Raw genomic sequence first — 57,671 nt, 5'->3', positions numbered from 1 at the left:
TTTACGGAGATCCTCACGAGGTTCCGATAACTGAAGATTTTCCTCTTTCAGCAACAAACCCTTACGGTCGTACAAAGCTTTTTATTGAATACATTCTAAAAGACCTTCACATTGCCGACGATTCCTGGAATATTGCTCTTTTAAGATATTTCAATCCCGTTGGCGCTCATAAGAGTGGCTTGATTGGTGAAGATCCCAATGACATTCCAAACAACTTAATGCCCTATGTATCTCAGGTAGCAGTTGGAAAACTAAAGGAGCTTTCGATTTTTGGGGATGACTACCCTACTGCTGATGGCACCGGTGTTCGCGACTATATCCATGTTGTTGATCTCGCAATTGGGCATCTAAAAGCACTTCAAAAATTAAATACCAATCCGGGGCTAGTCGTATATAACCTTGGAACAGGAGCCGGCTCAAGTGTATTAGATATGGTTAAAGCATTTGAAAATGCATCAGGGAAAAAAGTGCCTTACAAAATTGCGCCAAGAAGACCCGGCGATATCGCTGCTTGCTACGCTAATCCTTCGAAAGCAGAAAAAGAACTTGGATGGACAGCAAAACGTGGAATTGAAGAAATGTGCAGGGATGCCTGGAAATGGCAATCTGAGAACCCAAACGGTTATAAATAATTATCGAATCTACTTTGTTATTTACCCTTTTGTAGTCTTATCTTTAAATCTGTTCGAAAGCCAAAGTGGCGGAATTGGTAGACGCGCGCGACTCAAAATCGCGTTTCTTCGGAAGTGAGGGTTCGAGTCCCTCCTTTGGTACAAAGCCCTCAAATTTTTTTGAGGGCTTTTTTTTTGGCCATTACGTCCGATAACAAGCTTATCACTCGCAATCCTGATGAATATTATAGATTTATAATAAATCTGTAACACGTATAGGGTGCGTACACTCTTGTAAACAAAAAAGAATCAAGGAAGGAGCAATATGGTCAAGTATTTAATTTTCTGCGTATGCGTAGCAGCAGGATATATTGTTTATAGTAATTTCCCTATTAATCACGGTCCTGGTATAACTGCGAAAGAAGAACCCAAGATAAAAAGTCTAACCTGGCAAGAACCCTTCTCATTTAAGGGAGCAACACTAATTCCCAAAAAAGTTATTGAAGCTGAAGTTAGAGTTATAAAAAGAAAACGTTATTTCTTTGACGGTTTCTCAAGGTATTCTCCGGTGGATGCTATTGTAGGCTGGAATGTGTTATCAGACGAAAGAAATCTGGACTACATTTACTACCAAATGGATAACCGGGAGTTTGAAGTGGATCTAACACGCCCGCCAGTTGAATTACAAACCATTTATATGGAAAGTGATTTATGGCACTTAATTCCTTCAACTGCTAAAATTGATGAAAATTTAAAGAAGCTTCGTGATGGTCACATCATTAATATAAAAGGCCTTTTAGTTGATGTAGAGCACGATACAGGCTTCAATTATACCACAGAAACACAGCTGTCTAAAAGTAAAAATGAAAAAGGATATGCCCTTTGGATCGAGGAAATAGATATCAGATAACAAATATAAAGTTTCTGTTGATTGTATTACCCCCAAAAATTATTTTCTTTATGCAAACACGGAGGGTATAACTCTTTGTGAGTTAAACATTAAAGTAAATCGGGTACATATGTCAGCGAAGCAAAAGGGTACAGTTAAATGGTTCCATAACACAAAAGGTTATGGCTTTATTAGTACAGAAACTGGTGAGGATGCATTTGTTCACTATTCTGAAATTCAGGCAGATGGTTTTAAAAAGTTACGACGAGGTGAAGAAGTGGAATTTTTATTAGATCAAGGTGATAAGGGCTTGCACGCTAAAGAAGTTGTATCTCTCAATCCTGTTGAAGATCAGGTAGATTAAATGGCTTGGCTTAAAGATGCCTATTTAGATTTAGTTGTTCTTGTTTTCATTTGTGTATTCGCGTTCTACACTAACAATATAATTGAAGTAATACTTTGGGTTTACACCGGTCTTCTGCTATTGAGTAAAGTGCTGGTGTTTTTCATGCCCTCTCTTAATCGGAAAGCTAATCAGTCAGAAGCTCCCCCACTTTTCTATCATATAGTCTATGCACTAACAGTAGCTATATTTATTTATATTGCTAAGTATTACCTAGCTGGTGCATGGTTAGTTATTTGGATTGAATCCATGTTTAGCTCATCATCAACTAAGAAAAAATAATTTTAATCTATTACTGCCATTCCTTGAAGTTTAAGGCGTTACTATTTTTCTCTGCATTATTTCTTTTTTCTTTTATGAATTTGAATGACTCGCTTGCCCAGAAGCAGGATCCCAGGGAGATGTTCTATTTCTTAGGAGGCTATTCTTTCAACTCGGTTAAGTTTTTAGGGAAGACTGAAAATTCCGAAACACAAATTTTATCTCTTGGCTACCAAAAAGAGATTAAAGAATATGGAAATGGTAAAATACTTTGGTACACCGTAGACTTCATACCTTATATCCATTTCTTGTATCCTAAAAAAGATGATGGAAATAGGATAGCTACTAGAAGAGGATTCGGTGTTTCACCTTTTGGGTTCTCACTTACGCAGGCTAATCCTAAAAAACTTTCTCCTTTTATAAAAACATCTGGTGGCTTTGTTTATATGGAGAATGAGTTTCCTACCGATAACGCCAAAAAGCTTAATTTCACTTTCGACATAACTTTAGGTGCGGATTTAAAGTTTAGCTCTTTTGGAATGATCTCGTTTGGATATAAATTTCATCATATTTCAAACGCAGAAACCGGGTCGCAGAATCCGGGTCTGGATTCAAACTTCTTATTTCTCAAATTTTCAATTTAATATTACTGTTATGAGCTTGAAAGCAACTATACACACATCAAAAGGCGAAATTAACGTACAACTATTTTCAGAACGTGCTCCAAAAACGGTCGCTAATTTTGTAAACCTTGCAACTAGAGGGTTCTTCGATAATTTAAAATTTCACCGTGTTATAGATAATTTCATGGTTCAAGGCGGGTGCCCGAATGGAGATGGAAGAGGCGGTCCGGGATACCGCTTTGAAGACGAATTCCATGAAGAACTTATACATAACGAACCCGGCAAACTTTCCATGGCTAATGCCGGACCTGACACAAACGGAAGTCAGTTTTTTATTACCCACGTTGAAACACCATGGCTAGATGGGAAGCATGCCGTTTTTGGAGAAGTTGAGTCTGATTCAGATCAGCAAATCGTAAATGATATATCCCAAGGAGATCAAATAGAGTCAATCGCTATAGAAGGCGAATATGAGGAGTTACTTCGCAAAATAGATCAGGTTAAATATTGGAATGAAACGCTTGATGAACAATTCTCAAATCTTAAACCTGCGGCTGTCTGATGATTTGAATGGGTAAAATTTAGTAACATTTTCCATAGTCGCTTCGTAGAGAGCCTTAAATTTACACTCCAATTTATCACTCTATTATGAAGCGACTTTTATCTTTTCTGACTTTCCTTGTTACCATTGCTGTTTTATCCGGCTCAGTAGTTGCTCAAGACTACGATGACATCAGTGAAGAAGAACTTAAATATAGAAAATGGAGAGTAACCCTCTTCCCTCCTCTTAGTACCAATGGCATAAAAGCACCGGAGTACACTGCGCGTTATTCCATAAACATTATAGGTGGTTATCATGGTGGCTTAGATGGTTTAGAAATAGGAGGATTAGTAAACTACACCAAATTCTATTCGAATGGATTCCAAATAGCCGGTCTTGCAAACGCTTCTGGGGGGAATATAGCAGGGTTTAATGTTGCAGGAGGTGCTAATATTTCTAAAGGTGATATGTCAGGAATTCAAGTTGCCGGGTTTGGTAATATTGCTGGTGAAGATCTAGAGGGAATCCAAGCTGCAGGACTTTTCAACATAGCAGGTAACAATTCAAGCGGACTACAGTTTGCAGGTATTGGCAATATTGCTAAAGATGATATTGAAGGTCTGCAAGGAGCAGGTATTGTTAACGCAGCTTGGGGAGACATTTCAGGTTTGCAAGCTGCAGGGGTTGCAAATATTGCTCGTAACAACGTCGAAGGATTACAGGCAGCAAGTGTACTGAATTTTGCTGGTTCTGATATCTCAGGACTACAAGCAGCCGGAGCAGCTAATGTAGCTTTTGGAAATATTGAAGGACTTATGGCAACAGGTGGTGTAAATATTGCACTAGAAGACGCTAGCGGTCTTTTCGCTGCCGGGCTTTTAAATATTGCTAATAATGTTGAAGGTCTTGCTGCTGCGGGTGTTGCAAATATTGGGAACAACCTAACCGGACTTCAGTTTGCAGGTGTTTTAAATGCTTCTCAAAAATCTACCGGAGTGCAAGTTGGCCTTATCAATATTGCACAAGAATTTGAAGGTGTCCCGATTGGCTTATTTAGTATATATGGCAACGGACGTCAAAATGTGGATATGAGATTCTCAGATGCTGGGTTTACTGACTTTGGGTTTACATCAGGTACCTACAGAGTATATAACACTGCAATTTTTGGATATAATACTTTATTAGACAGAGATGTTTATCGGGTAGGTTTAGCCGTTGGGCTTGAAAAAAAGATCAGTGATTCCTTCGAAAACTGGAGCAATGAAACCATGTATGTAAATCAGGAATTTTCGCTCACACATCAGTTTGAAGAAAAATGGTCGTCTAAACTAAACCTCATTTACTCCTACAAATTCTTAGTTGGTAAAAGATTCGGAAGCGGCTTTTCCCTTTATGGTGGACCTACATTTAATGCACAAGTTACAAGAGTTCCTGGAGCTGCGGACTATACCTGGTATAGCATTTGGTCGCCAGACAGGAAAGGCAGGCAGTATAGATTCTGGGTTGGGTTTACAGCCGGTGTAAGGCTGTTCAAGCAAAAGACTGTTCCTGCATTGAAGGACTCCTTTCAAAACTGGGACATTAATTGGGATTAAATATCCTTTGGAGTTAATCTTTTAGTAAGAATTATTTATTTCATTAAATCTAAACTTAAACCAAGTTCGTAGTGTTAGTAACTTAAAAGTTAAACTAACGAAAAATTTAGATTATGAAATATGCAGCTATATTTGGTGCTTTGCTAACGGCTCTTGCTCTGTTACTTTTGTTTGCTGGAAATAAACCTTCTACCCACGTTCACGATGAGGACACATCGGTAGCTATAGAAAGCATAGCTGTTCAAGATACTCTTAAAGAAGGCGAGTATCCTTTTCAAAGAACGGAGACAGAATGGAAGTCAATTCTCACTTCTAAGGAATATAGAATCCTTAGAGAAAAAGGTACTGAATTTCCGTATGTCAACGAATATCACGACTTAAAGGAAGATGGTATTTATGTATGCGGAGGTTGTGGGCAAAAGCTATACAGCTCCGAACACAAGTATGATAGTGGAACAGGCTGGCCAAGCTTTTGGAAACCTTTAGCAGACTCTCTTGTAGGTGAAAAACCTGATAATAGTATGTTTATGACTCGAACTGAAATCGTATGCTCGAATTGTGGAAGTCACCTAGGTCATGTTTTTGATGATGGCCCTAACCCTACTGGTTTAAGATATTGCATGAATACAGCAGCATTGGATTTTATACCTAAAGCAGAAGTGGCTACTAATTGAAATTAGTGTGTTGTAAATCAGGGTAACAATTTGGATTATAAGGCGTCTCACAAGGACGCCTTTTTTATTTAATCACTAACTACCCTGCAATGAGCTCTAAAGCACAAATACTTCATGAAGCACACTTCAGCCCAAAGATAAAAAATTACATCTTGTGGTACGGAGTCCTAATTTGTACAATCACATTTATATTAATTCCACTCATTCCTTTTTGGTTGCTGTTTGGTTCCTTCTACCTTAAGAGATACTACGAGCTTTTAGAATGTGAGCTTACCACACGTTCTCTAAGATTTAAGAAAGGATATATCTTCCATACCGAAAGAACGATTCCTTTAGATAAAATTCAGGACTTAACTTTCAAGGAAGGACCTATGCTGAAATATTTTGGGCTGAGCATTTTAAGGGTTGAAACGGCTGGCAGCTCTGCTCAGGGTGGTCCTGACTTATCGTTAATCGGAGTTGTTGATGCTTTTGAGTTCAGAAGCCTGGTGCTCGATCAAAGAGATGTAGTTACAGAAAATCGCGGAGCTTCATCTCCTACAAATGAATCTGAGGCTACAGTAGAAATTTTAAAAGACATCCGGAATTCTTTATCACGAATAGAAAATCATTTGACCAAATAATCAACGAATAGCTCTTAAATGCAACAACTCAGCTTCGATCATTACACTATAAAAGTAAACGACCTAGCCAAGAGTGTTAACTTTTATAAGACCGTTTTGGGATTAGCTGAAATTACCAACCGTACGAAGAAGCCACATATTCGTTGGCTTTCTCTTGGCTCTGGGGAACTACACATAGTTGAACGAGGCTCTACTATGATTCATACAGATATTGGAGTTCACATGGCTTTAAAGCTTAAAGACTTTGAGGCTTTTTTGTCTCACATGGAAACTCATTCCATAGCTCCTCATAATTCTAAGGGAAAGCCAAACTCAATAACTACCCGGGCAGATGGAATAAGACAGGTATATTTCCAAGATCCGGATGGCTATTGGATTGAGGTGAATGAAGCTCTGATAAGTAAGCCTTAGCTATTCGTAAACTCTCACGTAGTCAATTTCAAAAACCGCTGGGAATATTTCATCGTTAACGCCTTGAGAACCACCCCAATCACCACCTACCGCGGTGTTAAGCAAGAAATAGTGAGGCTTATCAAAAGGCCAATTTGCCTGAGTTGGATTTTCTGGTTTATTAAACCGGAAAATGATGTTTGTAGTATCTTCTACATAAAACTTCAGGTAGTCTTCTCTCCATAATATCCCAAATGTATGAAACTCTTCTTCAATCTGAGGAAGTTCTACCGGGCCTGAACCTACGGCTGTACCATCTCTGTGGTTATTTTTATCACTATGAATAGTAGCATAAAACGTATTCGGGTTATAGCTGACATATTCCATGATGTCAATTTCACCACACATTGGCCATCCATGTTCTCCGGTACGTATACTATTCCCAAGCATCCAGATAGCGGGCCAAATACCATTCCCTTTGAAATCCGGGATTTTTGCGCGGACTTCCATCCTTCCATATAAGAAACTATCTACCGAATTAAGGCGTGCCGAAGTGTAATCCCCAGCCTTTTGTCCGGGTCCTACCTTCTTGGCAATAATTTTGAGTGTTCCATCGCTTACCTCAGTATTATTCCTGGCAGTATATTCCTGCCATTCATTATTTCCCCAACCACCGGCTCCGGTTTGTGGGGTCCATTCATCATAATCCAATCGATCACCGTCAAATTCATCACTCCACTTAAGGACTTCATTATCAGCTTTTGTGGGGCCTTCCTCTTTACAGCCCAAAAGCAGAAGTGGAGTCAATGCAAATAGTAAAAACAGCTTTAATTTATTCTCTTTCATCATAGTCGTATTTTTTAATTCTCTTGAAGTTGCCAAACCCGAACATAGTCAATGTCCATGGTGGCAGGGAAAATAGTGTCATCAACGCCTTCGAGGCCTCCCCAATCTCCTCCAACAGCGATATTCAATAAAAAGTAAAAGGGTTTATCAAATGGCCAGTTATTTTGATTGTAATTCTCAGGCCGCTCAAAAGATAACTTAATATTATCAATCTCATCTATATAGAAGTGAAGTACATCTTCCTCCCATAAAATACCATAATTGTGGAATTCCTCTTCTATAGTTGGTAATGCAACAAAATCTGAACTCACTTGTGTTCCGTCTCTGTGGTTATTGGCTACACTATGAATACTAAAAACAACCGAGTCCGGATTGTAACTTACATATTCCATAATATCGATTTCACCAGAGTTAGGCCACCCAATCTCCCCAATATTCTCTCCCAACATCCATATAGCGGGCCAGATACCTTCTCCTTTATAATCAGGAATTTTTGCACGCACTTCCATTCTGCCATAAGTAAAAGACTCTTTACTGTTCATTCTTGCAGAAGTATAATCCCCAACTTGCTGTCCTTCACCCTCAAGCTTCGCTGTAATATGAAGTTGGCCATTACTAACTGTTGCATTGCCGTGGTCGAGAGGTTTGTAGTCTTGCCACTCATTGTTACCCCAGCCATGATCACCGGTTTCAAAACCCCATTTTGAGGTGTCAATTGAACTGCCCTCAAATTCATCACTCCAAACCAACTCAGCATCTTGCCATCTATTATCGCTTGACTGCTCTGAACATCCCACATAAAACAGTGCTAATGACAGACAGATTGATGTAGTAGTAATTTTTCTCATTGGTTTTATCTTTTTGGGATTGATTTCGGTCTAATTCTGGGTTTTATGGTCGAACAGACAAATCATTTTAACCCAACTTTTAAACTTTATCAATTGAGAAGAATTTTCACGAGATATCGCAGTTCTCATTTTTCTAACTTAGATATATGAATATTTCAATAATTGGTGCAGGATTGGGAGGATTGTCAGCCGCTTGCTTGTTAGCGGCTAGAGGTCATCAGGTATCCGTATTTGAGAAGAATAGCAACGTTGGTGGCAAGATGAATATCTCCGAGACTGAAGGATACCGCTTCGATACCGGGCCAAGCTTACTCACCATGCCTTTTATCCTTGAGAAGCTTTTTAAAGAATGTGGGGTTGATCTGAGCGATTATTTGACTCTTCATCCTCTCGATCCCATTTGTAAGTATTTCTATCCTGATGGCACCATCTTTAATAATTACGAGGATAAATCAGCTACAATAAAAGAACTTGAATCAATAGCTCCTGAGGATGTAGAAGCCTACACGGAGTTTCTGAATTATTCAAAATCACTCTACCAAAAAACAGCCGACTCATTCATATTTAATCCACTATATAGTTTTGAAGACCTCAAAGAATTGGATCTTCTAAGCTTCTTCGGAATTGATGCTTTTACTACGGTCAGTAAGAGAGTTGACTCTAAATTTGAATCAATCTATCTGAGAAAATTCTTTAAAAGATTCACTACTTATAACGGCTCTTCTCCTTATCAGGCTCCCGCAACACTCAATGTAATTCCCCATGTAGAGATCAATCAGGGTGGATTTTATGTGAAAGGTGGTTTGTATAAAGTTGCGGAAGCTTTTGAAAAGCTAGCAATTTCCTTGAACGTAGACTTTACTTTTAATGCTGAAATTGATCGAATTATCGTTGACCAAAAATCCGCAAAAGGAATTGTTCTTAAAGATGGAAGTCATATTAAATCAGACCTGGTCATTTCAAATAGTGATGCCACCGAAACCTTATCGCACCTCATTCCCGACGGAAATATTTCAACCAAACGAAAGCAAAAAGCAGAAACTATAGAACCCTCGTGTTCTGGCTATGTACTTCTTCTTGGTGTAGATAAAAAGTATGAACAGCTAGTGCATCACAACATCTTTTTTTCTGAAGATTACGAGCGTGAATTCAAGCAGATCTTTCAAGAGAAAGTAATGCCCGATGATCCCACTATTTACATAGCTAATACCTCCTATTCAGATTCTAAGCACGCTCCTGAATGCCATTCCAATCTGTTTATTCTTGTGAATGCGCCTTATCTCTCCGATCATTATGACTGGAATTCAAATGATCAGAAATATGGCGATAAAATTATTCAGGCTTTGGAAGAGCGTGGATTAAATGAGCTTTCTAATCATATTAAAGTCAGGAAGCATATTACACCGAAAGATTTCTACGAAAAGTATCTATCCAACAAAGGAAGTATTTATGGAACTTCTTCCAATAATAAATTTTCAGCGTTTTTAAGACCCAGAAATAAGTCACGTGAAATTGATAAACTCTACTTTGTAGGCGGATCTACTCATCCGGGAGGTGGCATTCCTTTAGTAGTTCAGTCAGCTTTTAACGCCGTTAACTTGATTGACAGGTTCGAAGAAAGCTAAATGATATTATTCAGCTGCTTCTTTTTCTACATCTAAATTGATGACTTCAACATTATTGAGCTTGCCCTTGTCAATCTCAAACCGAATAAGGGTGCGCTGAGACTGAAACCCCTGTTTCCCGGCAGCTCCGGGATTCATATATAGCATTTTATTCAGATCCTGATCTCTTGAAATACGAAGGATGTGAGAGTGGCCGCAAATGAAAAGCTCCGGCGGATTCTTCTCCATTTCCTCTCGAATAGGAATGCAATATCTGCCCGGAATTCCTCCAATATGAGTCATCCATACCTTTAGTCCTTCCCGTTCGAAGCGCTGATGTAATGGATACTCCTTCCGAATATCTTGCCCATCAATGTTACCATAAACTCCAATAACAGGCGCTATTTTCTTAAGCTCTTCGGCAATTGAAATGCTGCCAAAATCTCCGGCATGCCAAATTTCTTCGCAGTCCTCAAAGTATTCGAATACCTGAGGATCCAGATAGTTATGTGTGTCTGAAATGAGCCCTATTTTGATCATACTTTTTGTATCATCTTACTTCTCTAATAAAGCGGAATAAGAAACTACTTTTTTAGATCTTGTTCCACATATTAATTAACCAAAGCAAAATTTTATTCATTCAGTGAAGAGTTTCAGCATCATTATTGTTACCTGGAATGCGCTTGAGCATCTCAAAAACTTCTTACCTTCAGTAAATAAAACTGAGTATCCTGATTTTGAAATTATTATTGCAGATAATGCTTCTTCAGACGGTTCTAAAGAATGGATAAAGTCTGCGTATCCAAATATCAAGATTGCTTCATTTGATCAAAACTACGGCTATTGCGGAGGAAATAACAGAGCTGTTCCCTTTGCGGAAAATGAAATTTTAGTATTCCTCAATAATGACGTTAAAGTAGAGAAAAACTGGCTTCATGGGTTAAACTCTGCTTTCAATGAGGATGAAATTGCTGCCGTACAACCTAAGTTAAGATCGCTGAACCAACCTGACTACTTCGAATATGCAGGAGCAGCTGGCGGCTTCATAGATAAATTTGGCTACACCTTTTGTCGGGGGCGAATTTTTGACGAGACCGAAAAGGACGAAGGGCAGTATAATGACTCCCCTAACCTATTCTGGGCATCCGGGGCAGCTTTAGCCATACAGAAAGATGTATTCTTGAGCACAGGTGGCTTTGACGAAGATTTTGAATTTCACATGGAAGAAATAGATCTATGCTGGAGGTTACAAAACCAAGGCTACAAAATTGGTTATGCCCCTGATAGCATCATTTATCACCTCGGTGGTGGATCACTTCCAATGGGTTCTCCCAGAAAAGTGTATTACAACTTCCGAAACAGCCTGTTCATGCTTTGGAAAAATTACAGTTCAAAAACCCTTATTACCAGATTTCTAATCCGCCTTGTTCTGGACGTGATTGCAGCATACAAAGCATTATTGACGGGAAAACCTAAAGAATGGTGGGCTATTGCCAGGGCTCATCTTCATTTTGGGTTGAACTTTTTAAATGTCCACAAAAAGCGTAAAAAACTTCAGAGTAAAAGAACCAACGGGGATAATCCTGAGACTATGTTAGACATCAGTCTCATTTGGCAGCATTTCTTCAAGGGCGTAAAGCACTTTCGAAATCTGAACTCTTAGTGGTATTTGATCAGATAATTAAATAGCAGATTAATGAATGTTGATCTAGAACAAATTATTGACAAGGCCCTTCCACATATTAAAAAATGGTGGTTTTCGGTTGTTTGCATTCCTTTTTGCTGGGTACTTGCCAATCAGTTTTGGATGGCTTTGAAATGGGAAATTACTTTTTCATGGATTTATGATTATCCGCTATTCCTATCTCCCTTCTTTTTTCTAATCGATAACTTCTTGCTCATTGTACATGAAGCAGGACATACTTTCTTAGGATTTTTTGGCTCCCGATTTATCACCATTCTTGGTGGCACTCTGTTTGAAATCATGCTCCCGTTCATGATTTTCATTTACGGCTGGTGGAACTACAGTCGGCTTGTTGCTCAAATTGGATTGTTACTTACCGCTTTCGCATGGATTGAATCTTCTGCCTATGCCGCAGATGCCTTTGCTCGTCGTATGCCTTTACTTGGGAACCTGCCCAAATCAGCACATGACTTTTATAACATGCTCAGTATGCATGGAATTTTGGACCATTACATGACCGTTGCCTGGACAATGTACTGGATTGGAATTATCACCTTGCTCCTCTTTTTCTTTTGGCCATTATTGGAGCGTAAGAAATATGATTACGTAAATATTAAAATGAATCTTTGACAGAATTCAATTTTTTACCTTGAGTTCTCAATTTTGAAGAAGCCATTTATTATCTTCGGCACAGATTAATCAAATCAATCCTCTATGATTCCCAAGGAAATTCTTAAGAAAATCCGGAAGCTTGAAATTCAAACCAAAGGCATAGTAAATAGCCTTTTTGGTGGCGAGTACCAATCCGCTTTTAAAGGCCGGGGTATGGAGTTTTCCGAGGTTAGAGCATATACCTATGGGGATGACATCCGGCAAATCGATTGGAATGTAACAGCGCGTACCGGAGACCCTTTCATAAAGATTTTTGAAGAAGAGCGAGAACAAACGTTGATGCTTTGCATTGATATTTCGCAGAGCGGCACTTTTGGCAGCCAGAATCAAAGTAAAATGGATTTGGCTATTGAACTTTGTGCAGTATTGGCTTTCAGTGCCATCAAGAACAGTGACAAGGTTGGCTTGGTTCTTTTCAGTGATCACATTGAAAAAGTAGTTCCTCCCAAAAAAGGTCGTACGCATGTGCTTCGTCTGATAAGGGAACTTTATACAACCAAACCGACTGGAACCGGTACTGATATTGCTGACGCCCTATCTTACATAAACAGGCTGCTAGATCGAAGAGCGATTGTTGTACTCGCATCAGATTTTCAGGATCATGAATTTGAGAAGCAACTCAGAATAACCAATCAAAAACATGATTTGGTTAGTATCATAATAAATGATCATTTAGAGGATGAATTGCCTGATATCGGACTCGTTAAAATAAGGGATGCCGAGACCGGTGCAGAAAAAATGATTGACACGTCAAGTCATAAAGTAAGAGAAGCTTATAGAAAACGGCGTATGCAGCAAAAAGCTTACATCAATGACAAGATGCTCAAAATGAAAATTGATGCTGTTGAAGTTCAGACCAATGAATCCTACGTGCAACCGCTTATGAACTTTTTCAAACGAAGGGGAAGTCGATACTAACAGCTTTTCAAAGCGCAGCTACCTGCTGTGCATCTTCTTTATCATCAATAGCACTGAGTTGGATTTGAAGCTTTTCAATATGCTTAGAAAAATCTTCGATTTCTTCAGAATCAATCGCCTTTGAAGGTGGAAGCTTAACGGTCAAAGGATTTACAGGCTGATTGTTTTTATAAATGCGATAATCTAAGTGAACACCCGTCACCCTCCCTGTTTTTCCAACATAGCCAATAACTTCACCTTGCTTGACTCTTTTCCCGGACTTGATCCCGTTCGCAAATCCATTTAAATGAAGGTAAGCAGTAGTATAAGTACCATTATGTCGAATCTTGACAATGTTTCCACTGGCTCCACGGTACTGAGCTTCAATAACTTCCCCCTCACCCACAGCTAAAACCGGAGTTCCCAGTGGGGCTGCATAATCTACTCCATAATGAGGAATACGCCTCTTAAGTACCGGGTGGAAACGGCTGTGACTAAAGTTCGAACTCACCCGCTGAGAATAAGTAAATGGTGCTTTAAGCAGAGCTTTTTGTACACCGTTACCTTCACTGTCGTAATAACCTGCGCGATCTTCGGTCTCATAGTAAAATGCGTCAAAAGTCTCTCCATTATTGGTAAACTCAGCCGCTACAATGAGACCGATGCCAAATGGCTTTCCATCCACAAATTCTTCTTCGTAGATCACCTTAAAATTATCTCCGGGATACAGTCGAAAGAAATCTATTTGCCAGGCGAAAATTTCACTAAGTCGATTTCCCAGCAGCGTGCTCTTATTATTATCCAAAAGGGTTTCATATAGGGATGACTTAATTATACCGTCAGCATGGGCTATTTGGGTTGTTACTTCTTTCTTACCGGAAGTAACCTCAATATCTTTATGCCAATCAAAAATAATGTAATTCAATGGATCAGCGTGCAACACTAGTCTTTGTGCTGTTTTAGATCCTTTATCACGATAAGCTATATAACGTTGGCCAGGTTTTAGGCGATTACTGCGGAAGATACCCTCAGACTTCTTATTGATTTCATAAATAGTCTGTGGTGATACATCCAGATCTCTTAAAATAATATAAAGGCTTTCATTTCTTTTTACCCGTCCTTCTTCTATATCAAGATTCATTCTGTTGAAACCGTATGAATCCAGCTCAGCTCCTTCCTCAATTTCATTTAAATTATCTAATGAAATTAACAATTTTGGAGCGGATTTATCCTCATTGAAACCTATCATTGAAATGAAAATCACTGCTAAACATAGCAATGCCGTTCCTATACCCAATTTTATACCTTTATTCACCATATGTAACTGTAGATTTAATAATGTTCAAAATAATAAGAATTAATAGGATACTTTCATAAAAGTCAGAACGATCATACTTTTGCTAAATATTTACAACTCATTGTTATATTTTCTAACCGTTAAGCTCACAAACTTTTTATTCTAAGTATTAATGATCAAGAATCCGCTAAGGCTCAGCGCTTTACGACTGTTTATATTGTTGGTTTCATGTTTATGTACTGTTCAGGTCTTCGCTCAAAAAGTAAATACCAGGGTAAGCACTGATTCGGTCACTATTGGTGAAGTTTTTGAATATGCCCTGACCATTCAGGTAGATCAGGAATACCAACGCATTTCATTTCCGGATACCAACTCTTTCCCCTCTTCTCTTGAACTTATTGAGCGCCAGCAGTTTAAACTATCTGAATTTTCCGACAGTCTGGTTTATAATCTTCAATATTTTGGAACCAATGATCTCGAGATTTCAACCTTGCCCGTAACCATTTTCTTGGAAGATGACTCTATTACTGTTTACACAGACCCTGTTTTAGTGAATTTCAAGACAGTAGTTGCAGAAGGCGATACAACGATAAAAGCGATGAAGCCGATTTTTGATTTCCCTCGCCCGTGGTGGCCTTGGATATTAGCTGGGCTAGCATTGGCAGGCTTTTTACTGTGGTGGTTTAAATTTAGAAAAGTTCCGGATGCTGAAGAGGAACCAAAACAAGAAATTGAGCCTTTCTACAATCCACTGAAAGAGTTGGAGAAAGAGTTAATGGACATCAAAGAAAACTCCGAGATAGCCCAGACTAAAGATTTCAAGCTCTTTTACAGTGAAGTTGGAGATGCGATACGGACATACTTTGAAGACTTATATAACATTCCTGCTTTGGAATCTACATCAAGTGAGTTGCTTAGGTATTTAGATGCCTATGGTGTTGACGATACCCTCACCGATAAAACCAGAATAATCCTCAGGAAGGCTGATTTGGTAAAATTCGCAAAATTCACCCCTACCCTCGAGGATGCCTGGAATACTCATGAAAACGCCCTTGAATTCCTTGAAAAAGCAAAATTGACTGATTCTGCCCGTATATCACGATTAAAAGTGAAGTACAACGAGCAGTTTATTCAAACTTCAACCCAAACAGAAAAAGAGGACGCTTAATGGAGTTTGCTAATCCGCAGTGGTTTTGGGCTTTATCAATACTTCCTGTTCTTATTGGGCTTTATCTTTACAGGTATTTCACACACCGGCAGGCTACGCTTTCTTTTTCATCTTTAGAGCTGCTGCAAGATTTACCCGGAAACTGGAAATCTCACCTGCATTGGCTGCAGGCTTTCTTAGTGTGGGCTGGCATTGCTTGTCTTATTGTAGCCCTCGCTCGCCCTCAAGAACGGCTAACCACCGTTGAACGTAATGCGGAGGGAATTGATATAGTCTTGGTTCTTGATATGTCGACCTCGATGCGGGCTGAGGATTTAAAGCCGAACCGGTTTGAGGCTGCCCGAAACGTGGCTAAGAATTTTGTTGATAAACGAAACTCAGATCGTATTGGCTTAGTCACTTTTGCTATGAAAAGCTTCACCGTTGTTCCCCCTACTCTTGACTACAGATTGCTCAAAAGCCTTATTGATGACCTTGAAATGGGAATAATCGAAGACGGAACAGCTATTGGAATGGGTATTGCTACCGCCATTAACCGACTTAAAGAGAGTGAAGCTGAAAGCAAAATTATTATCCTACTAACCGATGGCCAAAACAATGCTGGTGAAATTGACCCCGTAACAGCTGCAGACCTTGCGGTGACTTACGGAATTAAAATATATACCATTGGTGCCGGTACGCGAGGAACAGCGCCTTATCCCATTCAAGACCCAATCTTTGGCCGCAGATACCAAAACATACAGGTCAATATCGATGAAGAGATGCTGACTCAAGTAGCCAACCTCACTGATGGAAAATACTTCAGAGCTACCGATGCTGAGCAGCTGGAAAGTATATACGCTGAAATTGATGAATTAGAGAAATCGGAAGTTGAAGAGCTCATTTATACTGACTATGAGGATTTATACATGCGTTACCTACTTCTTTCTTTAGGATGTCTATTCTTTAGCTTTTTACTCGGAAAGACGGTACTAAATGGAATTGAACATTCCTGAACGATTAAAAGCTATCTACCCTTCTTTTCAATTGAACGCGAACAATTTCATTGCCAATCGGCTATGATTCAGCGTATCTTTAACAGAATATTTAGCACGGATTAAAAGCTATTCATGAGCATTTCTTTAATAAAGGAACAACTTAGAAAAAACGGGATCTTTGAAAGGGTTTTCGATCAGATTGAAGACCAGAAGAAGCTTACCCTTAAAAAAAGTATAGGAGCTTTAAATAGCTTTTTGCTTAATGCTCTCTCAAACAAGAAAGAAAATGTACTGGTCATTTCTGAAACGGATGAAGGTGCTCGTTTTTTAAAAGCTGATCTCGATGTAATCAGCAACGAAAAAGCGGTTGTACTTTACCCCTCCTCAAACCGAAAACCTTATGACCAGCAACAGCTTAAAGACACCAGCTTATTAGTTCAGAGGTCAGAAGCACTTCAATCCATTGCAGATCATAATTCAAAAATTGTTATTACTTCTGTTGAAGCTATCGGAGAGAAAATCGCTCCACCTTCAACCCTAAATGAAGTAAGCCTTGTTCTTGAAAAAGGTCAGGAAGTTGACCTGGATAAATTCAAAGAACAACTAGTTGAACAAGGATATAATCCGGTTAAGTTTGTAGATGAACCAGGAGAGTTTGCAGTACGAGGCGGTATTCTTGATATATTTCCTTTTTCCGGTGAATACCCACTGCGACTTGAATTTTTTGGAGATGAACTGGATACCATCCGAGAATTTGATGCCGATTCGCAGCGCTCTATTGCTTTCTTGAATCAAGCACGCATTATTCCTGATTTAACTAACCTTCCTGAAACTCAGAAATCCAGCTTCCTCTCTTATTTTAATGAGAACACCTTACTAGTTACGTCAAATAAGGATTTAATAATTACCGAAGTTGGTAAACGATATGAAAAAGCTGAAGAGGCATTCGAGGATCACAGCGACAATGAAAACCAATTACTTCCTGAGGAGCTATATCTATCTGAACAGGTCTTTGAAGAGGAGCTTTCCAAGTTTACACACCAGCTTTTTGTTGCGAACGTTGGAGCTTCTGAAAAAGATGAATCGACAATTACACTCGAGACCAAGCCACAGCCAGATTTCCATGGGAATTTCAAACTCCTTCGCGAAAACATCACCAAGAACTCCTCAAATGGCTTAAACACTATTATTCTTTGTGATAACGATGGGCAACGTGATCGCTTTGAAGAACTGCTTGGGGAAGCCAGCCAGGAGTTTAAGTATCTGTTAGTTGTCGAATCACTTCATGAAGGATTCATTTACGAACCGGCCAAATTAGCTGTTTATACAGATCATCAGATCTTCAATCGATATCACCGTCCAAAAACAAAGAGAAGACGTTTTCATGGCGGGATTTCCTTTAAGGAATTGAAAGATCTGAGTATTGGCGACTATGTTGTCCATGTAGATTACGGTATTGGGAAGTTCAGAGGGTTTAAGAAAATCAATGTTAAGAATACCGAGCAGGAAGTCGTTGTACTGCAGTATAAAGATGACTCTACGCTATATGTAAACGTCTCCAGCCTTCATAAACTTCAAAAATATTCTGGTAAAGAAGGAACCGCTCCGCGTATTACTAAACTAGGTTCAGGAGCCTGGGCTCGGAAAAAAGCTCAAACAAAGAAGAAAGTTAAGGACATTGCCAGAGAGCTTATTCAATTGTATGCCAAGAGGAAAGCAGAGACAGCTCATGATTTTTCAGCTGATAATGAATGGCAAACGGAATTGGAGGCTAACTTTGAATTTGAAGAAACACCTGATCAATACGATGCCATTGTATCCGTAAAGAATGACATGGAAAGTAAACACCCCATGGACCGCTTGGTTTGTGGTGATGTTGGTTTTGGGAAAACTGAAGTTGCTGTCCGCGCTGCCTTTAAAGCCGTACTTGATCACAAGCAAGTTGCTGTGCTTGTCCCAACTACCATTTTGGCAGAACAACACGCCAAAACCTTTATGAAGCGAATGGAGAAATTCCCGGTTAAAATTGAAGCTCTCTCCCGCTTCCGTTCAGCAAAAGAACAAAAAGAAGCTATCAAGAAACTTGCCGAAGGCGAAGTTGATATTGTAATAGGAACTCACCGATTGCTTTCTAAAGATGTGAAGTTCAAAGATCTGGGATTAATCATTGTTGATGAGGAGCAGCGTTTTGGTGTATCCGCTAAAGAGAAATTGAAAAGCTTTAGAGCATCCGTTGACGTCCTGACTCTAACGGCTACCCCTATCCCCAGAACGCTTCAGTTCTCGCTAATGGGCGCTCGAGACCTAAGCGTTATTAATACTCCTCCCCCCAACCGTCAGCCGGTTTACACTGAAATTCATAGCTTTGATGAAGAACTGATCCGTGATGCTATCCTCCAGGAAATTTCACGGGGCGGACAAGTCTTTTTCATCCATAACCGGGTTAAGAATATTGAAGAGACGGCTGAGATGATTCGAAGACTAGCTCCTGATATAAGGGTTCGTTTCGGGCATGGGCAAATGACCGGCTCGCAACTTGATAAGATTATTACAGACTTCTATCAGCATAAGTTTGATGTACTAGTATCTACAAATATTGTTGAAAACGGGATTGACATCGCAAATGCCAACACCATCATCATTAATCAGGCTAATAACTTCGGTCTAGCAGAACTTCATCAATTGCGTGGACGTGTTGGACGATCAAATCGTAAAGCATTCTGCTATTTGATTACGAATCCGATTCAAACCTTGAGTACTGAAGCCAGAAAGCGGCTATTGGCTCTTGAAGAATTTTCTGATTTAGGCTCCGGGTTTAATATCGCTATGCGAGATTTAGATATTCGCGGTGCTGGAGATATTTTAGGCGGAGAACAGAGTGGCTTTATCAACGATATAGGCTTTGACCTCTACACCAAGATCCTAAATGATGCAGTGAAAGAGCTTAAACAGTCAGAATTCAGTGATATGTTTGACGATGTTGAAATTGAGGCTGAATTACCGGAAACCACCGTAGAGTCTGACGAAACAGCACTTCTTCCTCAGGATTATGTTACAGACAATGTTGAACGCTTAAACCTCTATCGTAAACTCTCTCAGGCTAAAACAGAGAAAGAGATTGAAGAATGGAAGGAAGAAATTGAAGATCGATTTGGCCCTGCTCCTAAAGAAGCCAATTATCTGATTGGAGCAAGTAAAGTTCGTCTTTTTGCTTCACAAAACTTCTTTACTAAAGTTACGATTCGTGCAGATCGTATGTGGTTAGTTTGTCCAAAACAGGAATCCGAAATGGGGAAAAACTTTTTTGACTCTGGGAAATTCCAGGAGATTCTTGAAAAGCTTGAAGCTACTAAAAAAGATAAATTTCAGGTGGTTCAAAAGAAAGATACCGTTCGGTTTGTTGTGCAGGAAATACCTGATATTCAAGGAGCTTTTCAATACCTCAAAGAATTGGCTATGAGTGAGTTACATGCATGATCTGAAAAAATATATAGATCTTATAAACTCCGGAGAACTTGTTGCCTTCCCCACCGAAACGGTTTACGGACTTGGTGCAGATGCATGGAATCCTTCAGCCATTCAAAAAGTATTTAAGACCAAAGGGCGCCCGTCAGATAACCCGCTTATTGTACATATTTCTAAACAGGATCAGCTGAATGATTTTGTGGCTGAAATCCCAGATTCAGCTCAAAAATTGATCGATAACTTTTGGCCGGGGCCGCTCACTTTGGTATTTAAGAAGCGCCCCAAAGTCTTAGATCTTATTACGGCAGGATTAGACACTGTCGCTATCAGAATACCAGATCATGACCTGGCACTTTCCCTTATCTCTCAAACCGGTCCATTAGTTGCACCGAGTGCGAACAAGTCTGGAAAACCGAGCCCTACCAAGGCAGAACATGTTACGGCCGATTTTGGGCTAGATTTCCCCGTAATTGAAGGAGGCTCAACTGAAGTTGGTATTGAATCCACCGTCTTAGATCTCACTTCAAAAGTCCCATCCATATTGCGACCCGGAAAGATTGGGAAGAATGAGATTGAGGAGGTGTTAGGTATTGAAATCAGATCTGAATCAACCCGAACAAAGCAAATCCCCAAAAGCCCCGGTCAGAAATATTCTCACTACAAACCAAATGCGGATGTTTTTTATGGTGAGATTGACTCCATTAAAGGTGATGTTCTCTATTTAGTTCAAAGTGATTTTGGTCGGTCCAGAACAAATGTTATTACCTATAACGGTGATCTTCACCTTCTCTCCAAAGAACTTTTTGACCGCTTCAGGCAGGCTGACCTGGACCATTATTCAGCCGTCTTCATTCAGAATATTGATAAGTATAAGACTACCCATCCTTCAATTTACGCGGCCCTCATCAATAGAATAAATAAAGCGAAAGTTTAACATTTCTCTAACCGGTTCGTGCCCATTACATTAAGCTCTATGTAGCTTAAAAACAATCTTCTCGGCTAAAATTTGAGGAACTTAGAAGGTCTCTAAGGCATTAAATGGGTAACTATTTATCAATAATCAAAAGAGACCATGAAAACTAACCTAAGTATTTCAAGATTTACCTATCTATTCACTTTAATATTAATTTCATCTGTAACATTTTTTGCATGTAGCGACGATGATGGAAACGCAGCTGACGACGATCTCAATATTGTAGAAACCGCGCAAGCTAACGATAATTTTTCTATCCTCGTTGATGCTTTAGTTGATGCAGAACTTGACGGCGCTTTAAGTGGTGCAGGTCCATTTACCGTATTTGCACCTACTAATGAAGCATTCAATGCTCTCCCATCAGGACTGCTTGAAAGCTTAACTAACGAACAACTTACCGAGATTCTACAGTATCATGTACTTGCAGCGGAAGTTGCATCTACGGATCTGGAAGCCTCTCAGGCTGTTGCAACATTAACTGAAGAAACAATATTTGTTACCGTAGAGAACGGCTCAGTGACAATTAATAACACAGCAGATGTAGTGACGGCAGATATTGAAACAACGAATGGTGTCATTCACGCGATCGATGGCGTTATGCTTCCGAATAAATTCCAGAACATTGTGGAAATTGCATCTAAGAACTATGAGCTGTCTACTTTAGTATCTCTGCTTGTCGATGCTGATCTTGTTTCAACTTTAGAAGGTGACGGCCCATTTACGGTATTTGCACCTACCAATGCAGCATTTGAAGAAGTAAGTGCAACTCTTGCAACACTTACCTCAGAACAAGTACGAGAAGTACTGACCTATCACGCTGTAGCTGCTGAGGCTCTATCATCAAGTCTGAGTGATGGCATGACGGTCACAACCGTGCAAGGTGAAGATATCACAGTAAATATTAGCGGCGGAAACGTCACCCTGAATGAAAATGCTAATGTAACCACTGTAGATCTGCAAGGAACAAATGGTGTTGTACACATTATTGATGCAGTATTATTGCCACCAAGCTACTCTGCAGAATAAAGATTTCAGTTATTCAAATTGCTGTGTATTAATTACTGAAACGAAATTCACAGTATTGAAATCAATAAAAAAGCCCGCTAGTAAGTGACTAGCGGGCTTTTCTTTTTTATATAGATTAATCCTGAAATACGCCGAACGTTTGGTCTGGACGCATTGCAAGTACAGCTTTAACCATTACGTCAATTAAAGCGTCAACGTCTTTCATAGAGCAAACTTCGACCGGAGAATGCATGTAGCGAAGTGGAAGGGAAATCAAGGCGCTCGGTATACCGGTTTGCTGGTAAAAAATGCTATCCGTATCCGTTCCAGTACGAACACTAGTTGCTTCATGCTGTATATCAATTTTATTCTTTTCACAAACATCTTCCAAAAATTCAACAACTTTGGGATGATTCGCTCCCCCATGCTGAACAGTGGGTCCTTTGCCTAACTCTACGGTTCCATGTTCTTTTTGGTCAATACCCGGTGTGTCTGTAGCGTGCGTTACATCTGTAACCAAAGCAACGTCGGGCATAAAGCGATAGCTCATCATTCGTGAACCAAACCCTCCTACTTCTTCCTGAATTGAGTTCAACGCAATTACATTTACTTTAAGATCTTTCTTTTTCTCAGCAATCTTTCTCATTGCTTCTGCAATGATGTACCCGCCTATGCGATTGTCTAATGCTCGGGCAGTTAGGTGTTCATCGCTCAAGAACTCAATGTCGGAGGTATAAGTGATTGGGTCCCCAATTTGCACCAACTCTAAGGCTTCTTCTTTCGACGAAACACCGATATCGACATAAATATCTTTCCAAGCCGGCTGTTTACCACCACCGTTTTTATTGTCCTGAAGGTGAATGGCTGTATTTCCGGTCACACCAACCACACGGCCTCTTTTATTGTGAATGAAAACTTTCTTAGCTCGGGCAATCGTAGAATCACTTCCGCCCAACTTGTTCACATATACATATCCCTGGTCCGTGATGTGCTGAACAACCATTCCAATTTCATCACAATGGGCTTCCAACATTACCGTGGCTACATCTCCACTAACATTTATTTTTCCTGCTGCTGAACCATACGCATCAGTCACTACTTCATCCGCAAACTGATCCACATAGTCTTTCCAAACCTGAACCCCTGCTTTTTCATACCCGGTGGGGCTCGGAGTGATGAGTAGTTCTTCTAAAAAATCGCGCTCTTTTTGCTTCGCCATTCGTGTAAATAATTTGGTTTGAATTTAATCGGCTAGAATATAATAAATATAGGTTCCAGAATAAGCCTTTAAAACTTGTCATTTCGCTGTAAGCCCTGCATCTTCCAATCAAAAAGTTACACCATGTTTAGACCTGAGTACAACACCGATACATTCTACCACTGGAAAGAAATGCCGGTTCGCTTTCGTGATTTAGATCCTCTTAATCACGTTAATAATGCATTATTCAATACCTACCTTGAAGAAGCCCGAATTCAGTTTTTGGGTGAAGTAGGTCAGATGCAAAGTGAGTTTTCAGAAGGCAAGACTTTTGTTCTGGTTAAATGTACCATCGAGTATTTAAAGCAGATTAAATTTCCTGCAACCATTATGATCGGAACCGGCATAAAAGAGCTCGGTAATACAAGTATTACAGCAATTCAGGGCATTTATGATAAAGAATCGAAAGACCTTGTTTGTATAGGAGAAACGAAGGGCGTTTGGTTTGATATGAAAAAACAGCGCCCTACCCGACTGCCTGATATTCAGAATTTGGATGATATGATGGTTGGCTGATATGGTGGTTCGGTGATATGGTGATATGGAAGTTCTAATTCAACAAATCACTATATCACCCATTTTTTAATATCTTCAACCGGTTCAAATAAAATTACCAGTACAACACATGGACAAAAGCACCCGGTACAAAATTTTCAATGATCCCATTCATGGTTTCATAACGGTTCCTAAAGGAATTATCCTTCGTTTAATAGATCATCCCTATGTTCAGCGATTGAGACGAATCCGTCAACTTGGGCTTGGGTACTTGGTTTTTCCGGCTGCTGAACATTCCCGCTTTTCTCACGCTCTCGGAGCTTTAGAATTAGGACAAAGAGTTTTAAATAACCTTCGGGAGAAAGACACTACCATCAGTCAACCCGAATACGAAGCCACGCTGATAGCAATTTTACTTCATGACGTTGGCCACGGCCCCCTTTCTCATACTCTTGAACACTCATTGATTTCAGATTTTAATCATGAGATGATGAGTCTGGCAATCATGAAGGAGCTTAACAAAGAGTTTGATGGGGCCTTAGACACAGCAATCGCCATCTTTACCAATCAGTACAAAAAGAAATTTCTGCATCAGCTTATTTCTTCTCAGCTGGACTTGGATCGCCTCGACTATTTACGAAGAGATAGCTTCTTTACCGGTGTTTCAGAAGGAACGGTAGGCATTAACCGTATTCTCAAAACCATGCGGGTTTTCAAAGGAAACATTGTTATTGAGAAAAAGGGAATTTACGCTGTTGAGAACTATATCATTGCCCGCCGGTTAATGTATATGCAGGTCTATCAACACAAAACCGTACTGAGTGCTGATTTTTTATTGCGAAGTATTTTTAGGAGAGTCCATCAGCTCATTCAGGATGGGAAAGAGCTTAACTTTGCCTCCCCGGCTTTGCAGTATTTTTTAACCGAAAGTCCCTCCTCGAAGAAGCGCATTTCAAAAAAAATGATAGATCGCTATGCTGAAATGGATGATCATGATGTCTATCTGAGCATTAAACTATGGGCCAAATCAGAGGATAAAGTTCTTGCAAATCTGTGCCATAGATTTCTGAATCGGGATCTTTTTCGCACAACCTTCATGGACAAAAAACCAACTCAGGCTCATAAAAACGAGATTAAACAAAAGACAACAAAAGCATTAAGAAAGCTAAGACTTCCCGAAGATGATGCTATTCTCGATCATTACATTTGCTTTGAGCAAAGCTACTCAGAAGCCTATAAGTATAAAAACGAAAGCATCTGGATTTTAGAGGATAACAAGGCGATTGAGTTCTCTAAAGCTGCAGAAACAAAGAATATTATTGCTTTAACGGAACCTGTTGTGAAACATTACTGTGTTCACTTAAAAGAGATTGAGATCTAAACAGCTGGGTTGCTGGAGATGTTTTGTGTCTCTAACGATTTTTTAAGGGGTAGAAACTTGGAGATTTTATCAAAAAGATCTTCTTCTTTAAAAGGCTTTTTGATGTACTCAGAGAATCCTTTCTTCATTAGATCGGATTTTGAATTGCCATGTTCTCCAGATGTAAAAGCTATAATCGGAATTTTACTCTCCTTCTTAGTCAATTCCCGGATCTTGGTCATTGCTTCAATACCATCCATAACGGGCATACAGATATCCATTAAAACTACATCCAGATCTTCAAAGTTGAAGTGATCTAATGCCTGCTGACCATTCTCTGCTTCCACTATCTCGAAATTATTTCTCTCAAGCATTATTCTAGCTAAGCTTCTATTGATTTTCAAGTCATCAACAATAAGAGCTCTTAGAACTTTGGTAGAATTTTTTACAGATATGTTTTTTAAGAGTTGGCCCATAATTAATTATAGATGATGGCATTGTCTCTCTATTGAACCATCCAAAATTATTAAAAGCCTCAGAGAATACAGGTTAATCTTTACTAATTAATTATTGTAAACTGATTAACTTCGCTTATAAGTGACAAACGATAAATCATCGTGATCTTCTCTTGAAACCTCTTCCCAAACCGTACCTACATTAGCCCTATATTCAGGAAAATAAGTATCTCCCTCGTACTCTTTATGCACTTCAGTAATAATGAGTTTGTCAGCTATTTCAATGGCCTCTCTGTATAAAACACCTCCACCAATTATGAAAACCTCATCCTGATTAGAGGATTTTAATGCCTCCTCTAATGAGGTGTGCGTTTCTACATTGGGGTATGTTTGGGTAGTTGAAAGAACTATATTTTTTCTGCCGGGTAGTGGAATTTCATTAAGCTCTTCAAAAACACCCCTTCCCATTATGATGGTGCCGTCAATAGTTGTTCTTTTGAAATGCTTTAAGTCTTCAGGATAGCGCCATGGTAATCCACCATCCTTTCCAATAACTAGATTAGGGTCATGTGCTGCAACAAGAGTGATAGTCATACCGCTACCTCAAATTTGATCACCGGGTCAGGATCGTAGTTTTCAAGGGTGAAGTCATCAAAGGTAAGTTCATCAACTGGTTTGCTGGCTATTTTAAGAGTCGGGAGTTCCCTTGGCTTTCTCTTTAACTGCTCTTTGAGACCATCTACGTGATTTACATAAATATGAGCATCCACTATAGAATGTGCGAAAGTCCCAGGCTCTAAGCCTACTTCTTGCGCTATAGCCATTGTTAAAGCTGAGTAACAAGCCAGGTTAAATGGAATCCCTAGCGCTATATCGCCGGAACGCTGAGTTAAATGACAGTTCAGTTTACCATCAGCTACATTAAATATATACATCAGATGGCAAGGCGGTAATCCCATTTCATCCAATAATCCCGGGTGCCACGCACTCACAACAATTCTTCGGCTGTTTGGATTATCTTTTAGCATATCAATTGCCCGTTGGACCTGATCGAACTCTTTCTGCACCCAAACTTCTTTATTTAATGCTGAACCGGTTCCTTCAAAACGTATCTCTTCTTTTTCGAAATAAGGGAATCTTCGCCAAAGAACCGGATAGATTGGGCCAACATGTCCGTCTTCATCAGCCCAGGCATCCCAAATATGGCAATCATTTTCATCCCGTAACCAACGAATATGGTCCTCTCCCCTCAGATACCAAAGCATTTCCAAAATTACAGAACGGAAATAGACTTTCTTGGTAGTAAGCAGAGGAAATCCTTCGGATAAATCTACCTTATAAAATTCAGCGAAATTAGAAATAGTATCAGTGCCGGTTCTGTTTTCTTTACGAACTCCGTTTTCTAATACACTTTTTACAAGATCATGATATGCTTTCATGGAAGTGGTTTTTGAACGTTATAATAATGTTCCTTTTAACAGTAAAATTGCAAGACTAAAGTAAATGATTATTCCGGTAACATCTACCAAAGTTGCTACAAATGGTGCAGAAGTTACTGCCGGATCAAGTTTGAATTTCGTAAGAATAAAAGGAAGCATTGAGCCCGTCAGATTTCCAAATAATATCACCCCTAACAAACTGAGGCCAATGGTAGCAGCAGTAAGTATCAAACCCCTATCGAATACTTCTCCTTGAAGAGTTCCCCAAGTGAGGGTCATAATTACACCCAGAACTCCAATCATAGCTCCTAGCATTAATCCTGACAACAGCTCCCGCCTCAAGATTTTCCTCCAGTCAGATGCACTAATATCATCCGTTGCAAGCGCCCGGATAATCAATGTTGCAGCCTGAGAACCGGAGTTACCTCCACTGGAGATAATCATTGGAATAAATAATGAAAGTAAAACAGCACCGGCAATAACTGACTGATAAGTGCTCATAGCCGTCACGGTAAACATCTGACCAATAAATAATACAATCAACCAGCGAACCCTTTTTTTCACCATGCCAGAAACAGATGTTTGAGAATAATAGTCATCCAGAGCATCCATACCGGCCATTTTCTGCATATCCTCAGTGGTTTCCTCTTCGGCTACATCAATAATATCATCAGCTGTAACGATACCCACAATCACGCCATCTGAGTCAATAACCGGAAGTGCTACTCTATCATACTTTGCTAGCATTCTAACCGCCTCTTCCTGATCATCATATACGGAAAGAGCTTCAAAAGAACGGTCCATTAAGGATTCTACCAGTTCTTCCTGATCAGCTAAAATAAGATGGGTAATTCTTAAATCATCAATCAAGTGTTCCTGATCGTCAACTACATAAATAACGTTGATAGTCTCCGCTGTTTCCCCATACTTACGGATGTGCTTCATGCTTCGTTTAATGGTCCAATCAGACTTGATCCTCACATAACGAGGAGTCATCAAACGTCCAACGCTTTCATCCGGATAGCCCAGGAGTTTCTTAAGCTGCTTCTGATCTTCCCTTTCGATGGAGTTCATCACCCTTTGGGTAAGGTGACCCGGTAACTCCTCAAGAATAGAAACCTGCTCATCAGGCTCCAAGTTGCTCATTACGTCACTAAGCTGCTGTTTATTGAAAAGCTCAAGCAGCTCAATTCCTTTAGATGAAGGCATCTCAGCGAATACGTCGGCAGCAACGGGCTTTTTCAGTAATCGAAAAACTACGACAGCAATATTTCCGTCGAGTTCGAGCAGAAGATCAGCGATATCTACGGCAGGAACGTCGTTCAACACTTCCTTCAAAGTAACCCAGTCTTTGGAAGCGATAAGCTCTTCGAATTCCGGTTTTATGAGTTGAACGAACATGAATTAATTTGTTTGAATCTGCCTGAGGTGAACGGGCTAAGAATCGGGCTTAATCCGTCAAAAAACAAGTTTTAGAATGGTGAATTATTATCGGAAGGTTTTACAAATATCCTGTAAATGTACTCAGCTCTCAATTATTTTAAGAGCTTCTTTGGCAGCCTTCTGTTCAGCTTTTTTCTTACTCTTCCCGATTCCCGTTCCAAGTTGTTCGTCTCCGATGAGTACTTCAACTTCAAATGTGCGGTTATGCCCAGGACCACTTTCTTTTATCAGCTCATACCTTGGGATAGACATTTTTTCTGCTTGGGCATATTCAAGCAAAGCGCTCTTATAGTTATCTACAGTATTGATAAGCTCTGTAATTACCAGATTCTCTTTTATAACCCGATCAACGAACTGATAAGCATCGTCATAGCCTTTGGTAATATAGATAGCTGCGATAATCGACTCGAAGGCATCAGCAAGTATACTTTTGGAAACCTTTGTTGCACTATTTCTCTCTCCCAATTCCATAAGATCTGAAATACCTAACTTTCTTGAAAAGTCGGAGAGTGTTTCTCCACGAACCAACTTAGCTCTTACCTTTGTTAAGAAACCTTCGTCTTTTTCGGGATATTGATTGAATAGAATTTCAGCTGCTATCAAATCTAGTACAGCATCTCCGAGAAACTCCAACCTTTCATAAGAATCATAGGTTTCATACTGCTCTTGGGAAAGCGTAGAGCGGTGACGTAAAGCTTTTAGAAAAAGAGAAGGATCGTCGATTTCAAAACCAACGATCCTTTCTAATTTCTCTATTCGATCTTTAAGTTCAGGCTCAAGTGCTGATTCTTTCTTTTTAGTAAAAAGAGACCTGAACCAATCGGCCATATAATTAGTCCTTGTACTTTTTCAATACTAAGGTTGAATTATGGCCACCAAAACCGAATGCATTATTTAATGCATATTCTACATCGCGAACAACAGCCTCGTTTGCCGTGTAATTTAAATCACACTCGGGATCTTGATCTTCGATGTTAATGGTTGGAGGTATCATTCCATGATAAATTGAAAGCAAAGCTGCGATGGACTCAATGGCCCCGGCAGCACCAAGTGTATGACCGTGCATACTCTTAGTTGAATTCAAATTGATCTTTTTAGCATGATCTCCAAATACTTTCTTAATGGTGTTGGTTTCAGCAATATCACCCAGCGGCGTTGAAGTACCGTGCATGTTGATATGATCAACATCTTCCGGCTTAATACCGGCAGCCTTCAAAGCTTTGGTCATAGCTAAAATTACGCCTTCTCCTTTCGGGTCAGGTGCTGTAATATGGTAAGCATCAGCTGAAAAGCCATATCCTTTAATTTCACCATAAATACGAGCGCCACGGTCTAAAGCGGAATCAAGGCTTTCAAGAAGAAATATTCCTGCGCCTTCACCTAAAACAAATCCATCCCGGTTTTTATCAAACGGTCTTGATGCGGTTTCAGGGGAATCATTCCGAGTTGACATCGCCTTCATACTGTTGAATCCTGAAATACCAATTCTGGTAACAGGAGCCTCAGTACCACCGGCTACAGCATAATCAGCCTGACCGTAACGAATAGTATCGTAAGCCAAACCAATATTATGTGAGCCTGTTGCACAAGCGGAAACTGCGCAGTAGTTAGGTCCTCTGAATCCATAACGGATAGAGATTTGACCGGATACAATATCAGGAATCAGCATAGGAATGAAGAAAGGTGAAACCCCTCTTGGTCCATGCTGATGAAATGATACCGATTGATCGTAGAATGTCTCCATCCCACCTATACCGGTTCCAACCAAGACAGCAACATCGTCTTTATTGATTTTATCCAGATCAAGTTTACTGTCTTCAATCGCTTCACCCGAAGCAATAAGGGCATAATGTGCAACCTTATCCATTCTTCGGGCTTCTTTACGGTCAAAGTATTCAGATGGATCGTAGTCCTCAATCTGAGCAGCAAATTTTGTGGCGAAGTCGGTCGTATCGAAGTGTTCGACATTGCGAACTCCGCTTTTTCCTGAAACTAAACCGTTCCAGAAATCTGGCGCACTTTTACCAATTGGGGTAAAAGCACCGATACCCGTAACAACAACTCTCCGAGTGCTCATAGGTAATTTTTATAAGTAAGTATTAATTAAGATAATTTACCTGAAAGATAGGTAACTGCATCTCCTACAGTAGCGATGTTTTCTGCATCTTCGTCAGGAATGCTAAGATCGAATTCTTTTTCGAATTCCATGATCAATTCAACTGTATCCAGAGAATCAGCTCCAAGATCGTTTGTGAAGTTAGCATCACCTGCTACTTCTGATTCGTCTACACCAAGTTTATCTACAATGATAGCTTTTACTTTTGATTCTACGTCTTGTGACATTTTGTGTCCTTTTTCAGTGTTTGTTGGTAATTATAATTTTTAAATAGGTGTTGTGAACATATAAATTCATTTCAGAATCTGCAATAACAACAATTACATTGCCATACCGCCATCAACCCGTATAACTTCACCTGTAATGTATGAACTCATATCGGATGAAAGAAAGACTACAGCGTCAGCAACTTCATCGGCCTCTCCTGCTCTTCCCAGTGGCGTTTCTGCTTTAATTCCGTCTAATACTTTCTCATCAAGCTCACCAGTCATATCGGTGAGAATATATCCCGGAGCAATAACATTTGCACGAATATTTCTTGATGCTAATTCTTTTGCGTAGGATTTAGTGAACCCAATAATTCCAGCTTTAGATGCCGAATAATTACTTTGGCCTGCATTTCCTGAAATTCCTACAACAGAGCCAATATTGATAATAGAACCACCACGGTTCCTCATCATAGGTTTAGCGGCTGCTTTCGAATAATTAAAAATACTTTTAAGGTTTGTGGTGATTACATCATCCCACTGTTCTTCACTCATGCGAAGAATCAGGTTATCTTTAGTGATGCCTGCGTTGTTTACAATAACATCAAGTTTACCCCAGTCCACAACAATTTCATTGATGACTTCTTCGGCTCGCTCGTAATTTACGGCATCAGCTTGCAAAGCCTTACATTTTCTACCTTTTCCTTCAATCTCTGCCTTTACTTCTTCTGCAGCATCAGCAGAACGAGCATAAGTGATCGTAACATCAGCACCAAAATCGGCCAGTTTGAGAGCAATCGCTCTTCCAATACCCCGACTTCCTCCGGTTACCAAACAGGTTTTTCCTTCTAATGTTAAACTCATAGTATTTTTATTGGTGTCCTGAAATTTCTACGTCTTTTAAAGTCCGTTTAACTAATCCCTGTAATACTTTCCCCGGACCAACTTCAACAAAAGCATCAGCACCATTTGCACTCATGTTGTTCAAAGTCTGCGTCCAGCGAACGGGATTTAATAACTGATTTAATAAGTTCGATCTGATTTCTTCGGGATCGGTTGTTGGCTCAGCTGTGTAATTACTGTAAATCGGACAGTTAGTTTCATTGATTTCCAGTTTTTCGAGCTGATCTTTCAATCCATCATAAGCAGGTTGCATCAGTGAGGAATGAAATGCTCCGCTAACGGGTAACAATTTAGCCATACGAGCTCCATTTTCTTTGGCAAGCTCCACCGCTTTTTCCACTGCTTCCTGATAACCGGAAATTACCAGCTGTCCGGGGCAGTTATAATTTGCAGCAATAACCTCTTTACCGGATTCTTCGGTAGCTTGAGCACAAACCTTTTCAACAGCTTCGTCATCCATTCCAATGACTGCAGCCATAGTACCTGGATTATCGGTTCCGGCCTTCTGCATAAGTTCTCCACGTCGGCGAACTATTTTAAGAGCGTCTTCAAAAGAAACAGCTCCAGAAGCTACTAAAGCGGAAAATTCACCTAAACTATGCCCCGCAACCATATCCGGTGTGGCATCCAATGTTTTAAAAAGAGCTACAGAATGAAGAAAAATGGCTGGTTGTGTGAATTCTGTTTGAGTAAGTTTTTCCTGAGGACCTTCGAACATGATACTCTTTAGGTCGATTCCTAAAATTTCATTCGCATCTTCAAAATACTTTGCGGCTTCAGGATTGGAATCATAAAGCTCCTTCCCCATGCCTACAAATTGTGATCCCTGTCCAGGAAATAAATAAGCAGTACTCATCCTATTTCATCCCCCACGTTAAGTAAATAGCTCCCCATGTAAAACCACCGCCAAAAGCAGCAAGAATAATATTCTCACCATGATTCAATTTATCTTTCCAGTCATATAGACAAAGTGGAATTGTAGCGGCTGTTGTATTTCCATATTTATTGATGTTAATCATCACTTTTTCATTGGAAACACCCATTCGGCGAGCGGTAGCATCAATAATTCTTAAATTTGCCTGATGTGGCACTAACCAAGCTACGTCATCAGGGTCAAGGTTATTTCGCTTCATGATTTCAAGCGAAACATCAGCCATACCCATGGTAGCTTTCTTAAATACGGCTCGGCCATCCTGCTGTAAATAATGAAGTCGATTTTTAACCGTCTCTTCTGTCGCGGGGTTTTGGCTTCCACCTGCCGGCTGATACAAACTACATTCAGTATCACCTTCGGTGTAATGTTTTTGATCAATAATTCCTGTACCGTCTTCTGAATCTTCAAGTAATACGGCTCCGGCTCCATCACCAAATAGAATACATGTAGTACGATCGGTAAAATCCAAAATAGAACTCATTTTGTCAGTACCGATCACTAGAACTTTCTTAGCGCGACCTGATTCAATGTACATTGAACCTGTACTCAAGGCATATAAAAATCCAGAACAAGCAGCGGATAAATCGAAAGCGAAAGCATTCGTAGCTCCAATTTCTTGCTGTACTAAACAAGCTGTTGCCGGAAACATATAGTCAGGCGTAACGGTAGCGAGGATGATTAAGTCAATTTCTTCAGCAGAAATACCCCGATTTTCCAAAACCTCTTTAGCAGCTTCTGCCCCCATAAAAGCTGTGGCTTTATCAGGATCTTTAAGAATTCTTCGTTCCTCAATTCCGGTTCGGCTTTGTATCCATTCATCATTAGTATCTACCAATTTCTCAAGATCCTTATTGGTCATACGATCTTCAGGCAGATAATGTCCTACCGCTGTAATTTTTGCTCTTTTTACTTCCATGAAGAGATTTTAACTCAGTTTAGAGATGCTACGATTTTACCATTCACATCCTGTTCGACGGTCTGAACGGCGCTTTTAATCATATTTTTAATAGCTAATGGTGAACTGCCTCCGTGGCCAACAATACTAACTCCATTAACGCCTAAGAAAGGAATACCGCCTACATTTTCATAGTTAAATGATGATAAAGCGGTATGTAACACTTTTTGAATTTGCCCGGCTTCCTCTTTGGATAAGCCCATTTCCTTAATTGCTCCGCCTATCATTTGCTGGACAATTTCAGGAATAGATTCCCCAAATTTCAATACGATATTACCGACTAATCCATCACATAAATAAACATCGGCATTTCCGGGAAGGATGTCTTTACCTTCCACATTTCCGATGAAGTTTTTATGATTTTTAAGTTCGGTATGAATTTCTTTAAGTAAATCAGTGCCTTTCCCCTCTTCTTCCCCAACATTTAACAAACCAACTTTGGGATCTGAAATTGAAAGGATTTGCTCACAATAGATCTTTGCCATTTTAGAAAACTGGACAGCAGTTTCAGGCTTAATCTCCAGATTTGCTCCGGCATCTACCAATAAGCGAAAACCTTTAATGGTTGGGAAGTAAGAAGCAATTGTAGGGCGTAAAACACCTTTTAGCTTACCTAAAATAAACATTGAAGCAGCTAGAAGGGCTCCCGTATTACCGGCACTTACAAATGCATCGCATTTGCCTGCTTTGTGGAGACCTATACCAACTACAATTGATGATTGTTGCTTTGATTTAACAGCCTGAGCAGGAGATTCTTCCATCCCAATAACCTGAGGAGCATTATGAACTAAAACCCGCTGCTCATCATATTCATGATTTGCAAGTTCTTTCATAATCTCCGCTTCCGGACCTACTAACAATACCGTTAAACTTTCGTTTTCCTCAACGGCTTGAAGTGCTCCTTCAACAGGATTTTTAGGATAATAATCTCCACCAGCTGCATCTACTGCAACAATCATAATATGTTTTTTAGTTAGTAGCTTTCATTACTTGACGGCCTCGGTAGTAGCCACAGTCGGTACATGCGTGATGGTATCTGTGAAGAGACCCACAGTTAGAGCATTTTGCTAAAGTAACATCAGAAATTGCATGATGCGCTCTACGCTTATTTTTACGGGAGTTGGACGTTCTTCGTTTTGGATGTGCCATTAAATTTACCTTGTATTATTTAGTCTTTTAAATCTTTCAATTTTTCCCACCGCGGATCGATCTGTTCTTCATCTTCATCAGGAATATCGCCAAATTGTTCATTTAGCACTTCCTCAGGATTGCCATCTTCGTCCAGAAAGCGGGGATGTAATTTCTTTGTTGGGAGATTTAACAAGATAGTATCTCGTACATCTTGCTCTAAATCAATTTGTTTACTTGTATGATCATAATTCCTTATTGCTCCATTCTCATCTGCTGATTCTTCAACTTCTTCCGCTTTAAAAAGCACTTCGTAGTTCTGATGAACTTCGTGATCGAAGGAGTCGAGAGATCGGTCACAAATTAATTCTACTGCAGCATCAACGGTGAACTGTGTCCGAACAAATTGTTGCGTGCGATAGAAATCAATATGTATAGAACCACCTTTAAAAGTGATGTCACCCAAATCAAGCTCTTCCGAGTCCAATTCGATGTTTTTCTCACTTTGTTCTTCAGGTATTTCAAAGATCTTAAATTTAAGCATAGAACATCTCCATTACAGCTACCTAAAATAAGCATTATACTTCTGTGGTTCAATCAATTAAATAACCCAAACATACGCTGTTCAATCATCTCAATAACCCGGCCTAAATCCTCCTTATTATTAACGAAATCGAGGTCGTCGGTATCTATAATGAGTTTTTCATGGGGATAACGGCCTATCCAGTCTTCATAAAGATTGTTTAAGCGTTCTAGATATTCAATACGAATGGTGTTCTCGTAATCCCTCCCCCGCTGCTGGATTTGCTTTACCAGAGTAGGAACTTGTGCACGTAAATATATTAATAAGTCTGGCGGGCGAAGGTAATAACTCATCTCTTCGAAGAGGGCTTCATAGTTTGCAAAATCACGATCACTCATCAAATTCATCTGATGAAGGTTCTTTGCAAAAATCTCTACATCTTCATAAATAGTACGATCTTGAATCAGATTTATATCATCATTCAGCATTTCTTTTTGATGACGAAACCTGCTGGACAGGAAGTATATCTGAAGATTGAAACTCCAGCGACGCATGTCTTCATAAAAATCCTGCAGGTAAGGGTTATCATCTACCGACTCATAAAAAGCTTCCCAATTAAAATGCTTAGCTAAGAGTCCGGTTAGGGATGATTTACCTGCACCTATATTACCGGCAACAGCTACGTACTTTGATGACTTTTTTTCCTGATCCATTCTTTCTTTTTGATTATTTACCTAAAAGCCGATACATAGCTTTCTTATAGTCTTCCACTCCGGGTTGATTAAAAGGATTTATTCCGAGACTGTAAACAAAAATTCCGGTAAGTAGCTCAAAGAAATATATAAGTTGCCCAATATTCTCTTCATTTAGTGCCGATAACGAAATTTTGATAATAGGCACATCACCTTCACTGTGAGCTTCCGTTGTCCCTTCCCTGGCTTTGGTATTTATTTCATGAAATGATTTACCTGCCAAATAGTTAAGCTCGTCATCATTCCCCTCAAGATTATTTACCTCAAGATCTGAAAACGGTTTTTCAACAACAATAAAAGTCTCCATCAGACTGCGCTTGCCCTGCTGGATGAATTGCCCCAGGCTATGGAGGTCTGTTGAAAAAGTAGCTACGGTTGGGAAAATACCTTTACCCTGTTTACCCTCACTTTCACCTAATAACTGCTGAATCCAGCCACCAAGTGAAGTTAGTTCAGGCTCAAATGTTCCAAAAACATCAATCGTTTTTCCCGATTCGTGAATTGCATTCCTGAGAGCTGCGTATTCTAATATGTCTTCAGCGTTATCTTCATACTCATTGTAAGCCGACACTGCTCCATATAATAAGGTACGTACATCAATGCCTGCTACAGCAATTGGCAAAAGGCCAACTGGAGTTAACACCGAATAGCGACCACCTACATCATCAGGTATAATAAATTTACGATATCCTTTCTGGTCGATAAGTTTGTTTAGAAGCCCACCTTCTTTTCCGGTTGTGCAAATAATATGTTCAGAGGAATCCTCTCCATACATATCTTCAAGTACTTCACGGATCAGCCTAAACGAGAGCGCAGTTTCAAGAGTAGACCCTGATTTGGAAATCACATTCAGGTAAATACTTTTTGGCTCGCCGTCAGCTTTGGGCGCTTTCAAATATTCAAGCAATTCTTCGAGGTATTTACCTCCCATGTGATGACCAGCATATAAAATTTCCGGGCCATTATTTTTGAAATGAGGAGTTAAGGCATCGATTACAGCTTTAGAACCCAGATAAGAACCCCCTATCCCACAAACGATAAATACGTCTGCTTTGGAACGGATTTCTTCAGCCAAGGAAACAATTTGCTCAAGTTCAGCATCATTTGGATCTGAAAGCAGATCTCGCCAACCCAACCATTCTGAGCCTGGACCTGTTTTGTTCTGTAATTGCTCGAGAGCTGTGTCGGCTTTTTTACGTGCCTTTAAATACTCACTGTCTTGTATAAATTTCCGTGCAAATCCTATATCACATGTAATCATGAGTTACCTCAATATTCTAGCTAGTTCAATTAACGTTGTGTCTAATGCTTTCTTTTTGGAGATAGCAACTCTCATCGGAGTGATCTTCAAAGCATTATTAACTATTCCAACCATAACTTCGCTATGACCTTCTTCTAAAACTTTTACTGCCGCTGCACCTAACCGGCTTGCAAGTACCCGGTCGCGTGCTGTAGGGGAACCTCCCCGCTGAATGTGACCAAGAATACAAACTCGCATATCGTATTGTGAAAAATCATCTTTAATATTTTCTGCGAGCTTAATAGCACCTCCGGTTTCATCCCCTTCAGCTACAACTACAAGGCTACTTCGCCTCTGATCTTTCAACATATTATTAAGCTGACGCTTTACCTCATCAACATCAGAAAGTTCTTCAGGAAGAAGAGCAAGTTCGGCACCACTGGCAATACTGGTTTCAAGAGCTATAAAGCCGGTATCTCTACCCATTACTTCAACCAGAAACATGCGTTCGTGGGCGTCAGCAGTATCCCGTATTTTATCGATGGCATCAAGAGCGGTATTTAAGGCAGTGTCGTAACCTATCGTTTCGTCTGTCCCTATAATATCATTATCAATTGTAGCTGGAACGCCTACTACGTTTACTTTATGCTCTTTGCTAAGTTTATTGGCACCCGTAAATGTTCCATCACCTCCAATGACTACTAAAGCATCAATTCCATACTTTTTGAGATTCTCGGCTCCTTTTGCTCTTCCTTCTTCTGTTCTGAATTCTTCAGAACGGGCAGACTTAAGTATGGTGCCCCCTCTCTGAATTATATTTGATACCGTGTGTGTATCCATTTCGAAAAACTCATCATGAATCAATCCATAGTATCCATGTGTAATTCCGTAAACCTTAATATCTGAATGTGCAGAGGCTCGTACTACAGCCCTGACAGCTGCATTCATACCCGGGGAGTCTCCTCCACTAGTTAAAACTCCTATAGTTTTAACCTTGATTAAATCGTCTGACATAAAATTTTAGTGAGAGTGAGTGAGTGATTGAGAGTAAATAATTGTTCCGTATTATCAGTAAATTAATACAGTCCCAAGTTTAAGAAAATTTCAACACAATTGATGACCGATAACCAAGAGTTAGAACAGATAAATTCTGAGACCGTTACCCGCAAGACTTTAAAAAAAATAACCTCTCCTGTCTCGGAAAATCTTACAGAATTTAGAAGCTTTTTTAAAAATACTATACAGTCAGATGTTTTTCTGCTGGATCAAATCATTAATTACCTTTTACGGCAAAAAGGAAAGGAACTCCGACCGACTCTTGTTTTTATGAGTGCGAACTTATTCGGAGACATCAATCAGAGAAGTTATATAGCAGCTACTATGATTGAACTCCTCCATACCGCCACCCTAATACATGATGACGTGGTAGATGAAGCAGATTCACGCCGTGGTTTTGTGAGCATCAACAAAATCTGGAAGAATAAAGCAGGGGTATTATTAGGTGATTACCTGCTTTCAAAAGGCTTACTCATTGCTTTGGAGAATGAAGAACATCAGCTCCTTAAAGTGCAATCCAGGGCAGTACAAAAAATGAGTGAAGGTGAACTTCGCCAGCTCAAGACAGCCGGACTTTTTAATATGACGGAAGAACGATATTTCCAGATTATTTCAGAAAAAACAGCCAGCCTTATTTCTACATGCTGTGAGTGTGGTGCTGTGTCTGCTACCGACGATGAAGAGATGCATGAGCTAATGAGCGAGATCGGAATGTGTATAGGTATCGCTTTCCAGATCAGAGATGATTTATTCGATTATGGAGTCTATGATATCGGGAAACCTACCCGAAACGATATACAGGAACGTAAAGTAACGCTCCCTTTGATCAAAGCTTTTGAGCATGCTTCGAAAAAAGAGTCTGCTAACATTCGGGCCTTAATGAAGAAGCGTAAAAAAACATCCAAAGATGTAGATAAGATTGTCTCCTTTGTGCATGAAAGTGACGGAATGGAATATGCCAAACAAAGCATGTATGATTATGCGAATGAAGCCATAGAAGCACTAAATAAACTTCCTGACTCACAAGCTAAACAGGACTTCGCCGACCTCATTCACTTTGTGATCACCCGGAAAAAATAAAGTACATGAAGTTTACGAAGTATCTTTTCCTCTCTGATGTACATCTCGGTGCATTTTCTTCAGAAACAAATCGACAGATTGAAGAAGATTTAATCGCGCTCATTCAACATTGTATTGACGAAGAAATTAAAATTCATGTGCTTGGTGATCTATTTGATTACTGGATGGAATACCCGGAAAAAGGATTTGTGCCTGATTTAGGTAAGAGAGTCCTGGACGCATTTGAACGTTATAACGAGGCCATTGAACCCGCGCTTTATATAACAGGCAATCACGATAACTGGACATTCGGGCATTTTAAAGAACGGGGTTTTGAGATGGAGCCCAACTTTAGACTACTTGAAATTGAAGACAAGAGATTATTGCTAATGCATGGCGATGGAGTGGCTGCAAACAAAATTGATTTTCCCCGTGCGGCTTTTCATCAACTTCTAAGAGACCCGCGTTTTGTGAGTACTTATCAAAAGATTTTACCGCCAAAAGCCGGACTAGCTACTATGAAGATGTTTTCTTCTTTAACCCGTAGGCGTAATTATGTGAATCCCGAGCCACTGAATAGACAAGCTAAAAAAATCTTCCAAAGGCACAATTTAGACTATATTTTAAGTGGACACGACCATGTGCCGAGAGTGGAAACATTTCCCCGCGGAAGCTATATAAACTTAGGAACCTTTTTTAACCACAGGACGCTGGCTTTGTATAACAAAGATGGAATGAAGCTCGTTAAGTGGAAAGCAACATCGAAAAATTTTGTACCTTTCGAAGGCACTAAATAAGAGACTATGAGTGAAGAGCATAAAGAACCAATAGACAATAAGAGATATTTCAACGATCCCGAATACCGGAAAAAGATCTTGGCTGAACGTAAAGAAAAAGCCAAATCCGAATCTTCTTCTACAACATCCTATCGGAAAGCATGGATCTGGGGTGGTAGTATATTTGGGGTTCTTTTTCTATGTGTAGTTGGATATGTGTTTTTCTTGTTTCAAGGTCTCCCTTCTACTGATGAATTTGAAAATCCGGAAACGGCAATTGCCTCTGAAGTTCGATCCAGAGACGGCGCTACCTTAGATAAATACTTCACTGAAAACAGAAAGTGGGTTCGATACGAAAACATTTCTCCCCATGTAATTGACGCTTTGGTTGCTACAGAAGATCATCGCTTTTACACCCACTGGGGAATTGACATGTATGCGACCCTTGCCATACCCTGGCACCTTATAAATGGACGATGGCAGGGAGCTTCCACTATTAGTCAACAGTTAGCTCGTAACTTGTACAAAAAGATTGGTCAGGATTTTTCTATTGCCCGTAAGTTTCGGGAAATGATTACAGCCACTCAGCTTGAACGACGATACACCAAGCGCGAAATTGCTGAGATGTATCTAAACACCGTTGAGTTTCCTAATTCTACTTTTGGAATCGAAGCTGCAGCTCAAACCCATTATGGAAAACCTGCTAAAGAACTATCGGTAGCTGAGGCTGCAACAATGATTGGTTCACTCCAGGCGATCTACGCCTACAACCCGCGGTTATTTCCTGAGAAATCAAAACAACGTCGCGATATTGTATTGTCTCAGATGTACAAACGAAATTTCTTATCTGATTTGGAGTATGTCTCCTTAACTGAGGCTCCTATTGAACTTGATTACCACCCTCCTTTCAAAACCGGCCGTCAAAGTCGTTATTTTGGAGAATATGTTAGGCAGCAAGTTCAGCCCTGGCTCAACGAAAATGGGTATGATCTGTACAAAGATGGCCTAGTCATTTATACAACTATTGATTCCAGGCTTCAAAAGCATGCTGAACGTGCCGTAAAAACGAAGTTAGATTCGCTTCAGAATATATTCGAGAATGAATGGACTTCGTCCGGCGGGGACTACATGGATATTTTCTGGGAAGATAATCCTACTTTCTTAAGAGAATATTTGCGTGAAACTGATCGCTATAAAAATGGCTTTGCTAAGTTTGATACAAAAATTGAGAAGGTTGTGTTTGATTCCCTTTTCGCAGATTCCGCTTTTGTTGATTCTGTTAAAAGAGCGAAGACCAAGCTTGAAGCAGGATTTGTAGCCATAGAACCTACCAATGGAAATGTACTAGCATGGGTAGGTGGTACTGATTATGGAAGTGTACAGTACGATCATGTCTATCAGTCTAAGCGACAGGCGGGATCTACTTTTAAACCTTTTGTTTATTCTGTTGCCATAGATAATGGGTTTAAACCATATCACAAGTTTTCCAAATTCCCGGTGACTTTCCGTGACCGTCAGGGCAAAATATGGAATCCTAAAGATGAAAGTGTTGCAGAAGGAAATGTTATGGTGCCACTGCGGGAAGCATTGGCAAGAAGTATGAACAATGTAACCGTTCGCCTTTTACCTGAACTTGCAGGTGCACCCGGAACCAATAAACTTTGGGAGCTTGATCCCGCTGCACGAAAGATTAAGGATATGGCTTCCAACCTTGGTATCGATATGAGCAAAACTCCTGCCTATCCTTCTATTGCATTAGGGACTGCAGAAGTTTCTCTTCTCGAGCTTACCAGTGCATATACAACCTTTGCCAACAAAGGAGTTCACATTGAGCCGATTGCCATTACCCGAATTGAAGATCGCCAAGGTAATATTTTGAAGGAATTCTATCCGGATTATACTAAGGAAGTTATCAGTCCGGAAACAGCCTATATCATTACTGATATGCTGCGTGGAGTTATTAGAGGGGGCGAAGATTTCTATGGAACGGGAGTACGGCTTCGTAACGTATATGGTATAAGGCAAGATGTGGCCGGCAAAACAGGAACTACAAACAACGCCTCCGATAACTGGTTTGTAGGTATGATGCCCCATGTAGTTATGGGTGCATGGGTTGGTGGTAACGATTTAAAAATTCGATTTAATCAAAATATCTCTTATTCTATTGGACAGGGAGCACGATCAGCACTACCTATTGTTGGCACCTTTATTAACTATGCCACTGCTGATGAAGATGCTTACTGGAAGTACGATGCCTTTGAACCACCACCGGGATTTGTGATGCCTGAAGATCCTGAAAAAACTCAAAATGAGTTAGTCAGGGATAAGGATAAAGGAAAAATAGGCTGGTAATTTTACTGGGCTTCATCCAGCCAATGAACAATATTTAGCAAAAACTGAAGGTTTTGCGGTGCAACATTTCGATTGTTAAGCCCAAACCTAAACTCCCCTTGTTCATTTGAAATGGTTTGAGCCGTAAACATAGCTGCTTCACCAAATACAGCTATCTTACCTTCTCCATGTTCCATTATGGCTCCTTGTGCGTAACCAGCTAAATCCACGGTTTGGGTGGTATCGCTAAACTGCCAGGCAATCTCAGGCTCAAGACTTCGATCCCCTTCCATAAAAAGCATCACTGGTGTTGCTTCTGAGGGATATTTAAATGCTGATCCCGTAAAAGAGGTCACTGAAGTTATTCCTTTAGTTACAGGGCTTGAAATAAGCCTTCGATTGTCAATACTGAAAATATCCGGTGTATTTCCATTTTTATTTAACTGAGCAAATCCATTACTAAACTCAAAACCAAAAGTCTCTGCAAGATTTGAGGCCGCTCCCGGGAATGGCATATGGTCTGCGATCATAAACAGACTTCCTCCCTCTTCCACCCATTGCTTTATGGTTTCAACTTCGGCAAGAGAATACACCGGAGGATTCGGTAATTGCCAGTTCCCCAAATTGCTCTCATGAAGAGGATTTACTGTGAGATAAATTTCACACCCATCCAGCTTTTCCATTGTATCTGCATACTCTGAAAAATCAATAGTTCGGTATCCATCTTTCTTTAGGATAAAAGCTGTTGGAGCAAATCCTCCATTTAGTGTATGAAAATTATTATGAGCTGAATCAAAACAGATCACCGGCCCTTCACCTATCGAATACTTTGGTGAGTCAATATCCACTGCGAATGTTGTATCCGTTTGTTGTTGGGCAACAATTGTGAACGGAATTAAAATGCTTACTACGAGTACTAATGTTTTCATGGCATGAAATTAGATTTAATACTATCAATATAGTACAATCACCCAAATAAAAAAGCCGATGTTCCCACCGGCTTTCAAACACAAAAAAGTAATTATTACAAAATCAGGCTTCTTCTACTGATTCCGCAAGCAAGGTTAGTTTGTTGTTATTGACTTCAACAAATCCACCTGAGATTGAAAAATTAGCGTCTCCATCATCTTTGCGTACTAGTACAATACCTTTTTCTAAGGTTGAAACTATGGGTGCGTGATTTGCTTTAACTTCAAAACTGCCTTGCGAGCCGGGAAGTTTTACACCGCTTACTTCTCCCTCAAAAAGAGAGCCGTTGGGTGTAAGTATTTGTGCATTGAATGTGCTCATAATTAGATTTTGTCAGATTTAAGCTGCTTCTTCCTCTTCTGATTCAGCAAGAAGTTTTTCACCTTTCGCAATCGCTTCGTTAATGTCTCCTACCATGTAGAATGCATTTTCAGGAAGGTGGTCTAACTCACCGTCAAGAATCATCTTGAAGCCTTTAACTGTCTCATCAACTTTCACATAAACACCCGCCTGACCAGTGAACTGCTCAGCCACGTGGAAATTTTGTGAAAGGAATCGCTGAACACGACGGGCACGGCTTACAACCAACTTATCTTCGTCAGATAGCTCATCCATACCTAGAATAGCAATGATATCCTGAAGATCTTTGTAGTTCTGGAGTAAACGAGTCACGCGGTTAGCAACATCATAATGCTCTTGACCTACAACTTTAGGATCAAGAATCGTTGATGATGAATCCAAAGGATCTACCGCTGGGTAAATACCGATCTGTGTCAAAGCACGAGAAAGTACGGTAGTAGCATCCAAGTGAGTAAAAGTAGTTGCGGGAGCAGGGTCAGTCAAGTCATCAGCAGGTACATATACTGCCTGTACAGACGTAATAGAACCGTCTTTTGTGGAGGTAATACGCTCCTGAAGGTCACCCATTTCAGTAGCCAATGTTGGCTGGTAACCTACCGCAGAAGGCATACGTCCAAGAAGTGCTGACACTTCAGAACCAGCTTGGGTAAATCGGAAAATGTTATCTACGAAGAGCAGGATATCACGGGATACTTCATCACGAAAATACTCTGCGACTGTCAATCCAGAAAGAGCAACTCGTGCACGTGCACCCGGAGGCTCATTCATCTGACCAAATACCAGAGTAGCCTGAGATTCTTTTAATTTCGTTTTGTCAACTTTGGAAAGGTCCCAGTTCCCTTCTTCCATGGATTCTTTGAACTCGTCTCCATAGTTGATAATACCGGACTCAATAAATTCACGAAGAAGGTCATTACCTTCACGAGTTCGCTCACCAACTCCGGCAAATACGGAAAGACCACCGTGCTGCTTCGCGATATTATTAATAAGCTCCTGGATCAATACCGTTTTACCTACACCGGCACCACCAAAAAGTCCAATTTTACCACCCTTAGCATATGGGCAAAGCAAGTCAACTACCTTGATACCTGTTTCAAGCATCTCAGTTGAAGTCGCTAACTGATCATAAGCAGGTGCATCTCGGTGAATGGGGTATGAATTTTTTCCTTCAGGAGCATCGATACCATCAATAGAGTCACCAACTACATTAAATAGTCGGCCTCGGATATCTTCTCCAACCGGCATTGAGATAGCTTTTCCGGTGTCAGTAACTTCCATCCCACGGACAAGTCCATCGGTAGAGTCCATCGCGATAGTTCGCACACGATTTTCACCAAGGTGTTGAGCAACCTCAAGGGTTAGGGTTGAACCGTCTGTCATTTTAATCTCAAGGGCGTTGAGAACAGCCGGAGTTTTACTTTCAGAAAAATCAACATCAACTACAGGTCCAATCACCTGTGCTATAGTTCCGTTATTCATGTGCTAAATCGCGATTTTATTAGTTTTTCTTTGATATTTGAAAGATCAAATAATGCACTTCTGCAAAGGCTGGTTAAGATAGGCAGATACATAAAGAGAGGCAATCAAAATTCTTATGATTTATTCTGAACAAAGAAGCACTTTCCAAATACCAATAAATCAGCATTCCTCTCTTTAATAGGTAACATCATAATGCGGGTTTATTTGTGCTGAGGTATGAAGATGTTGATGCATCCTTTAACTAATACCTGTTATTATGAATGCCTTTCTAATTATCTTTTTATCAGCATTAAGTATAATTCCCACTTTTTCTGACACCTTATCCATTGAAGCTGAGATTGACAAAGTAATTGTATTCCGGCAACAGGCTCAAATTGAGCATCAACAAGAAATTGAGTTAAAAGCTGGCAGAAATATTATCGTATTTAAGAACCTATCTCCTACTCTCAATTACAGAAGCATTCAGTTACAAGCCGACGGCTCATTTACCATTTTATCCCTGAACCAAAAGTTTGATTACTTCAACCAACCAAACAACAACCCGGTTGTTTCAAAATTAAAGCAGCAACTGGAAACTGTTCAGCAAGAGGTTAAATTTTCTCAAGCAGAACTAGCTGTCATTGAACGGGAAACCGGGTTATTAGGCAACAGCAACAACATCATAAACAACAATCATCTTTCAGCGGCAGAACTCTCGCAACTGCTCGACCTTTATCGAGAACGAGCATCAAAACTGGAAAAGGAGAAAATCACTCTGCAAAAAAACATTCAGGAGAAGCAAAGAGAGCTCAATAAGATACAGGCTCAGATTCAAGAGCAAAGTCGTGGACAGCAGAACCGGTTTGCCGAAGTCATAGCAGAAGTACAGTCTGATACAGATCAAGCATTGACATTTCAACTTACTTACTTGGTAAGAAATGCAGGCTGGAAACCTTCTTACGATATTAGAGGGACCGATATAAACGCCCCTCTTAGTTTGAACTACAAAGCCGGAATCTATCAAAATACAGGAGTAGACTGGGAGAATGTTTCTTTAACCGTTAGCTCCGGTAACCCGTCTCTAAACTCTACATTGCCTGAGATTAATCCACACTTTATAGGCTTCAGAGAGAACCAAGTTATTCAGACAAAACAAGTGGCATATGAAGAAATGGCTATGCCCAGTTATTCGGATGGCGTTAACTTGGAAGCCGAAATGGCGCTAAATCCTGTTACACGGTTCAATCAAAATCAAACCACTTTCAGTTATACCATTGAGACGCCTTATTCGGTCCCTTCAAACGGAAAAGAATACACAGTGGAATTCCGTAAAGAAGAATTACCCGCTAAATATATCTATGCCACAATCCCCAGGTTTTCAGAAAAAGCGTATTTAACGGCTAGCATAAATGACTGGAATGAATTTGATCTTATTCCGGGTCAGGCTTCAATTTATTTCGACAATGCATATGTCGGGTCTACTTCCATATCAACAGACTCTTTTGAAGACAGCCTGCAAGTTTCACTGGGCGTAGATCAGGGAATTAATGTTAAAAGAAAGAAACTCCGTGAGTACAGCGAAAATACTTTCTTCGGAAATAAAGTGGAAGAAAATTATACCTGGGAAATCAATCTTAGAAATAATAAAGACACGGAAATCAGTATAAACGTTAAAGATCTGATTCCGATTTCAAACAATGAAGATATCGTGGTTGAAAAGATAAACCTATCCAAAGGCGACATAAACGATGAAACAGGTATCATTACTTGGTTTGTACAGCTCGATCCTGGTCAATCAAAAAGTATAAAATTCAGCTATAGACTCCGATATCCAAAAGGAAGAGAATTATCTCTATAAAAATCTTATTTAGCACATACTTCTATTAGCAACTCCCCTGTTAAAATTTTATCTTTACAGGCTATTGAGCCGCGCTTTAAAACGCGGCTCCTTTTATTGCATTGTCCAAGACTTTAAGGTGACAACAATCACCTTTTTTTGTAGCAGGTAATCACAATTATAAAACTCGACTCCTTTGGAAACTGAATTATCAGAACGCTCGGTAAGTGTAGACATTCTCATTGAATTTGATGTGAATCAAAATCTGGATTTTGAACCAGCTAATGAACTGGAAACCAGAGAACGTGCTCAGGTCAGAGAATACGTTCAGAATATTTTGCGCAAGCGAAGCTATCTGGATTTCCTGATTGATGAATTCTCGAGCGTTGCTGTTGATGAAATGAAGCCGGGACTAAAAAATATCCTTCGACTGGCTATCTATGATATGCTATTTATGGATAGCACGCCTGACTATGCAGCGATCAACGAAGCTGTTGAGATTGCAAAGATGAAGTTAGGTTCAAGAACCGGAGACCTTGTTAATGCCATCATGCGTAATATGCAAAGAGATGGCAAGAACCTACCGAAGCCTGCTTTTAAGGATCGAAACAAATTAGTAGCTACTACTTTCTCTCATCCGGAATGGATGGTTGAGCGATGGAGAAAACGTTTTGGTGAGCGGGAAGCATTCCAGTTGATGCAAGCGAATAACTCCCGCCCCCATTATTATGTGCGTGTTAATACCATCCGAACCAAGCCTGAGAATTTTGAGCTCCGCATGGAAAAAATGGACGTTGAAGTTAAGCCAAGCGACTGGCTTCCTTATTACTATCAGGTAGATTCTGTACAGCCGTTTATCTCAAAAGGATTATTATCTAAAGGAATTTGTCTGGTTCAGGATATAGCAGCCGGTTTTGCCCCTACTATTCTTGATCCCCAGCCGGGAGAAAAAGTTTTTGATCTTTGTGCCGCACCCGGTACTAAGTCGATCATGATGTCTGACCTCATGCAAGGTGAAGGTGAAATCCTTTCTGTTGATATTTCCTCTGAGCGATTAGAGAAACTTGCAGAAAGCGCCCTTAATTATGGTGCAGAGAATATTAAGATCCGCCGTGGTGATGTGCTTGAAGTTTCTCTTGGTTTAGCTGATGCCGTTCTTCTGGATGCGCCTTGTACCGGAACAGGAGTACTCAGTAAACGAGCTGACTTACGCTGGAGAAGAGACGAAGAAGGTCTGAAGAACGCTGTAGAACTTCAGGAACAACTCCTGGAAGAGGCTGGCAACATGGTGAAGCGTGGCGGTCGATTGGTTTACAGCACCTGCTCACTGGAGCCGGAAGAAAACATGGACCAAATCACCAAGTTCCTGGATAAATATGACAATTTTGAGCTTGAGCCACTAGATGATTATCTACCAGAAGAAGTGTTAGCTGAGGATAAACTATCCTACCAAACACTTCCTCATAAGCATGGTTGTGATGGGCACTTTGGTGTTCTTCTGAAAAGAGTTAAATAGATAAATCATATTTGTCCGCTACAACGCAGAGCGTATGTAGCGAGAGTTAGATTACTTTTCGTTCCAACAGAGTATCAGGAGCGAGTACTAAATCAATAATTCAATCTTAATACTAATAAACTGGTTCCGAACGCTCTGCGTCGGAACCAAATTGTTTAAACAAGTCTGAAGTTTTGAGTAAAGAAATCCCCGCACAATACGACGCCTCTAAAATTGAGGACAAATGGTACGCTTACTGGATGGAAAACGAGTACTTCCACTCCACTCCTGATGACCGAGAGTCTTTCACTGTTGTCATCCCTCCTCCTAACGTAACAGGTGTCCTTCATATGGGACACATGCTCAACAATACCATCCAGGATGTGTTGATACGTCGTGCGCGTATGCAGGGCTACAATGCCTGCTGGGTTCCTGGAACAGATCACGCGTCTATTGCAACGGAAGCGAAAGTCGTGCGCAGACTTCGCGAAAAGAATATCAAGAAAAGCGATCTGAGTCGTGATGAATTCATGGAGCATGCCTGGGAATGGACGCATGAACATGGGGGAATTATTCTGGAGCAGCTCAAAAAACTTGGAGCCAGTTGTGATTGGGATCGTACTTCCTTTACCATGGATGAAGAGTACTCAGAAAGTGTGCTTGATGTGTTTGTTGACCTTTTTGAGAAAGGCAAGATTTATCGTGGAGCCCGAATGATTAACTGGGATCCGGTCGCTAAAACGGCTTTGAGTGATGAAGAAGTAATTCACAAGGAAGTAGATTCCAAGCTTTATCATGTGAAGTATAAGATTGTGGGCGAAGATGACTTTGTAACTATCGCTACAACTAGGCCTGAGACTATTCTCGGAGATACTGCCGTTTGTATCAACCCGCATGACGAGCGCTACACCCACCTCCATGGCAAAAAAGTGATTGTCCCATTAGTAAATCGCGAAGTACCGATTATTCTGGATGATTATGTGGATGTCGAATTCGGAACAGGTTGCTTGAAAGTGACACCTGCTCACGACGAAAATGATTACAATCTTGGCGAGAAGCACAATCTCGAAACCATCAACATGATGAATGAAGATGGTACTGTAAGCGAAGAAGGCGAGCTTTACATAGGCATGGATCGCTTTGATGTGCGTAAGCAGATTGCCAAAGATCTGGATGAAATTGATCAACTGGTAGAAATTGAAGATTATAAAAATAAAGTAGGTTTTTCTGAGCGTACGGATGCTGTGATTGAGCCTCGACTTTCATTGCAATGGTGGGTTTCTATGAAGGAACTCTCTCAGCCTGCCCTTGAAAACGTAATGGATGACACGGTTGAATTTCAACCCGCTAAATTCAAAAACACCTACCGTCACTGGATGGAGAATGTGCGCGACTGGTGTATTTCCCGTCAGCTTTGGTGGGGCCACCGAATTCCTGCTTATTATTATGGGGAAGGCGATGATGATTTTGTTGTAGCTAAATCTGAGGCAGAAGCAGTTAAAAAAGCTCAGGAAAAATCCGGTAATGCCGATTTAACCGCTTCTGAACTTAAACAAGATGAAGATGTGTTAGATACCTGGTTTTCATCATGGCTATGGCCGATTTCTGTGTTTGATCCTGAATACATAAAAACAGGAAAAGCCAATAAGGAATTAGAGTATTACTACCCTACCAAAGACTTAGTCACCGCACCGGAAATCATGTTTTTCTGGGTTGCCCGTATGATTATTGCCGGTTACGAATACATGGACAAGAAGCCGTTTGATAATGTGTATTACACCGGTATTGTCCGTGATAAGAAAGGCCGTAAGATGAGTAAAAGTTTGGGTAATTCACCCGATCCTATTGAACTCATTGGTCAGTATGGTGCTGATGGAATCCGTATGGGAATGCTTTTTGCCACTCCAGCCGGAAACGACCTCCCATTTGATGAGAAGCTTTGTGAACAAGGCCGAAACTTCTGTAATAAAATCTGGAATGCCTTCCGCTTTCTCACCATGAATATGGAAGAAGGTGTAGAATATAATCCAACCACTGAGATCAATGAAGATGATCTTTCTGATCGCTGGATGGCCGCCCGTATTCAGGAAACCATCGTTGGTGTAAATAAAGACTTCGATAACTACAAGCTGAATGATGCCCTTAAAAAAGTGTATTCACTGATCTGGGATGATTTCTGTGACTGGTACATTGAGTTAGCCAAGCCTGAGGTTTATGGAGAGAATATCCCCGTAGCTAAACTCAATACAGCTCTTGGGTTCTTCGAACAGCTGATGAAGCTCCTCCACCCTTTTATGCCATTTATCAGTGAAGAGATTTACCAGCACATTAAGGAAAGAAGTACCGATGAGGCTCTTTTAGTTTCTGAGTGGCCTAAAGTTGATGAAGCGAAGTCGAATGAAGACGATATAGCTCTGTTTGCTTCAATGCAGCAGATCGTTTCTTCGCTTAGAAATATCCGTTCTGAGGTAAATGTATCACCAAAAGAAGAGCTCGAAGTTTTAATCAATACCAAAGAGCAATCAACTGCCGATGCCATCCTCAAAAACCGCTCTATACTTGAAAAACTTGAGAATTTAAAGTCTTTAACCGTTTCTACTGAAATCGAGAAGCCTAAAGTATACTCCTCCTCTATTGTTGGTGGAAATGAAATTTTTGTGCCCCTGGAAGGTTTAGTAGATTTTGGTAAAGAGCGAGAGCGCATCCAGAAAGAAATTGATCGCCTCGAAGGATTTTTAAATGGAATAGAGAAAAAGCTCGCCAATAAGGGATTTGTAAACAATGCCCCTGAAAACGTAGTTGAGCTTGAGAAGAAAAAGAAATCCGATACCGAAGACAGTCTTGCGAAACTACGCGAGCAACTCAAAGATTTTGAAGGATAACCACCTGTTCAATTTTAAATAACAGTGGTTAAATAGAGATTTTACATGAAAACATTTTCACTTCCATCAGAAGAACCCAAAGGACGTCCGGATTTTCTTACCGGGTTGAATAAACGGCAGAAACAAGCCGTCACGCATACCGACGGCCCACTTTTAATTGTAGCTGGTGCCGGTTCCGGAAAAACACGCGTGCTAACTTATCGCATCGCCTACCTGCTTCAACAGTACAAAGCGGCTCCTGAGCAAATACTGGCTCTTACCTTTACCAATAAAGCCGCTCGAGAGATGAAAGAGCGTATCCAGAACCTGATTGGAGATAAAGGTAAAAAGCTCTGGATGGGAACCTTCCACTCTATCTTTTCCAAGATATTGCGGTTTGAGGCCGAGAAAATTGGTTTTGGTTCAGACTTCACTATTTATGATACCAGTGATTCTCAAACAGTGATTAAACAAATCCTTCAGGAATTGAATTTTGATCCAAAAGAGATCAAGCCAAAAGCTATTCACAACAAAATCAGTGATTCTAAAAACCAGCTTATCGAAGCCGATACCTACCAGGAGCGCTTTGTAAGCAGTACGCTTGATGATATCACTGCTCGAGTATATAAGATCTACAATAAGCGCTTGAAGCAAAGTAACGCCATGGATTTTGATGATCTGTTGGTAAAGCCCATTCAGCTTTTTCAAGAACATCCCGACATTCTGGAGAAGTATCAGGATCGATTCAAGTATATACTTATTGATGAGTATCAGGATACCAACCATGCCCAGTATAAAGTCACGAAAATGCTGGCCGATAAGTACAAAAACATTTGTGTAGTAGGTGATGATGCCCAAAGTATCTACTCATTTCGTGGAGCCGATATTTCTAACATCCTGAACTTCAAGGAAGATTATGAAGAGGCGACTCAGGTTCCTCTGGAGCAAAACTATCGATCTACAAAAGCTATCCTGCAGTGTGCAGATTCCATCATTAAACAGAACACCAAACAGCTGGATAAAACGCTGTGGACTGAACAGGATTATGGCGAGCGAATTACGGTTTTAGAAAACTTTGACGAGCGGGATGAAGCCAATCGGGTGGCGACTCATATTCAGAATTTGAAGATGAAGCATGGCTATAAGAACAATCAGTTTGCCATCCTCTATCGCACAAACTATCAGTCACGTGTTTTTGAAGAAGCATTGCGTCGCAAGGACTTAACATACCAGCTCGTTGGTGGACTTTCCTTCTATCAGCGAAAGGAAATTAAAGACGTTCTTGCATATTTAACGCTATTGGTTAACCCGCATGATGAGACTAATTTGCTTCGGATCATCAACGAACCTTCACGGGGAATTGGAAATAAATCGATACAAGATCTGCTAAAGCAGGCTCGCGAGGAAGGCAGCTCTATATGGTCCATTATTCAGAATGTTGAAGAATTAGATGTCTACAAACCGGCCAAAGCTCGGGTCCGGGAATTTGTGGACATGATTAACCGTCTGCGTCATAATCTCGAGAATGGTGAAAGTCTTATGGACACGGTTAAAGCTATGCTGGAGCAATCCGGTTATATGCGCGCATTGGTCGAGGAAAATTCACACGAATCCATGATGCGCCGAGATAACATCATTGAGCTTCAAAATGCGATCTCCTATTATGAGAAAGGCAAAGAGAAAGTATCACTCAGTGCCTTCTTGCAAGAAATTAGCCTTATAACCGATTCCGACAAGCACGATAAGGACAAACCGGCTATAACTTTAATGACGGTTCATGCCTCAAAAGGACTCGAATTTTCATGTGTATTCATTGTAGGATTGGAGGAAAACCTCTTCCCTATGGGTGGCAGGGCTAATTTTGAAGTAGATACTGAGGAAGAGCGACGGTTGTTTTATGTTGCTATAACTCGGGCTGAAGAGCGATTATTCTTTAGCCATTGCAGAAGCCGATTTAAATTTGGTGAAGAACTCAGGCAGGCCCGCTCCCGCTTTTTGGATGAAGTAGATCCCGGTGTGGTGCAAACTGAAACCGGTGCTACCATTACCCAGAAGAAAGACCGCTTTGAAAACAAAGAATCCGGTGATTCGGGCACGAAGATAGAATATGACTGGAAGCAATCTCGTGCAAAAAAGACTTTCAAATCACCCTCAGCAACCATTCAATACGACTATGAAGATGGAGAGGATCCATTTCAGGTAGGCACACAGGTTGAGCATGATAAGTTTGGTCCCGGAAAGATAATAAGTAGGTCTGGATTAGGAATGGATGCTAAAGTTGTTGTATTTTTCAAGGACAGAGGGCAAAAGAAGCTTATGCTCAGAGCAGCACCTTTACAGGTTATCGATTAAAAAATATCATTTACCCCAGTTAGCTTATTAGGACATTTATGAGGCAGGCTTTAATTATACTGCTATTTCTGTGTTTGAGCGTTACTTCAGTTAGCGCACAGGCGGTATTGACTCCGCGTAACCTCGCATTGGGTGGCGGCGGAAGTACTTATATCACCGATTATAACGCCAATTTCTACAATCCCGCGAACTTAATGATAAGAGATCGCCAAGGGGATTTTTCTATTGGAGTGGGCATTGCAGGCTTTTATTTTAACTCATTTCAAAACTTCGATGATCCTAATCAGCAGTTTGAAAATGCCCTTGACCATACCGGCGTTTATTCTCGAAATATCTCCAGTCAGTTTGGTATAGACAGAGATGAAATCCTGGATGACAATTATCCGGCAAATAATACCCTCTCAGACAACACTACTCGATATGACGTTACCCTTCTGGGGATGAAATGGAAAAAAGAAAACCGCTCGTTTTCTATCGCCCTAAGAACCAGAACATCATCTAACTATAAAGTAGGTAAAGGATGGTATACGGGTACTTTTGAACAAAACCAGGATGACGATCTGGTTCTTGACCGTTCGCTAATTCATCGCTATCAAAGTTTACATGAAATTTCTTTTGGCTATGCTGAGTCTTTTCAGTTTTTAACTGGACTCACACCCCGCCTCGATAACTTTGTGATTGGTATAGCCCCAAAAGTAGTAATGGGTGGAAGTTACCAAAGTGCCGTTTGGGAAAATGTTTATACCCAGCAAGGGAACACCACAACTAGAGTAGAGTCCTTTTCTTACGACGCAACCGGCGAATTTGGAACTGCCACAGATGCTTTCCTGAATGGTTCTTCGGTAGAAAATGCGAACGAACAAGCCTTCAACAGCACCCCTTTTTCCATTGCAGGAATTGGAGCAGGCCTGGATATTGGGGTAACTTACTTAATCACCTTTGGCAGTGATTTATCCGCCATTCGCCCCAATCAACAGCCAACCGAGCGCTCTTTACGGTTATCATTTTCAATGACGGATATTGGGTTTATTTCTTATCAGGATGAGGGTATTTCTGTTACTGCTACACAGGATACCATGGCTAGCGTAACGGCACCAAATTCTGTAATTGATGAAATTTTTATTGGGGCAAAAGGTCAATATTTAGATTTTATTGATCAATATGGAGAAGAAAATCCGTTTGCTTTAACGAGCAGTGAAAGCGGAGGCTTTTCAACCCTTCTGCCAATGGCAATGCACGGAGGTGCGCTATTTGAAATTAACCGACTGAAATTAATGGGTGATGTTAGCATTGGCCTAACAAATAATGCCTTCAATTCAACCAAATTAATCTCCTCCCTTGGGATGGAAATACGTCCACTCAAATTTTTACCGCTCAGAGGCGGGATTTCTTTCAAGGGGCAGCGGCCAAACTTTGTTAGTGTAGGGACTGCCATTGAAACCAAAAAATGGGATTTTTCTTTAGCAGCAGTACTCACCCCTAATTCTTTCACCAATAAACCTACCGTAACCGGAGTTTCAGTAGCTACCCTCCAGTTTCACTTTTAATGCCTGCCACTTTGCCCTACTTTACTGACAGACAGTGGGTGGTACTGACGGTTTGTTTAAAGTGAATGATCTGGCTCCGTATTTGCCTTTATTAAAGCAAAACAAAAAAACTGCAGATATTTTATTTATGAAACAGCGCTTTGATTTATTTGAGAACTTAGATCAGTCTGACGATAACTTTGATGATTTTGAGCAAGCTATACCTCTTATGTCTGAAGAGGAAGAGAAAGAATTAACGGAAGCTGAAATTCCTGATTCTCTCCCTATTCTTCCGCTCAAAAATACAGTTCTATTTCCCGGTGTGGTTGTTCCAATTACTGTTGGTCGTGATCGCTCCTTAGCTCTTGTAAAAGAAGCTTATGATGGAGATAAGACTATTGGTGTAGTCACACAAAAGAATGAAGACATTGAAGAACCTGAGTACAAAGACCTTCACAAAATTGGTACAGTTGCTCAGATTCTAAAACTTATCAAGATGCCCGATGGCAGCAAGAGTATTGTCATTCAGGGTAAATCAAACTTTAAAGTGAAACAGTTCACTCAAAGTGATCCTTACTTTAAGGCGGATGTCGAGCCCTATGCTAAAGAAATGGATATTGAAGGACTTGAGCTTGATGCATCGGTTCGAAATATCAAAGAAACAGCTTCTAAAATTATAAACATGTCTCCCAACATTCCTTCGGAGGCATCAATTGCTGTAAACAATATCAACAGCCCGACATTCCTGTTGAATTTCATTTCATCAAACCTGAACGTTTCTGTTTCTGATAAACAGTCCATTCTGGAAGTCCGCAAATTTTCCGACAACCTTGACAAAGTGATGGGCTTTCTTGAAAAGGAAGTCCAGGTGCTGGACATGAGCGAAAAAATTCGCACCAAGGTTAAGTCTGATATTGATGACCAGCAGCGAGAGTTCTATCTCCGTCAGCAGATGAAAGCTATTCAGGAAGAGCTCGGTGAGGATGCCGAACAACAGGATATTGAAAAGCTTCGGGACAAGCTGAAAGCCAAAAAGCTTCCAGACGAAGCCAGAGAAACTGCCGAAAAAGAATTACAGCGATTGGAGATGACTCCAAATGCCTCCCCTAATTATGGCATTATCTATAGTTATGTGGAATGGATTTTAGATCTGCCCTGGGAAGAATTTTCTGAAGATAAACTGGATCTGGAATTTGCCAGAAAAGTTCTCGATGAAGATCACTATGGTTTAGAGAAGGTTAAGAAGCGTATTGTAGAATATCTTGCCGTTCTCAAGCTTAAACAAGACATGAAGGCTCCTATCCTTTGTTTTTATGGACCTCCGGGAGTTGGTAAGACCAGTTTAGGCAAATCCATTGCAAGAGCTTTAAATCGCGAATTTGAGCGGTTTAGCTTAGGTGGAATTCGTGACGAAGCTGAGGTTCGCGGTCACCGCAGAACTTATATCGGTGCATTGCCAGGACGAATTATCCGTTCTATGAAGAAAGCTGGTAAAGGTAATCCAGTGATCATGCTTGATGAGATTGATAAAGTGGGCGCCGATTACAGAGGCGATCCAACTTCAGCCCTTCTTGAGGTTCTTGATCCGGAACAGAATGATACCTTCACGGATAATTATCTTGAGCTGGAATATGATCTCTCCAAAGTGATGTTCATAGCCACTGCAAACTCACTGGATACAATTCCTGCTCCTCTGAAAGATCGTATGGAGATTATCAACATCAGTGGATACACACTGGAAGAGAAAACTCAGATTGCCAAGAAGTATCTGATTCCAAAACAAGTTGAAGAAAACGGCCTTAAAAAAGAGCAAATTTCTTTTACCGATGAATCTATCGAAAGGTTAATTGATCAGTACACACGTGAATCAGGAGTTCGTAACCTGGAACGACAGATTGCAGGTTGCTGCCGAGGTGTTGCAGCAAAAATTGCCTCTAATGAAATTGAGGAGTTTGATGTAGAAGCTGATGATGTGGAAGAGTTCCTCGGTAAACGTAAATTCTTCAGTGATGCTGCCGAGCGAACTACGGTTCCCGGTGTAGCAACAGGAATGGCATGGACCCCTTACGGTGGCGACATCCTCTTTATTGAGGCTAGCGTTTCCAAGGGATCAGGTAAATTGAATATCACCGGTCAGCTGGGAGATGTCATGAAAGAGTCAGCGATGTTGGCTGTTTCGTACCTCAAAGCACATTCTGAAGAGATTGGCATTCCTGAAGAAGCATTTAAATACTGGGATTTACACGTCCACGTACCGGCAGGCGCTGTACCAAAAGACGGACCTTCCGCCGGTGTTTCTCTAATGTCCGCAATTGCCTCCATCTTTACCCAGCGTAAA

54 protein-coding genes and 1 tRNA gene (2 of these 55 running past the window's edge) are annotated in these 57,671 nt (G+C 40.4%); 31 read left to right on the top strand and 24 right to left on the bottom strand.

Annotated features, from left to right (window positions below):
• The 11 genes from galE to CL667_01120 form a co-directional block, all read left to right on the top strand.
• Positions 1-632, top strand: partial view of a UDP-glucose 4-epimerase GalE gene (gene galE / locus CL667_01170; GenBank protein ID MAL16293.1) — the 3' portion only. Its footprint begins 379 nt before the window's first position; the window shows 632 of its 1,011 coding nt (coding positions 380-1,011); its start codon lies beyond the left edge, outside the window; it ends in the stop codon at positions 630-632.
• 59 nt (positions 633-691) lie between these two features.
• Positions 692-776: transfer RNA gene (locus CL667_01165), tRNA-Leu, on the top strand.
• Between the two features lie 160 nt (positions 777-936).
• The gene (locus CL667_01160) at positions 937-1,521 is read left to right on the top strand and encodes a hypothetical protein (GenBank protein MAL16292.1); all 585 of its coding nucleotides are present in this window, start codon (positions 937-939) and stop codon (positions 1,519-1,521) included.
• Between the two features lie 109 nt (positions 1,522-1,630).
• Positions 1,631-1,864 (top strand): cold-shock protein, encoded by a 234-nt coding sequence (locus CL667_01155; protein MAL16291.1) that lies wholly within the window; start codon positions 1,631-1,633, stop codon positions 1,862-1,864.
• On the top strand, positions 1,865-2,185 hold the full coding sequence (locus CL667_01150; protein MAL16290.1) for a hypothetical protein: 321 nt from the start codon (positions 1,865-1,867) through the stop codon (positions 2,183-2,185).
• 23 nt (positions 2,186-2,208) lie between these two features.
• Entirely contained in the window at positions 2,209-2,808 is a 600-nt protein-coding gene (locus CL667_01145; protein MAL16289.1) for a hypothetical protein, read from the top strand.
• Between the two features lie 10 nt (positions 2,809-2,818).
• Positions 2,819-3,349 (top strand): peptidylprolyl isomerase, encoded by a 531-nt coding sequence (locus CL667_01140; GenBank protein MAL16288.1) that lies wholly within the window; start codon positions 2,819-2,821, stop codon positions 3,347-3,349.
• Between the two features lie 86 nt (positions 3,350-3,435).
• A complete protein-coding gene (locus CL667_01135; GenBank protein MAL16287.1) occupies positions 3,436-4,923 on the top strand; it encodes a hypothetical protein in 1,488 nt (495 codons plus the stop codon).
• Between the two features lie 113 nt (positions 4,924-5,036).
• A complete protein-coding gene (gene msrB / locus CL667_01130; GenBank protein MAL16286.1) occupies positions 5,037-5,597 on the top strand; it encodes a peptide-methionine (R)-S-oxide reductase in 561 nt (186 codons plus the stop codon).
• An 89-nt stretch (positions 5,598-5,686) separates the two neighbouring features.
• A complete protein-coding gene (locus tag CL667_01125; GenBank protein MAL16285.1) occupies positions 5,687-6,220 on the top strand; it encodes a hypothetical protein in 534 nt (177 codons plus the stop codon).
• A gap of 18 nt (positions 6,221-6,238) precedes the next feature.
• Positions 6,239-6,631, top strand: coding sequence for a glyoxalase (locus CL667_01120; GenBank protein ID MAL16284.1), 393 nt, complete (start codon positions 6,239-6,241; stop codon positions 6,629-6,631).
• Here the strand turns inward: CL667_01120 and CL667_01115 are convergent, their stop codons facing one another.
• Entirely contained in the window at positions 6,632-7,459 is an 828-nt protein-coding gene (locus CL667_01115) for a beta-glucanase (GenBank protein ID MAL16283.1), read from the bottom strand. It lies immediately after the preceding gene.
• An 11-nt stretch (positions 7,460-7,470) separates the two neighbouring features.
• Positions 7,471-8,304, bottom strand: coding sequence for a beta-glucanase (locus CL667_01110; protein MAL16282.1), 834 nt, complete (start codon positions 8,302-8,304; stop codon positions 7,471-7,473).
• Between the two features lie 146 nt (positions 8,305-8,450).
• On the opposite strand from CL667_01110, the gene CL667_01105 reads away from it, so the two are divergent.
• Positions 8,451-9,929 carry a phytoene desaturase gene (locus CL667_01105; protein MAL16281.1) on the top strand — a complete coding sequence of 493 codons (1,479 nt, stop codon included), beginning with the start codon at positions 8,451-8,453 and terminating at the stop codon, positions 9,927-9,929.
• A 6-nt stretch (positions 9,930-9,935) separates the two neighbouring features.
• Here CL667_01105 and CL667_01100 read toward each other — a convergent pair whose 3' ends face one another.
• Positions 9,936-10,448, bottom strand: a complete 513-nt coding sequence (locus CL667_01100) for a YfcE family phosphodiesterase (protein ID MAL16280.1) — start codon at positions 10,446-10,448, stop codon at positions 9,936-9,938.
• A 103-nt stretch (positions 10,449-10,551) separates the two neighbouring features.
• On the opposite strand from CL667_01100, the gene CL667_01095 reads away from it, so the two are divergent.
• From CL667_01095 to CL667_01085, 3 genes are all read left to right on the top strand, one after another.
• On the top strand, positions 10,552-11,571 hold the full coding sequence (locus CL667_01095) for a hypothetical protein (GenBank protein ID MAL16279.1): 1,020 nt from the start codon (positions 10,552-10,554) through the stop codon (positions 11,569-11,571).
• Positions 11,572-11,604: 33 nt separating this feature from the next.
• Complete coding sequence (locus CL667_01090) at positions 11,605-12,222, top strand: hypothetical protein (GenBank protein ID MAL16278.1); 618 nt, start codon at positions 11,605-11,607, stop codon at positions 12,220-12,222.
• Positions 12,223-12,306: 84 nt separating this feature from the next.
• Positions 12,307-13,182, top strand: coding sequence for a DUF58 domain-containing protein (locus CL667_01085; GenBank protein ID MAL16277.1), 876 nt, complete (start codon positions 12,307-12,309; stop codon positions 13,180-13,182).
• Positions 13,183-13,189: 7 nt separating this feature from the next.
• Here the strand turns inward: CL667_01085 and CL667_01080 are convergent, their stop codons facing one another.
• A complete protein-coding gene (locus CL667_01080; GenBank protein MAL16276.1) occupies positions 13,190-14,479 on the bottom strand; it encodes a hypothetical protein in 1,290 nt (429 codons plus the stop codon).
• A 151-nt stretch (positions 14,480-14,630) separates the two neighbouring features.
• Here CL667_01080 and CL667_01075 point away from each other — a divergent pair, with 151 nt between their 5' ends.
• From CL667_01075 to CL667_01055, 5 genes are all read left to right on the top strand, one after another.
• Positions 14,631-15,626 carry a hypothetical protein gene (locus tag CL667_01075; GenBank protein MAL16275.1) on the top strand — a complete coding sequence of 332 codons (996 nt, stop codon included), beginning with the start codon at positions 14,631-14,633 and terminating at the stop codon, positions 15,624-15,626.
• Entirely contained in the window at positions 15,626-16,621 is a 996-nt protein-coding gene (locus CL667_01070) for an aerotolerance regulator BatA (protein MAL16274.1), read from the top strand. Before CL667_01075 ends, CL667_01070 begins: the two co-directional genes overlap by 1 nt.
• 114 nt (positions 16,622-16,735) lie before the next feature.
• Complete coding sequence (gene mfd / locus CL667_01065) at positions 16,736-20,080, top strand: transcription-repair coupling factor (GenBank protein ID MAL16273.1); 3,345 nt, start codon at positions 16,736-16,738, stop codon at positions 20,078-20,080.
• Positions 20,073-21,002, top strand: a complete 930-nt coding sequence (locus CL667_01060; protein MAL16272.1) for a threonylcarbamoyl-AMP synthase — start codon at positions 20,073-20,075, stop codon at positions 21,000-21,002. The genes mfd and CL667_01060 overlap by 8 nt, the downstream gene beginning before the upstream one ends.
• Before the next feature lie 138 nt (positions 21,003-21,140).
• Positions 21,141-22,067, top strand: coding sequence for a beta-Ig-H3/fasciclin (locus CL667_01055; protein ID MAL16271.1), 927 nt, complete (start codon positions 21,141-21,143; stop codon positions 22,065-22,067).
• A gap of 115 nt (positions 22,068-22,182) precedes the next feature.
• Here CL667_01055 and CL667_01050 read toward each other — a convergent pair whose 3' ends face one another.
• A complete protein-coding gene (locus CL667_01050; protein ID MAL16270.1) occupies positions 22,183-23,265 on the bottom strand; it encodes a hypothetical protein in 1,083 nt (360 codons plus the stop codon).
• Positions 23,266-23,388: 123 nt separating this feature from the next.
• On the opposite strand from CL667_01050, the gene CL667_01045 reads away from it, so the two are divergent.
• Both CL667_01045 and CL667_01040 read left to right on the top strand, forming a co-directional pair.
• Entirely contained in the window at positions 23,389-23,820 is a 432-nt protein-coding gene (locus tag CL667_01045; GenBank protein MAL16269.1) for a hypothetical protein, read from the top strand.
• Between the two features lie 109 nt (positions 23,821-23,929).
• On the top strand, positions 23,930-25,180 hold the full coding sequence (locus CL667_01040; GenBank protein MAL16268.1) for a hypothetical protein: 1,251 nt from the start codon (positions 23,930-23,932) through the stop codon (positions 25,178-25,180).
• Here CL667_01040 and CL667_01035 read toward each other — a convergent pair.
• From CL667_01035 to pfkA, 16 genes are all read right to left on the bottom strand, one after another.
• Positions 25,177-25,635 carry a hypothetical protein gene (locus tag CL667_01035; GenBank protein ID MAL16267.1) on the bottom strand — a complete coding sequence of 153 codons (459 nt, stop codon included), beginning with the start codon at positions 25,633-25,635 and terminating at the stop codon, positions 25,177-25,179. The two genes, CL667_01040 and CL667_01035, sit on opposite strands and share 4 nt — an antisense overlap.
• Before the next feature lie 105 nt (positions 25,636-25,740).
• Positions 25,741-26,208 (bottom strand): hypothetical protein, encoded by a 468-nt coding sequence (locus CL667_01030; protein MAL16266.1) that lies wholly within the window; start codon positions 26,206-26,208, stop codon positions 25,741-25,743.
• Positions 26,205-27,053, bottom strand: coding sequence for a thymidylate synthase (locus CL667_01025; protein MAL16265.1), 849 nt, complete (start codon positions 27,051-27,053; stop codon positions 26,205-26,207). Before CL667_01025 ends, CL667_01030 begins: the two co-directional genes overlap by 4 nt.
• 18 nt (positions 27,054-27,071) lie before the next feature.
• A complete protein-coding gene (gene mgtE / locus CL667_01020; GenBank protein ID MAL16264.1) occupies positions 27,072-28,454 on the bottom strand; it encodes a magnesium transporter in 1,383 nt (460 codons plus the stop codon).
• A gap of 123 nt (positions 28,455-28,577) precedes the next feature.
• Positions 28,578-29,324 (bottom strand): ribonuclease III, encoded by a 747-nt coding sequence (gene rnc / locus CL667_01015; protein MAL16263.1) that lies wholly within the window; start codon positions 29,322-29,324, stop codon positions 28,578-28,580.
• 4 nt (positions 29,325-29,328) lie between these two features.
• A complete protein-coding gene (fabF, locus tag CL667_01010; protein ID MAL16262.1) occupies positions 29,329-30,573 on the bottom strand; it encodes a beta-ketoacyl-[acyl-carrier-protein] synthase II in 1,245 nt (414 codons plus the stop codon).
• Between the two features lie 26 nt (positions 30,574-30,599).
• Positions 30,600-30,839, bottom strand: coding sequence for an acyl carrier protein (locus CL667_01005; GenBank protein MAL16261.1), 240 nt, complete (start codon positions 30,837-30,839; stop codon positions 30,600-30,602).
• A 93-nt stretch (positions 30,840-30,932) separates the two neighbouring features.
• Positions 30,933-31,682, bottom strand: a complete 750-nt coding sequence (gene fabG / locus CL667_01000) for a 3-oxoacyl-[acyl-carrier-protein] reductase (GenBank protein MAL16260.1) — start codon at positions 31,680-31,682, stop codon at positions 30,933-30,935.
• Between the two features lie 7 nt (positions 31,683-31,689).
• Positions 31,690-32,577, bottom strand: coding sequence for a [acyl-carrier-protein] S-malonyltransferase (gene fabD / locus CL667_00995; GenBank protein MAL16259.1), 888 nt, complete (start codon positions 32,575-32,577; stop codon positions 31,690-31,692).
• A gap of 1 nt (position 32,578) precedes the next feature.
• Complete coding sequence (locus CL667_00990; GenBank protein ID MAL16258.1) at positions 32,579-33,571, bottom strand: 3-oxoacyl-ACP synthase; 993 nt, start codon at positions 33,569-33,571, stop codon at positions 32,579-32,581.
• 14 nt (positions 33,572-33,585) lie between these two features.
• The gene (locus tag CL667_00985) at positions 33,586-34,569 is read right to left on the bottom strand and encodes a phosphate acyltransferase PlsX (GenBank protein ID MAL16257.1); all 984 of its coding nucleotides are present in this window, start codon (positions 34,567-34,569) and stop codon (positions 33,586-33,588) included.
• Positions 34,570-34,579: 10 nt separating this feature from the next.
• Complete coding sequence (locus CL667_00980; protein MAL16256.1) at positions 34,580-34,759, bottom strand: 50S ribosomal protein L32; 180 nt, start codon at positions 34,757-34,759, stop codon at positions 34,580-34,582.
• A gap of 19 nt (positions 34,760-34,778) precedes the next feature.
• Positions 34,779-35,282, bottom strand: a complete 504-nt coding sequence (locus CL667_00975; GenBank protein MAL16255.1) for a hypothetical protein — start codon at positions 35,280-35,282, stop codon at positions 34,779-34,781.
• Between the two features lie 53 nt (positions 35,283-35,335).
• A complete protein-coding gene (locus CL667_00970; protein ID MAL16254.1) occupies positions 35,336-35,974 on the bottom strand; it encodes a deoxynucleoside kinase in 639 nt (212 codons plus the stop codon).
• 13 nt (positions 35,975-35,987) lie between these two features.
• On the bottom strand, positions 35,988-37,274 hold the full coding sequence (locus tag CL667_00965; GenBank protein MAL16253.1) for a glucose-6-phosphate isomerase: 1,287 nt from the start codon (positions 37,272-37,274) through the stop codon (positions 35,988-35,990).
• 3 nt (positions 37,275-37,277) lie between these two features.
• Positions 37,278-38,267 carry a 6-phosphofructokinase gene (gene pfkA / locus CL667_00960; protein MAL16252.1) on the bottom strand — a complete coding sequence of 330 codons (990 nt, stop codon included), beginning with the start codon at positions 38,265-38,267 and terminating at the stop codon, positions 37,278-37,280.
• Between the two features lie 102 nt (positions 38,268-38,369).
• Here pfkA and CL667_00955 point away from each other — a divergent pair, with 102 nt between their 5' ends.
• From CL667_00955 to CL667_00945, 3 genes are read left to right on the top strand one after another with little or no spacing between them, the layout of a single operon-like run.
• Positions 38,370-39,389, top strand: coding sequence for a polyprenyl synthetase (locus CL667_00955; protein ID MAL16251.1), 1,020 nt, complete (start codon positions 38,370-38,372; stop codon positions 39,387-39,389).
• A 5-nt stretch (positions 39,390-39,394) separates the two neighbouring features.
• On the top strand, positions 39,395-40,165 hold the full coding sequence (locus tag CL667_00950) for a hypothetical protein (protein ID MAL16250.1): 771 nt from the start codon (positions 39,395-39,397) through the stop codon (positions 40,163-40,165).
• 6 nt (positions 40,166-40,171) lie between these two features.
• Positions 40,172-42,496 (top strand): hypothetical protein, encoded by a 2,325-nt coding sequence (locus CL667_00945; protein ID MAL16249.1) that lies wholly within the window; start codon positions 40,172-40,174, stop codon positions 42,494-42,496.
• Between the two features lie 2 nt (positions 42,497-42,498).
• On the opposite strand, the gene CL667_00940 is transcribed toward CL667_00945, so the two are convergent.
• The 3 genes from CL667_00940 to atpD form a co-directional block, all read right to left on the bottom strand.
• Positions 42,499-43,404, bottom strand: coding sequence for a hypothetical protein (locus CL667_00940; protein MAL16248.1), 906 nt, complete (start codon positions 43,402-43,404; stop codon positions 42,499-42,501).
• Positions 43,405-43,507: 103 nt separating this feature from the next.
• Positions 43,508-43,765: an ATP synthase F1 subunit epsilon gene (gene atpC, locus CL667_00935; protein MAL16247.1), complete on the bottom strand. Its 258-nt coding sequence runs from the start codon at positions 43,763-43,765 to the stop codon at positions 43,508-43,510.
• A gap of 18 nt (positions 43,766-43,783) precedes the next feature.
• Positions 43,784-45,283, bottom strand: a complete 1,500-nt coding sequence (gene atpD / locus CL667_00930; GenBank protein MAL16246.1) for a F0F1 ATP synthase subunit beta — start codon at positions 45,281-45,283, stop codon at positions 43,784-43,786.
• 256 nt (positions 45,284-45,539) lie between these two features.
• On the opposite strand from atpD, the gene CL667_00925 reads away from it, so the two are divergent.
• The 6 genes from CL667_00925 to lon form a co-directional block, all read left to right on the top strand.
• Positions 45,540-47,120, top strand: coding sequence for a hypothetical protein (locus CL667_00925; GenBank protein MAL16245.1), 1,581 nt, complete (start codon positions 45,540-45,542; stop codon positions 47,118-47,120).
• 175 nt (positions 47,121-47,295) lie between these two features.
• Positions 47,296-48,615 (top strand): 16S rRNA (cytosine(967)-C(5))-methyltransferase, encoded by a 1,320-nt coding sequence (locus CL667_00920; protein MAL16244.1) that lies wholly within the window; start codon positions 47,296-47,298, stop codon positions 48,613-48,615.
• Positions 48,616-48,788: 173 nt separating this feature from the next.
• The gene (locus CL667_00915; protein MAL16243.1) at positions 48,789-51,476 is read left to right on the top strand and encodes a valine--tRNA ligase; all 2,688 of its coding nucleotides are present in this window, start codon (positions 48,789-48,791) and stop codon (positions 51,474-51,476) included.
• Between the two features lie 45 nt (positions 51,477-51,521).
• A complete protein-coding gene (locus CL667_00910; GenBank protein ID MAL16242.1) occupies positions 51,522-53,807 on the top strand; it encodes a hypothetical protein in 2,286 nt (761 codons plus the stop codon).
• A 38-nt stretch (positions 53,808-53,845) separates the two neighbouring features.
• Positions 53,846-55,354, top strand: a complete 1,509-nt coding sequence (locus CL667_00905) for a hypothetical protein (protein MAL16241.1) — start codon at positions 53,846-53,848, stop codon at positions 55,352-55,354.
• 127 nt (positions 55,355-55,481) lie between these two features.
• Positions 55,482-57,671, top strand: partial view of an endopeptidase La gene (gene lon / locus CL667_00900; protein MAL16240.1) — the 5' portion only. The gene runs 354 nt beyond the window's last position; only the first 2,190 of its 2,544 coding nucleotides appear in the window; the start codon lies at positions 55,482-55,484; the stop codon falls past the right edge of the window.

Origin of the sequence: Balneola sp. (assembly GCA_002694685.1) — a bacterium.
Taxonomy (GTDB): Bacteria; Bacteroidota; Rhodothermia; order Balneolales; family Balneolaceae; genus Gracilimonas.
This window is presented reverse-complemented; position numbering and strand designations above follow the sequence as displayed.

Excerpts from the sequence above, each read along its gene's own strand:
- CL667_01160 (MAL16292.1), top strand. The coding sequence starts at position 937 with ATGGTCAAGTATTTAATTTTCTGCGTATGCGTAGCAGCAGGATATATT.
- CL667_01155 (MAL16291.1), top strand. The coding sequence starts at position 1,631 with ATGTCAGCGAAGCAAAAGGGTACAGTTAAATGGTTCCATAACACAAAA.
- CL667_01150 (MAL16290.1), top strand. The coding sequence starts at position 1,865 with ATGGCTTGGCTTAAAGATGCCTATTTAGATTTAGTTGTTCTTGTTTTC.
- CL667_01140 (MAL16288.1), top strand. The coding sequence starts at position 2,819 with ATGAGCTTGAAAGCAACTATACACACATCAAAAGGCGAAATTAACGTA.
- CL667_01135 (MAL16287.1), top strand. The coding sequence starts at position 3,436 with ATGAAGCGACTTTTATCTTTTCTGACTTTCCTTGTTACCATTGCTGTT.
- msrB (MAL16286.1), top strand. The coding sequence starts at position 5,037 with ATGAAATATGCAGCTATATTTGGTGCTTTGCTAACGGCTCTTGCTCTG.
- CL667_01125 (MAL16285.1), top strand. The coding sequence starts at position 5,687 with ATGAGCTCTAAAGCACAAATACTTCATGAAGCACACTTCAGCCCAAAG.
- CL667_01120 (MAL16284.1), top strand. The coding sequence starts at position 6,239 with ATGCAACAACTCAGCTTCGATCATTACACTATAAAAGTAAACGACCTA.
- CL667_01115 (MAL16283.1), bottom strand. The coding sequence starts at position 7,459 with ATGATGAAAGAGAATAAATTAAAGCTGTTTTTACTATTTGCATTGACT.
- CL667_01110 (MAL16282.1), bottom strand. The coding sequence starts at position 8,304 with ATGAGAAAAATTACTACTACATCAATCTGTCTGTCATTAGCACTGTTT.
- CL667_01105 (MAL16281.1), top strand. The coding sequence starts at position 8,451 with ATGAATATTTCAATAATTGGTGCAGGATTGGGAGGATTGTCAGCCGCT.
- CL667_01100 (MAL16280.1), bottom strand. The coding sequence starts at position 10,448 with ATGATCAAAATAGGGCTCATTTCAGACACACATAACTATCTGGATCCT.
- CL667_01090 (MAL16278.1), top strand. The coding sequence starts at position 11,605 with ATGAATGTTGATCTAGAACAAATTATTGACAAGGCCCTTCCACATATT.
- CL667_01085 (MAL16277.1), top strand. The coding sequence starts at position 12,307 with ATGATTCCCAAGGAAATTCTTAAGAAAATCCGGAAGCTTGAAATTCAA.
- CL667_01080 (MAL16276.1), bottom strand. The coding sequence starts at position 14,479 with ATGGTGAATAAAGGTATAAAATTGGGTATAGGAACGGCATTGCTATGT.
- CL667_01075 (MAL16275.1), top strand. The coding sequence starts at position 14,631 with ATGATCAAGAATCCGCTAAGGCTCAGCGCTTTACGACTGTTTATATTG.
- CL667_01070 (MAL16274.1), top strand. The coding sequence starts at position 15,626 with ATGGAGTTTGCTAATCCGCAGTGGTTTTGGGCTTTATCAATACTTCCT.
- mfd (MAL16273.1), top strand. The coding sequence starts at position 16,736 with ATGAGCATTTCTTTAATAAAGGAACAACTTAGAAAAAACGGGATCTTT.
- CL667_01060 (MAL16272.1), top strand. The coding sequence starts at position 20,073 with ATGCATGATCTGAAAAAATATATAGATCTTATAAACTCCGGAGAACTT.
- CL667_01055 (MAL16271.1), top strand. The coding sequence starts at position 21,141 with ATGAAAACTAACCTAAGTATTTCAAGATTTACCTATCTATTCACTTTA.
- CL667_01050 (MAL16270.1), bottom strand. The coding sequence starts at position 23,265 with ATGGCGAAGCAAAAAGAGCGCGATTTTTTAGAAGAACTACTCATCACT.
- CL667_01045 (MAL16269.1), top strand. The coding sequence starts at position 23,389 with ATGTTTAGACCTGAGTACAACACCGATACATTCTACCACTGGAAAGAA.
- CL667_01040 (MAL16268.1), top strand. The coding sequence starts at position 23,930 with ATGGACAAAAGCACCCGGTACAAAATTTTCAATGATCCCATTCATGGT.
- CL667_01035 (MAL16267.1), bottom strand. The coding sequence starts at position 25,635 with ATGGGCCAACTCTTAAAAAACATATCTGTAAAAAATTCTACCAAAGTT.
- CL667_01030 (MAL16266.1), bottom strand. The coding sequence starts at position 26,208 with ATGACTATCACTCTTGTTGCAGCACATGACCCTAATCTAGTTATTGGA.
- CL667_01025 (MAL16265.1), bottom strand. The coding sequence starts at position 27,053 with ATGAAAGCATATCATGATCTTGTAAAAAGTGTATTAGAAAACGGAGTT.
- mgtE (MAL16264.1), bottom strand. The coding sequence starts at position 28,454 with ATGTTCGTTCAACTCATAAAACCGGAATTCGAAGAGCTTATCGCTTCC.
- rnc (MAL16263.1), bottom strand. The coding sequence starts at position 29,324 with ATGGCCGATTGGTTCAGGTCTCTTTTTACTAAAAAGAAAGAATCAGCA.
- fabF (MAL16262.1), bottom strand. The coding sequence starts at position 30,573 with ATGAGCACTCGGAGAGTTGTTGTTACGGGTATCGGTGCTTTTACCCCA.
- CL667_01005 (MAL16261.1), bottom strand. The coding sequence starts at position 30,839 with ATGTCACAAGACGTAGAATCAAAAGTAAAAGCTATCATTGTAGATAAA.
- fabG (MAL16260.1), bottom strand. The coding sequence starts at position 31,682 with ATGAGTTTAACATTAGAAGGAAAAACCTGTTTGGTAACCGGAGGAAGT.
- fabD (MAL16259.1), bottom strand. The coding sequence starts at position 32,577 with ATGAGTACTGCTTATTTATTTCCTGGACAGGGATCACAATTTGTAGGC.
- CL667_00990 (MAL16258.1), bottom strand. The coding sequence starts at position 33,571 with ATGGAAGTAAAAAGAGCAAAAATTACAGCGGTAGGACATTATCTGCCT.
- CL667_00985 (MAL16257.1), bottom strand. The coding sequence starts at position 34,569 with ATGATTGTTGCAGTAGATGCAGCTGGTGGAGATTATTATCCTAAAAAT.
- CL667_00980 (MAL16256.1), bottom strand. The coding sequence starts at position 34,759 with ATGGCACATCCAAAACGAAGAACGTCCAACTCCCGTAAAAATAAGCGT.
- CL667_00975 (MAL16255.1), bottom strand. The coding sequence starts at position 35,282 with ATGCTTAAATTTAAGATCTTTGAAATACCTGAAGAACAAAGTGAGAAA.
- CL667_00970 (MAL16254.1), bottom strand. The coding sequence starts at position 35,974 with ATGGATCAGGAAAAAAAGTCATCAAAGTACGTAGCTGTTGCCGGTAAT.
- CL667_00965 (MAL16253.1), bottom strand. The coding sequence starts at position 37,274 with ATGATTACATGTGATATAGGATTTGCACGGAAATTTATACAAGACAGT.
- pfkA (MAL16252.1), bottom strand. The coding sequence starts at position 38,267 with ATGTCAGACGATTTAATCAAGGTTAAAACTATAGGAGTTTTAACTAGT.
- CL667_00955 (MAL16251.1), top strand. The coding sequence starts at position 38,370 with ATGACCGATAACCAAGAGTTAGAACAGATAAATTCTGAGACCGTTACC.
- CL667_00950 (MAL16250.1), top strand. The coding sequence starts at position 39,395 with ATGAAGTTTACGAAGTATCTTTTCCTCTCTGATGTACATCTCGGTGCA.
- CL667_00945 (MAL16249.1), top strand. The coding sequence starts at position 40,172 with ATGAGTGAAGAGCATAAAGAACCAATAGACAATAAGAGATATTTCAAC.
- CL667_00940 (MAL16248.1), bottom strand. The coding sequence starts at position 43,404 with ATGAAAACATTAGTACTCGTAGTAAGCATTTTAATTCCGTTCACAATT.
- atpC (MAL16247.1), bottom strand. The coding sequence starts at position 43,765 with ATGAGCACATTCAATGCACAAATACTTACACCCAACGGCTCTCTTTTT.
- atpD (MAL16246.1), bottom strand. The coding sequence starts at position 45,283 with ATGAATAACGGAACTATAGCACAGGTGATTGGACCTGTAGTTGATGTT.
- CL667_00925 (MAL16245.1), top strand. The coding sequence starts at position 45,540 with ATGAATGCCTTTCTAATTATCTTTTTATCAGCATTAAGTATAATTCCC.
- CL667_00910 (MAL16242.1), top strand. The coding sequence starts at position 51,522 with ATGAAAACATTTTCACTTCCATCAGAAGAACCCAAAGGACGTCCGGAT.
- CL667_00905 (MAL16241.1), top strand. The coding sequence starts at position 53,846 with ATGAGGCAGGCTTTAATTATACTGCTATTTCTGTGTTTGAGCGTTACT.